Annotated in this window: 49 protein-coding genes; 14 read left to right on the plus strand and 35 right to left on the minus strand. The window is 33.3% G+C overall.

Translation table 11 applies throughout. The annotated features are described in order from the left end of the window. Positions 1-414: 414 nt before the first annotated feature. Entirely contained in the window at positions 415-1,272 is an 858-nt protein-coding gene (gene ablB, locus FS935_RS11195) for a putative beta-lysine N-acetyltransferase (protein WP_146948559.1), read from the minus strand. Positions 1,273-1,494: 222 nt separating this feature from the next. Continuing rightward, positions 1,495-2,853, minus strand: a complete 1,359-nt coding sequence (locus tag FS935_RS11200) for a sigma-54 interaction domain-containing protein (RefSeq protein WP_146949008.1) — start codon at positions 2,851-2,853, stop codon at positions 1,495-1,497. A gap of 149 nt (positions 2,854-3,002) precedes the next feature. Here FS935_RS11200 and FS935_RS11205 point away from each other — a divergent pair, with 149 nt between their 5' ends. The 3 genes from FS935_RS11205 to gvpU all read left to right on the plus strand — a co-directional run bounded on the left by FS935_RS11205 (position 3,003) and on the right by gvpU (position 5,002). Further along, positions 3,003-3,614, plus strand: coding sequence for a DUF6434 domain-containing protein (locus tag FS935_RS11205; RefSeq protein ID WP_146948561.1), 612 nt, complete (start codon positions 3,003-3,005; stop codon positions 3,612-3,614). Between the two features lie 69 nt (positions 3,615-3,683). Then, on the plus strand, positions 3,684-4,316 hold the full coding sequence (locus tag FS935_RS11210; RefSeq protein WP_146948563.1) for a LysE family translocator: 633 nt from the start codon (positions 3,684-3,686) through the stop codon (positions 4,314-4,316). A 266-nt stretch (positions 4,317-4,582) separates the two neighbouring features. After that, positions 4,583-5,002, plus strand: a complete 420-nt coding sequence (gene gvpU, locus FS935_RS11215; protein WP_146948565.1) for a gas vesicle accessory protein GvpU — start codon at positions 4,583-4,585, stop codon at positions 5,000-5,002. A 47-nt stretch (positions 5,003-5,049) separates the two neighbouring features. On the opposite strand, the gene FS935_RS11220 is transcribed toward gvpU, so the two are convergent. After that, positions 5,050-6,051, minus strand: coding sequence for a Gfo/Idh/MocA family protein (locus FS935_RS11220; protein ID WP_146948567.1), 1,002 nt, complete (start codon positions 6,049-6,051; stop codon positions 5,050-5,052). A gap of 11 nt (positions 6,052-6,062) precedes the next feature. Further along, positions 6,063-7,241, minus strand: coding sequence for an MFS transporter (locus FS935_RS11225; protein ID WP_146948569.1), 1,179 nt, complete (start codon positions 7,239-7,241; stop codon positions 6,063-6,065). A 524-nt stretch (positions 7,242-7,765) separates the two neighbouring features. On the opposite strand from FS935_RS11225, the gene FS935_RS11230 reads away from it, so the two are divergent. Continuing rightward, on the plus strand, positions 7,766-8,062 hold the full coding sequence (locus tag FS935_RS11230; RefSeq protein ID WP_146948571.1) for an antibiotic biosynthesis monooxygenase family protein: 297 nt from the start codon (positions 7,766-7,768) through the stop codon (positions 8,060-8,062). A 111-nt stretch (positions 8,063-8,173) separates the two neighbouring features. Here the strand turns inward: FS935_RS11230 and FS935_RS11235 are convergent, their stop codons facing one another. The 3 genes from FS935_RS11235 to cspD all read right to left on the minus strand — a co-directional run bounded on the left by FS935_RS11235 (position 8,174) and on the right by cspD (position 9,846). Further along, on the minus strand, positions 8,174-8,782 hold the full coding sequence (locus FS935_RS11235; protein ID WP_146948573.1) for a TraR/DksA C4-type zinc finger protein: 609 nt from the start codon (positions 8,780-8,782) through the stop codon (positions 8,174-8,176). 112 nt (positions 8,783-8,894) lie between these two features. After that, positions 8,895-9,314 (minus strand): hypothetical protein, encoded by a 420-nt coding sequence (locus FS935_RS11240; protein WP_146948574.1) that lies wholly within the window; start codon positions 9,312-9,314, stop codon positions 8,895-8,897. A gap of 331 nt (positions 9,315-9,645) precedes the next feature. Further along, complete coding sequence (cspD, locus tag FS935_RS11245) at positions 9,646-9,846, minus strand: cold-shock protein CspD (RefSeq protein ID WP_146948576.1); 201 nt, start codon at positions 9,844-9,846, stop codon at positions 9,646-9,648. A 204-nt stretch (positions 9,847-10,050) separates the two neighbouring features. Here cspD and FS935_RS11250 point away from each other — a divergent pair, with 204 nt between their 5' ends. From FS935_RS11250 to FS935_RS11260, 3 genes are all read left to right on the plus strand, one after another. Continuing rightward, entirely contained in the window at positions 10,051-10,842 is a 792-nt protein-coding gene (locus FS935_RS11250; protein WP_146948578.1) for an HAD family hydrolase, read from the plus strand. A 14-nt stretch (positions 10,843-10,856) separates the two neighbouring features. Next, positions 10,857-11,276 (plus strand): DUF1801 domain-containing protein, encoded by a 420-nt coding sequence (locus FS935_RS11255; RefSeq protein WP_146948580.1) that lies wholly within the window; start codon positions 10,857-10,859, stop codon positions 11,274-11,276. A 374-nt stretch (positions 11,277-11,650) separates the two neighbouring features. Further along, positions 11,651-12,826, plus strand: a complete 1,176-nt coding sequence (locus tag FS935_RS11260; RefSeq protein WP_146948582.1) for an MFS transporter — start codon at positions 11,651-11,653, stop codon at positions 12,824-12,826. A gap of 60 nt (positions 12,827-12,886) precedes the next feature. Here the strand turns inward: FS935_RS11260 and FS935_RS11265 are convergent, their stop codons facing one another. The 7 genes from FS935_RS11265 to FS935_RS11290 form a co-directional block, all read right to left on the minus strand. Next, entirely contained in the window at positions 12,887-14,119 is a 1,233-nt protein-coding gene (locus FS935_RS11265) for a PucR family transcriptional regulator (protein WP_146948584.1), read from the minus strand. 320 nt (positions 14,120-14,439) lie between these two features. Continuing rightward, the gene (locus tag FS935_RS11270; protein WP_240050891.1) at positions 14,440-15,915 is read right to left on the minus strand and encodes a flotillin family protein; all 1,476 of its coding nucleotides are present in this window, start codon (positions 15,913-15,915) and stop codon (positions 14,440-14,442) included. A gap of 300 nt (positions 15,916-16,215) precedes the next feature. Further along, positions 16,216-17,187: a S8 family peptidase gene (locus tag FS935_RS11275; RefSeq protein WP_146948586.1), complete on the minus strand. Its 972-nt coding sequence runs from the start codon at positions 17,185-17,187 to the stop codon at positions 16,216-16,218. Positions 17,188-17,306: 119 nt separating this feature from the next. After that, a complete protein-coding gene (locus tag FS935_RS24190; protein WP_275580284.1) occupies positions 17,307-17,435 on the minus strand; it encodes a hypothetical protein in 129 nt (42 codons plus the stop codon). Between the two features lie 521 nt (positions 17,436-17,956). Beyond that, the gene (gene putP / locus FS935_RS11280) at positions 17,957-19,420 is read right to left on the minus strand and encodes a sodium/proline symporter PutP (protein ID WP_146948588.1); all 1,464 of its coding nucleotides are present in this window, start codon (positions 19,418-19,420) and stop codon (positions 17,957-17,959) included. Between the two features lie 248 nt (positions 19,421-19,668). After that, positions 19,669-21,216 carry an L-glutamate gamma-semialdehyde dehydrogenase gene (pruA, locus tag FS935_RS11285; RefSeq protein ID WP_146948590.1) on the minus strand — a complete coding sequence of 516 codons (1,548 nt, stop codon included), beginning with the start codon at positions 21,214-21,216 and terminating at the stop codon, positions 19,669-19,671. 62 nt (positions 21,217-21,278) lie between these two features. Next, on the minus strand, positions 21,279-22,196 hold the full coding sequence (locus tag FS935_RS11290; RefSeq protein ID WP_146948592.1) for a proline dehydrogenase family protein: 918 nt from the start codon (positions 22,194-22,196) through the stop codon (positions 21,279-21,281). A 453-nt stretch (positions 22,197-22,649) separates the two neighbouring features. On the opposite strand from FS935_RS11290, the gene FS935_RS11295 reads away from it, so the two are divergent. From FS935_RS11295 to FS935_RS23645, 3 genes are all read left to right on the plus strand, one after another. Further along, positions 22,650-22,835, plus strand: a complete 186-nt coding sequence (locus FS935_RS11295) for a hypothetical protein (protein WP_146948595.1) — start codon at positions 22,650-22,652, stop codon at positions 22,833-22,835. A gap of 172 nt (positions 22,836-23,007) precedes the next feature. Next, the gene (locus tag FS935_RS11300; protein ID WP_146948597.1) at positions 23,008-23,187 is read left to right on the plus strand and encodes a hypothetical protein; all 180 of its coding nucleotides are present in this window, start codon (positions 23,008-23,010) and stop codon (positions 23,185-23,187) included. A 126-nt stretch (positions 23,188-23,313) separates the two neighbouring features. Further along, positions 23,314-23,490 (plus strand): SE1832 family protein, encoded by a 177-nt coding sequence (locus tag FS935_RS23645; protein WP_168714479.1) that lies wholly within the window; start codon positions 23,314-23,316, stop codon positions 23,488-23,490. Between the two features lie 251 nt (positions 23,491-23,741). Here the strand turns inward: FS935_RS23645 and FS935_RS11305 are convergent, their stop codons facing one another. From FS935_RS11305 to FS935_RS11390, 19 genes are all read right to left on the minus strand, one after another. Beyond that, entirely contained in the window at positions 23,742-24,377 is a 636-nt protein-coding gene (locus tag FS935_RS11305) for an FMN-dependent NADH-azoreductase (RefSeq protein ID WP_146948599.1), read from the minus strand. Positions 24,378-24,624: 247 nt separating this feature from the next. Then, entirely contained in the window at positions 24,625-24,774 is a 150-nt protein-coding gene (locus tag FS935_RS23650) for a hypothetical protein (RefSeq protein ID WP_168714480.1), read from the minus strand. Positions 24,775-24,929: 155 nt separating this feature from the next. Then, entirely contained in the window at positions 24,930-26,165 is a 1,236-nt protein-coding gene (locus FS935_RS11310) for a Zn-dependent hydrolase (RefSeq protein WP_146948601.1), read from the minus strand. Between the two features lie 325 nt (positions 26,166-26,490). After that, positions 26,491-28,104 (minus strand): PucR family transcriptional regulator, encoded by a 1,614-nt coding sequence (locus tag FS935_RS11315; protein WP_146948603.1) that lies wholly within the window; start codon positions 28,102-28,104, stop codon positions 26,491-26,493. A 226-nt stretch (positions 28,105-28,330) separates the two neighbouring features. Further along, positions 28,331-28,546 (minus strand): hypothetical protein, encoded by a 216-nt coding sequence (locus FS935_RS11320; RefSeq protein WP_146948605.1) that lies wholly within the window; start codon positions 28,544-28,546, stop codon positions 28,331-28,333. Between the two features lie 17 nt (positions 28,547-28,563). Next, on the minus strand, positions 28,564-30,042 hold the full coding sequence (locus FS935_RS11325; protein ID WP_146948607.1) for an NCS1 family transporter: 1,479 nt from the start codon (positions 30,040-30,042) through the stop codon (positions 28,564-28,566). A gap of 176 nt (positions 30,043-30,218) precedes the next feature. Beyond that, positions 30,219-31,637: a dihydropyrimidinase gene (gene hydA, locus FS935_RS11330; RefSeq protein WP_146948609.1), complete on the minus strand. Its 1,419-nt coding sequence runs from the start codon at positions 31,635-31,637 to the stop codon at positions 30,219-30,221. A gap of 23 nt (positions 31,638-31,660) precedes the next feature. Next, positions 31,661-32,944 carry an NAD-dependent dihydropyrimidine dehydrogenase subunit PreA gene (preA, locus tag FS935_RS11335; protein ID WP_146948611.1) on the minus strand — a complete coding sequence of 428 codons (1,284 nt, stop codon included), beginning with the start codon at positions 32,942-32,944 and terminating at the stop codon, positions 31,661-31,663. A 44-nt stretch (positions 32,945-32,988) separates the two neighbouring features. Continuing rightward, the gene (locus FS935_RS11340) at positions 32,989-34,356 is read right to left on the minus strand and encodes an NAD(P)-dependent oxidoreductase (protein WP_240050893.1); all 1,368 of its coding nucleotides are present in this window, start codon (positions 34,354-34,356) and stop codon (positions 32,989-32,991) included. A gap of 462 nt (positions 34,357-34,818) precedes the next feature. After that, positions 34,819-37,581: a phosphoenolpyruvate carboxylase gene (gene ppc / locus FS935_RS11345; protein WP_146948613.1), complete on the minus strand. Its 2,763-nt coding sequence runs from the start codon at positions 37,579-37,581 to the stop codon at positions 34,819-34,821. Positions 37,582-37,793: 212 nt separating this feature from the next. Beyond that, positions 37,794-38,552 (minus strand): alpha/beta fold hydrolase, encoded by a 759-nt coding sequence (locus FS935_RS11350; RefSeq protein WP_146948615.1) that lies wholly within the window; start codon positions 38,550-38,552, stop codon positions 37,794-37,796. Between the two features lie 148 nt (positions 38,553-38,700). Further along, complete coding sequence (locus FS935_RS11355) at positions 38,701-40,899, minus strand: HAMP domain-containing sensor histidine kinase (protein WP_146948618.1); 2,199 nt, start codon at positions 40,897-40,899, stop codon at positions 38,701-38,703. Further along, positions 40,877-41,569, minus strand: a complete 693-nt coding sequence (locus FS935_RS11360; protein ID WP_146948620.1) for a response regulator transcription factor — start codon at positions 41,567-41,569, stop codon at positions 40,877-40,879. Before FS935_RS11360 ends, FS935_RS11355 begins: the two co-directional genes overlap by 23 nt. Positions 41,570-42,090: 521 nt before the next feature. Then, entirely contained in the window at positions 42,091-43,113 is a 1,023-nt protein-coding gene (locus FS935_RS11365) for a Gfo/Idh/MocA family protein (RefSeq protein ID WP_146948622.1), read from the minus strand. 24 nt (positions 43,114-43,137) lie between these two features. Continuing rightward, a complete protein-coding gene (locus tag FS935_RS11370; protein WP_146948624.1) occupies positions 43,138-43,959 on the minus strand; it encodes a carbohydrate ABC transporter permease in 822 nt (273 codons plus the stop codon). Beyond that, entirely contained in the window at positions 43,956-44,903 is a 948-nt protein-coding gene (locus tag FS935_RS11375) for a carbohydrate ABC transporter permease (RefSeq protein WP_146948626.1), read from the minus strand. Before FS935_RS11375 ends, FS935_RS11370 begins: the two co-directional genes overlap by 4 nt. 52 nt (positions 44,904-44,955) lie before the next feature. Then, entirely contained in the window at positions 44,956-46,257 is a 1,302-nt protein-coding gene (locus tag FS935_RS11380) for an ABC transporter substrate-binding protein (protein WP_146948628.1), read from the minus strand. 35 nt (positions 46,258-46,292) lie between these two features. Then, positions 46,293-47,057: a sugar phosphate isomerase/epimerase family protein gene (locus tag FS935_RS11385; protein ID WP_146948630.1), complete on the minus strand. Its 765-nt coding sequence runs from the start codon at positions 47,055-47,057 to the stop codon at positions 46,293-46,295. 106 nt (positions 47,058-47,163) lie between these two features. Then, positions 47,164-48,195 carry a LacI family DNA-binding transcriptional regulator gene (locus FS935_RS11390; RefSeq protein ID WP_146948632.1) on the minus strand — a complete coding sequence of 344 codons (1,032 nt, stop codon included), beginning with the start codon at positions 48,193-48,195 and terminating at the stop codon, positions 47,164-47,166. A gap of 393 nt (positions 48,196-48,588) precedes the next feature. Here FS935_RS11390 and FS935_RS11395 point away from each other — a divergent pair, with 393 nt between their 5' ends. The 4 genes from FS935_RS11395 (at position 48,589) to FS935_RS11410 (ending at position 52,750) form a co-directional block, all read left to right on the plus strand. Next, on the plus strand, positions 48,589-49,620 hold the full coding sequence (locus FS935_RS11395) for a LacI family DNA-binding transcriptional regulator (RefSeq protein ID WP_146948634.1): 1,032 nt from the start codon (positions 48,589-48,591) through the stop codon (positions 49,618-49,620). 88 nt (positions 49,621-49,708) lie between these two features. Then, positions 49,709-50,872, plus strand: a complete 1,164-nt coding sequence (locus FS935_RS11400) for a Gfo/Idh/MocA family protein (RefSeq protein WP_146948636.1) — start codon at positions 49,709-49,711, stop codon at positions 50,870-50,872. Positions 50,873-50,893: 21 nt separating this feature from the next. Next, a complete protein-coding gene (locus FS935_RS11405) occupies positions 50,894-51,622 on the plus strand; it encodes a ThuA domain-containing protein (protein ID WP_146948638.1) in 729 nt (242 codons plus the stop codon). Between the two features lie 51 nt (positions 51,623-51,673). Beyond that, on the plus strand, positions 51,674-52,750 hold the full coding sequence (locus FS935_RS11410) for a Gfo/Idh/MocA family protein (protein ID WP_146948640.1): 1,077 nt from the start codon (positions 51,674-51,676) through the stop codon (positions 52,748-52,750). Positions 52,751-53,327: 577 nt separating this feature from the next. Here the strand turns inward: FS935_RS11410 and FS935_RS11415 are convergent. Both FS935_RS11415 and FS935_RS11420 read right to left on the minus strand, forming a co-directional pair. After that, a complete protein-coding gene (locus tag FS935_RS11415; RefSeq protein ID WP_146948642.1) occupies positions 53,328-54,362 on the minus strand; it encodes a SepM family pheromone-processing serine protease in 1,035 nt (344 codons plus the stop codon). A 206-nt stretch (positions 54,363-54,568) separates the two neighbouring features. Continuing rightward, on the minus strand, positions 54,569-57,325 hold the full coding sequence (locus tag FS935_RS11420) for a GTPase domain-containing protein (RefSeq protein ID WP_146948644.1): 2,757 nt from the start codon (positions 57,323-57,325) through the stop codon (positions 54,569-54,571). Positions 57,326-57,671 lie beyond the last annotated feature (346 nt).

Genomic DNA, 57,671 nt, shown 5'->3' on the forward strand with positions numbered 1-57,671 from the left:
TATCATGAATATTGCAAATAAGCTTAAGAAGAAATGAATGCCTCCAAATAATATGAACTCTGAATCATCATGGAAAAAGCAAAATATCGCCGAATATTAGGCATTACTTTGTTATTGCTACTTTTAATAAATGCTGTTTTCGCAAACTTTATTGCTTTTATATGCACTAAGAAATCAACACAGTATTAAGTCTAGTGGCATCTTTTCTTCATAAAACGGTATCCTTATATGCAAAAATAAACTGTTTCTACTAGATATTTTGGTTACATAGCAACAATCTTTCAGAAAAGAGCCTTTAATAAAAAATCTTCATCACTGATTTTAAGTAAATTTCTTCCTTCTTTCAGCTGTATTTAACAATATGCTCAACATTCGGCAGTCATCAAAACTCGGCAGATTTTGAATAACTAGAGCCTATCTCAAAGAAAGATCTTTTACCCATACATTCATATTTTCTAATTCATTAAAAATATAACAGTTGTTTGTAAGTCTTCCGTTGTATTTGTAATTTAATTGATAAAAGACAGCATTCATTCCATAAGATTGTGCTCTTGCAATAGAATAAACATGATAAATTCCTTCATTTTTTAAATCACCTTCTAAAAATAGTAGCAGCTTCTTCATAAGACCGTACTTCCTATGTTCTGCTAATGTGGCACAATCTGTTAATTCTGCATTATGAAATATGACGTTTTTTTCAGATGATGCTGCACTTACAATCTCACTTTTTACCTCAACAACATAAAATATAGTTCCGTTACAAATCATCTTTTTAATATATTGGGGATCATTCATAGGCGTTGGATATATAGCAAATACTTGTTTATATAATTTCGCGAGATTTTCTGCATCTTCAGAAATAGCTTTTCTAAAATGATATTGACTCGGAGCAACTGTTACTTTATCTGTTTCTTTCTGATTTGTTATGATTTGATTAACAATCTGATCTTCTTCGATCCACGATCTACTTTCTCTTCTACTCTCCTTTTTATAAGAAGTTAAAATATAATTGTCTGTACCATTAAAGTAGCCATCTATTATTGCTTCTAATTCAAAGCCTAATGGTAGTAACTTCTTCCAGTGATCCTGTCGACAATAAAAAATAATCTTTGTGAATTTATCCAGTTCAGCTAACTCATTTATTTTCTGTACAATACTTGTCATATTTCCCCGGTAATTATCGACTCGAATTCGTTCATTAAAATAATCAAGGTACACTTCTAGATAACAATCTTCACCCTTGATAACCTTCGTTTCAGCTATATGGTTCATCAACATGCTCCTTTCTCAAAAATCTTTTCTTTATGAGATTCCTAATTTTGGTTTATTTATCTATTGGTGCCGTTAAGTATTGTTGTTAATTTCCGTTACAGACATTCGCTTCGACAGGCTTCTTCCGCAGAAGTTCCATGTCTTTCACTTCAAATCAACAAAATGCTAAAAATTCACATTAGGCTTTAATTTAAAAGTACTACACCTTCAATTAACGGCAATTTATACATCATACTTTTTGATTTTATATTGCAAAGTTTGTCTGGGAAGCCCTAACATCTTTGAAGCTTTTTGAACATTTCCTTTGGTTTCAAATAAAGCTTGTTGAATTAATTTTTTCTCTGTTTCTTCTATTAATAATTTAAATGGTTTTTCATTCCCTTTTTCCGATTTCTTCTTTACTGTAAGATTATCTGGAAGATGCTTCAGTTTTATTTCATCATCATCTTCTTCAATTATATTCATAGCAAATTCTATAGAGTGTTCAAGCTCACGGATATTTCCAGGCCATTGGTATGTTTTTAACTGCTCTATTGCTTTGGGCTCAATTTTTAGAACTAGCTTATTAAATTGATAGTTATATTTTTTTATAAAATGATGAATCAAAAGTACAATATCTTCTTCCCTTTCTCTAAGAGGTGGTAATTCAACAAAAAATACATTTAAACGATAATATAAATCTGAACGGAGGATTTTTTTCTTCATACACAATAAGGGGTGCTCATTCATAGCAACAATTACTCTAACATCAACCATATACGACTCAATACCACCTACTCTTCGAATAACTCCATCTTCGAGTACTCTTAATAACTTTGTTTGGAATTCTAGGGGCATTGTATGAATTTCATCAAGAAAGAGCGTTCCACCGTGAGCAAGCTCAAACAAACCGGCTCGATCAATTGCACCAGTAAAGCTACCTTTTTTTGTTCCAAATAAAATACTCTCAAGCAGAGATTCTGGTAAAGAAGAACAGTTTTGAGCAATAAACGGTCCTTTATTTCGTGAGGAAGCATTGTGAATAGATTGAACAAGTAATTCCTTCCCTGTTCCTGTTTCACCGTAAACCATAACTGGTGAAGAGCTTTTAGCTGCCTTTCTACCAAGTTCAATCACTTTATCCATACTTTTACTACCTGAAATGATGTCATTCCAGTTATATTTTGCCCCCATAATTGAAGTAGGTTTACTTTTTTGACTATTTACTTTCGCCTGTAGCTCTAATAATTTCTGTGCTAATTCTTTAACTTTTGTTAAATCCTTTGCAATCTCTACAGCTCCTGCAATCCGTTCATTCACAATGATAGGTAACGTTGTATTTACTGTATCAATTAATTGACCATTAGAGTTTTTGTACGTTTGTGCTTGCTGATAGATCGGCTTACCTGTTTCAATTACTTTCAACAGTGTACTTGTTTGCTTATTTAAAGATGGAAATACATCGAGTACATGCTTTCCTAAGACTTCTTCGATCTCTATTCCATCATGCTGTGCTGCGACACTATTATAAAAAATCGTTATGCCCTCTGAATTTACCGCGTGGATAGCTTCGTCAATACTACCTAAAATAGCTTCTAACATTTGTTTTGTTTCAAATGTTTTTAATATCAACTATATAACACCTCTTTAGTTTCCTATCTAAAATATATTATAAATATTTACATATATAGATTTTTATGGTTGAATATAAGAGAACTAGTGTTCTTTTTATTAATAGGAGGTGTTTGTATATGCGGCCAGAACTATCTACAAAAATGACTATGCTTGAATTCACAAACTACTATTGGTTAAAAAAAGAACTCCAGGAATTTTGTAGAACCAATGAATTAAGCACAAGTGGCTCAAAGCTAGACTTGACGAAACGAATAGAATTATTTTTAACAACAGGAGAAAAACAGGGTCCAACTAGAAAAAAAAATAAACCAATAAAAAAATCTAATTTTGAAGAAATAAGCCTTGATACAGTCATTTCAGTTGATATAAAATTCAGTCAAGATCTTCGAGTTTTTTTCAAAACAATACTACCTAACTTCCACTTTTCTACATATATACAACAATACATGAAAAGTAACACTGGCAAAACATACCGAGATGTTGTTGATGCATGGAAGCAAGAAGAAAAACGGAAAAAAGAGCCTGGTTACAAGCGGGAGATTGGACCACAATTTGAATATAATCAGTTCACTCGAGACTTTTTTAATGATCCTGTTAACAAAGGGAAGTCAAGAGATGATGCTATAAAGGCTTGGAAAACAATTAAATCGCTTGCCGGAGATAATGTTTATGCGAAAAATAAATGTAAACTAAAAGATGGTCCTTCATCATTATATTCAGAAAACTAAAGCAACAGAATTTAACATTTGGAAAAAATAATAAAAAAGAAAACTATAATAAAAGGAAGGAGAAACACGATGTACGGAATCACTAATTTTGAGGTTTTTCTTCTCGCAGCTATTTTACTAAACTTAACTCCAGGTACAGATACAATGTATATTGTAGGTAGAAGTGTTTCCCAAGGTAGAGCCGCAGGTATCATTTCAGCGATAGGCATAATAGCAGGATTAGTCATACATACTTTACTTGCTGCATTTGGACTTTCGTTAATTTTGGCTCAATCCGCTTTTCTTTTTAACACAATCAAAATCATTGGAGCTATTTATTTAGCATATTTAGGTATAAGGATGATTATTGATAAGAAATCTGAGAATAAAAACACTTCTTTACCAAAGCAAAGTAATAAGAAAATATTTCTTCAAGGAATGCTTACAAATGTTCTAAATCCTAAAGTAGCACTTTTTTTTCTAGCATTTTTGCCGCAATTTATAAAAACTAGCTCAGACGTGACAAGCCCAATACCATTTATCATTTTAGGACTAACATTTACATTTACTGGAGGACTATGGAGTATTATTACTGCTTATTTTACCTCAATGGCTACAATAAAATTACGAAAAAACATAAAAGCTGAATTAATATTGAATCGCCTAACTGGCATAGTATTTATTGCAATAGGACTTAAGCTGTTAAATACGAAAGCTAATTAATATTTGTTATTTCTTAATGCTCTTTTCTGAAAGATTGTTGCTTTTCAGACGTTTTTATCTGTTGTAACCAGTGTGTTATCGCATTAAAGGTGCGATTTGTAGAATAAAAGATAGAATTAGACTTTATACAGCGTTTTTTCACCTTCAATTAGCGTAATCTATAGGACGAGATTAAAAAATCTACGTTAAATATTACACCTCATTTATGAACTATCTATTTAAGGGCATGATATAAATACTTAAATAAATTGAGAGGTGTATTTTTTATGACTAAAAAAAACAAAGAGCAGGATCAAGTAAGTACTGACGATGCAATTATACTTATGTTTCTAGATTTAGTTGAGCAAGATGGAATCGAGTTAGATTTGACCCTCTCTATAAATGGAGTGGTTATATCAGGTACTTTAATAAGTGCTACGAATTATTATGAAGGAGTTACTGAATCCTCCAAAAACCTTAAGGATAGTACAATGTCTAAAATTATCGCAAAAAAATTCAGTGATTTAAAAGGGGAATATGCTAAACAGAAAGAAGAGGAAGAAGAATCAGAGAGTGCTCCATTAACTTTTATTCACTTGAAAAATGCTGTCTATTTAAATAATGAAAATTCTCCTAATCATTCCGGAACATGGTGGCGTGGAAGGATTTCTTCAATTGACGGATTCTCAGTTAATGATTTAAAGTAAATAAAGCAAAAATAGAGTGAAGAAAAAGACTTCACTCTATTTTTGCTTTATTTTATTTGAATTTTCATCTTTTCCTTAGCTGATTTTAAACAAGCATCTAAAACCTTCATATTTAAAATAGCGTCTTCTACCTCAAATGCTAATGGTGTTTTTTGGCGAACACTGTTAGCAAAATCATTAAGTTGTAATGTATATTGATTTACTGGTGGAAAATCCTCTAGTCTTTCTTCCCCTTTTATTGTTACTGAGAAACTTGATTTTTCTTCAGGTGAACAAACAAAAGAGGACGGGATGTTAATTATTCCCTCAGTTCCAACAATTTGCAGTGTATTTTGAAACTCTGCCCACATTCCACACATGAAGGTTACTCCAATAGAATCTGGAAATTCAAGTAAGCCTGATGCCATCATATCAACATTACCATGCTCTTCTGAGAAAAATCCATGTACAGTAGCCGCTTCTGGCTCTTTTTCCAGAATTAGTCTAGCTGAATTTATGACATAACAACCTATATCATATAAAGATCCTCCACCCCAATCAGAGCGATATCTTATGTTTCCTTTATCGTTGGCATTATTAAATGTAAAGGTCCCATGTATACCTCTAATTGTACCAAGTTCACCTGAATTAACTATCTCCTTTATTCGATCAAATCGTGGGTGATGACGATACATAAATGCCTCACCTAATAATAAATCTCTTTCATGAAAGAAAGATGCTAATTCCTTTGCTTCTCCTGCATTCAAGGCAATAGGCTTTTCACAAAGCACATGCTTGCCTGCTGCAGCTGCTTTCATTGACCATTCCTTATGTAAATGATTTGGAAGAGGTATATACACAGCTTCAATTTCTGGATCCTGTAATAGCTCTTCATAGCTTCCATATGCAACTGGGATATTGTTATCACGTGCTGTTTCTTGAGCCTTTTCAATCCTCCTACTTGATATCGCTTTTAGTTCATTAAATTTTGATTGACGTATTGCTGGTATGAATGCATTCACCGCAATGTCAGCACAGCCAAGTATTCCCCAAGTGAGCTTATTCAAAATTTTTTCCTCCTCTAATTAATTGGTATATTTAATTTTTTTGATTCTGTTTTTTTCTCTTTTAAGTAAAATAAGATAAAACCTATAAAACCTATAAATGAAGATATAGCTAATAAAAGATAAAGTAGTTTGCCACCATAATTTTCAAAGACAACACCACCTATTGATGAACCAACAATCCCTGTAATTCCAAAAGTGATACCTACAAACACCATATGACCTGTTGCTTGTAATTCCTCTGGAATTGCTTTATATAGATATTCAAGTGCTCCTAAAAACACAATCGCAAAACAGATGCCGTGTAAGACTTGGATCATTAAAAGCATTGTTGGATCTTGTGCAAAAGCTGTCAAAACCCATCTTATACAATAAAGAAACGATGCGATAATAATATAAAATATAGGACTTGAAGCTCTAAACCATTTTGCACTTAGGAAAAACAATAATGCTTCACTAGATACTCCAATAAACCAAATCCATCCAACTAGCATTTCGTTTCCGCCTATTTCAAATAAATATAAGCTGATAAACGAATCACTTGTTCTGTGTGTTAGTAAAACAAGTGCCGTAAGGAAAAAGAAAACAAGCAAAGTTGGATCCTTAAACAAGACACCAATATCCTTATAATTTATTTTTTTTGTACCAGCCTTTGTGTCAGATAAAAGCAAAGCTAAGATACATGTAATAACCGTAAAAACGGTAACTGGTATAACTAAGAACCCAATACCAAACTCTGAAAGTAGAAATCCACTTACTAAAGACACAATAGCAAAACCAATTGATCCCCACATCCTAATGGATCCAAATGTAACAGAATGAATTTGTGCTTGTCTTTTTGCGAGATTATCAGCCAAAGGATGTACTGGTGAGAAAAAGAAAAAGAAAAAGATTCCTGCAGTAATAATCCACAAAAATGAATTTATTTGGAAAATCCATATAACACTTAGTAAAAAACCTACTAAGCAAGCAAATAAAACCTTTTTTACAGTTTTATACTTATCACTTGCATAACCCCATAAAGGCTGAGCAATTAAACCTATAAATGGACCTATCGCTAAAAACCAACCTATTTGTGAGCTTGAAAATCCTTTATGTTGCAAATATATTGGTAGAAAACTTACAACCATTGATCCGATTGCACTTACAAAAAACATGAACATTCTTAAAGATAGTAATTGATTTTGTATGATCATAAAATATTCCTTTATTATGTATTTGCAAGATGTAATAAACAATTCAACACCGTTACAGTTAGAGTATGCTTTATATAACCTCCATTTTGTTATTTTTGTTATTAGGTTGTTATTATATTATAAAACATTAAATCTATGATTGTAAGTTATTAAGATAACTTTTATAAAAATGAAGGCTATATTAAAGGTTAATGTTGATTTTTAACACTTTGTTGATTGGAGGTGAATATATGAGACACCTGCTTAGAGTAGCGTGTCAAAGGGAGACCCCACAGGCGCGCAGCTACGAGGAGGCTCCCGGACCTAGGAAGAATTGATCTTTGGTAATTGGGCTTTTTCATTATTCTTCCCCTAGGAAAAAAGGTACTTTTTTCCCGGGAAAGCGAATGCCTGTAACGGAAATCAACAACAAAGTTTAACAGAGCCAAAATGAAAAAGGGTATGTCCTCATATTATAGAATACTTACTTAATGAATATATGTTAAATGTATAACCTTGTATGTTATTTTTTGGAGTGTGATAGTATGATCTTGGAAGCTGTAATGCTTCATGTTAAAAAAGGATTAGAAGCTGAATATGAAGAGGCATTTCGACAGGCTTCTGGGTTAATTCGTTCTATGAAAGGCTATTGTAGCCACGAGCTCCAGCGCTGTTTGGAAGTTGAGGGGAAATATCTTCTTATAGTTACTTGGGAAACACTCGAAGACCACACAGATGGTTTTAGAAGATTTCCTGAATATATACAGTGGAAAGAGCTTTTACATCGTTATTATGAACCATTTCCTACTGTTGAACATTTCGAAAAGGTTGAACTTAACTAAGTGATATTTTTTACTAAATGTATTTTTTTAGCATGTCAATTACCTTCTTAAATTATCACAGTAAAGACCACTTTAATTATCAAATTAAAGTGGCCTTTTTTCCATAACCAACTATTTTTTATTATGGAATACTATTGTTTGCTTTCCCTTTATATCATTACCTATATCCTTATTAAAGTTTTCCGTAAAATTTTCATTTTCAACCTGATCCTGATAATTTTCTTCATCACCAGTATAATCTGCTGGTGTATCACTTGTCCCATATCTAGCAACTTCAGCAAAGCTGTCTTCATGATCTTTAATTTCATTACTTCTCTTATCATTATTAAAAGAAGGGGTTAATACTTCCTCTTCAATAGGACGATATTGATGAGCTGTAGATTGTTTGGTGTGATCAATACAGTATAATGTGGTTGGTATAGCCTCTAGACGTTCAAATGGGATAGAATTTCCACATTCTTTGCATTTCCCATAGGTTTCCTCTTTCATCGCCTGTATTGCTTCTTCAATTTTTTTCAACTCTTCTTTTACATGATCATTTATTGCGAGATCTGATTCTTTTTCATATAGCTCTGATCCCATGTCTGCAGGATGATTATCATAGCTAGATAACTCGCCAGTAGTTTGTTTTTCCTTTGTATGACGGATCGTGGATTTTAGCTTTTGTTTTTCTTCTTCTAATTTGTTCCTTAATATAGTTAATTGTTGTGAAGAAATCATTTAATAACACTCCTATAGCTTGTTTAATGTGTTATTGTACAATTCCCTCATCTGAAGAATTCAAACAAAGGCAATCTTCTTGATCAGAATTAATAACCAAAAAAGCCTTATGCTAGGCTTTTTCATCATCTGTCTTAATTGAAGAGCTACTTTCTTTTAAATAACGAAGATAGTTTGTTTTATCCTCAAGCTCTCTTTCAAGATAGCCTATGTAAGAAAAAAGCAGATTAATGTCTTTAGTAAAATCATTTTTCTCTGACATATATTTTTGCTTTATTTTTTTGACTTCTTTTTTTACAATCCATTGCTCAGTATGGTTCTCTTGTTCAACAATATCAAAACATTTCACTTTATCTGTAGGAATGAGTTCAATTCCCATAAATCTTTTTATCGGATTTTCAGAATTTATAGAAATCATATACACAAATTTTTCATTTTCAAGCTCTGCCAGTGCGTCTGGATGGATGTTCATCTTTTTAGGAATAACATCTTGTTCAACAATAAACGCTTTTAATTGATCTACAACTTTCATACCTTTTCCTCCTCATTACATGTATTTCAAAAGGAATACATAGTACAACCTATTCTTGTAGGTGCAGAAAAAGTACATTCAAGTTATAAAAAAGAAATAACAAAAGCACAAGCTTACTTGAATCGACCTAAATCTGGATGAACATCGACTGAGAAAAGAACGATGGTTAGGGAAGCGAACTGTAGTTGACTTATTATGGGGTGATGACCTGAAGTTATAAAACAAAACCAAAGGGCCTGTCCCTCAGTTACAAAATAGCGGTTATCACTATGTATGTTTGTAACTGGGTCAGACCCTTTTGACTCATACGATATATGGTTTTTGTCTGGTTTTATATTTTTTGAACGTTAGCAGCTTGTGGTCCTCTATTTCCTTCTTCAATATCGAAAGAAACTTCTTGACCTTCTTCTAAGCTTTTGTAACCTTCACCTTGAATTGAAGAGAAATGAACAAAAACGTCATCTCCACCTTCAACTTCAATAAATCCAAAACCTTTTTCTGAGTTAAACCATTTTACTTTACCTTGTGCCATTAATCTTTTCCTCCTAAATCAATCAAACAATTTTATTACATTTTCGCTTATTATTATTACCGCTATAAAAAAATTTAAACCTCTTTTTAAAAAGTTTTTTAAAAAACCTACAAAAAAGATTCTATATATCTAATTGTGATAAAATAATTATAAATCAAAAACTCATTTATGATTGTCTTAAAAATGCCATACAGGAGCTGACTAATGAAAAATTATCAACTGTTATTCTTAGACATTGATGGAACAATTTTAAAGCCGGATGACACAATTGAAGAATCAACAAAGGAAGCAATTGCAGTAGCCAAAAGTAAGGGTATTACTGTATTTTTAGCTACCGGTCGTCCATTACATGAAATTTCTACTATTGCAAAAGAATTAAACATCACTTCGCTAATTGGCTATAATGGTGCATATGCGATCCATGATGGTAAGGATATTTTTAAAACGCCAATGAATAGATCTACCGTAGAGGGTTTTGTTAAAATTGCTAATGCTAACGATCATGAGTTTGTTTTATATACACATGACAAAAACGTATTTTCTAATATAGAAGCCTCTCTTGTAAAAGAATTTATTCAAGCTTTTCATTTACATAAAAACAATGACTTTTCAGAAGAATTTCTATCACAAATTCTTGGAATCACATTAATTAATCTTAAAGAAAACGAACATAAGCTATATGAAACAAAAGAACCTTCCATCCACTTATCACAAGTGAATGTTGATGGTTTACGTCATTGCTATGATGTTATACGTGATAATGTTAACAAAGGCATAGCTGTTCAGCATATCCTTGATCTTCTTAAAATTAATAAAGAAAATGCGGTAGCTTTTGGTGATGGTATGAATGATAAAGAAATGTTATCGATTGTTGGAGAAGGCTTTGCAATGGGAAATGCACATCCTGATTTAATTCAATACGCAAAACATCAAACAACTTCTGTTTCTGACTCTGGTATCTATAATGGACTAAAAAATCTTGGGGTAATCTCTTAAGGAGGTGTTCACATTTGTATGAACTGAAAACAAAACAGAATGATCATAATGTGATGGATTTCATTGAACAAGTAGAGAACCCGAAAAAACGTGAAGATGCTTATAAATTGCTAGATATTTTCTCAGAAACAACAGGTTTTGAAGCAAAAATGTGGGGATCTAGTATTATTGGATTCGGACAATATCATTATAAATATCAAACAGGACATGAAGGTGATGCACCTTTAGTTGGCTTTTCCCCTCGTAAAGCTAAATTCAGTTTGTATTTTGCAACAGGTGATACAGAAAGAGATCAATTACTCGAAACATTTGGCAAACACACATCAGGTAAAGCTTGTGTATATATTAATAAGATTGCTGATATTGATATTGAGGTTTTAAAAAAATTAATCATTCAATCCGTGAATTTTTTACAAAAAACATATCCAGAATGACAAAATTCTCTAGAGCATTAGCTCAGAAAGACATTGTAGATATTTACAATGTCTTTTTGAAAAACGATGGAAAATTGAAAGTATACGAGAAATCCGATTAGTTGACTGAACTACAATATCATTCTCATTATAACAATTGGATTTAATATGAGATTTAAGTATTCTATACGCAACAAATAAGAAACCGATTTCTATTTTTATAAGATATATCTATTGATTATCACTATTATAGTGGGTATAATCGGGAGAGCGAACAATATATATTAGTATTTCGGTTCTTTTTTTGTTTATTTTAGAAATCGGTTTCCTTAATGAGTGGACCTTTTTCCTTCATTCATCAATTTATATTTGTGAAAGGCTTGTGACAAACATCTATGAAAACTACACCATTAAAGTTATTTTTATTTTTCATTCAGGCAATTGGATTTATATGTACTTCCTATTTACCAATCTACTTATTACATAAAGGATACTCTGCTACTGAGGTTGGAATGCTTTTAGCAATTGGACCTTTTGCTTCTTTACTTTCTGAACCTATCGGTGGGTACGTTAGTGACAAAATTAGAAGTATAAAAAAAGTCTTGTTATTTTGTATAGCTGGTATGATTTTTTCAGGGTTTGTATTTTTTCAGCTAGATAGCTTTACAGCAATGGCTATTTTAATATACTGCTTATTCTTTTTCTTAGCTCCAACTGGAGGATTAAGTGATAGCCTTTCTCAAAAAACAGCTGACAAAACGAATGTGAGTTTTGGAAGTATACGTATGTGGGGCTCACTCGGTTATGGAATTTCAAGTATTACTATAGGTTATTTGTTAAGTTATCTTGGTGTAGACAATATTGTTATTCCATTTATGTTCTTCTGCGTTAGCTTATTTATCATCGGGATTTTCCTAACTGATATAAAAGTAACAGATGGTTCTGAGAGTAAAGTCAATTTTAAAGATGCCTTCCTTCTCTTAAAAAGCATACGATTTACAGTTTTTTTGATCATCGTTTTATTTATTACTCTAGGACATCGAGCAAACGATCTTTATCTTAGTGTGTTTATACAAAAAGTTGGTGGGACAGAAACGACAATTGGTTGGGCTTTCTTTTGGGGTGTTGCAACCGAGGTGCTCGTGTTTTTCACAAGTGGTTATTGGTACAGAAAATATAAAGATCTAACTTTTATCATCTTTGCTGCGTTATTATATGGTATCCGATTTATCGGTATGTCATTTGCTTCAAGTTCAGTTGAATTAATTTTTTATCAATTGCTTCATGGTGTTACATTTGGTGTATTTTTTACAGTTGCCCTTTCTTATGTAACAAAAATTGTCCCTGCACGTCTACAATCAACAGGACATGTTTTATTGATTTCCGTATTCTTTGGCTACTCTGGTATGATAAGTGCCTTGGTAGGTGGAAAATTTATTGATACCTATAGCATATTCTCATTGTATTTATTAATTGGCTGTGCAGCAATATTCGGTGCAGTACTTTTAATGATTTATAGTAAATTCGTGAAGGTAGAAAAGCAGACGAATCGTATTACCTCATCTTTATAAAGTAAAAAACAGGTCTCGTTTACTTAGGCCTGTTTTTTATCATTAGTAACGATAATAAAGCTATAATTTTTTATTTAACATCAAATCAAGATATAACTGACACTTTTGATTGAAATCTGAAAAATCGATTGAGGTTAGCTCTGTTATTTGTTTCAATCGATAATTAAGTGTGTTAAGGTGAATAAACATTTGCTCAGCAGTAGATTTAAGCTTACAATTATTAACTAAATAGTATTCAAGTGTTTTCACTAATTCAGTTTGACTTTCACGATCTTTTGCTTGAAGAATTTGCAGGTTTTTATTTTGGTAGTTGTTTTTATTATTCTTGTTCTTTATCACATCAAGATATCGAAATATACCCATTTTATCATATTCATATGGAACATTTTCCTGTGTACCAATTTCTTCTGCAATATTCACTACTTCTAACGCTTCCTCATAGCTATTATGCAAAGATAAAATAGTCTGATATTCATTACCAACACCTATGTATATATTTGAATAACGATTTTCATCAAAGTTTGTTAGTAGATTTTCAATAATCTGCAAAGATGTAGCTACAGGTGAATATTTTAGTGAATAGCAGCCAACAATAATCACAATATTTGTCTGATTAACTAAAACATGACTTGTATTATCCTTCAAATTTAAATAAGAGCGAATCGTTTCTTTTAGCTCTTCTACAAGCTCTTCCTCAGCTTCAATTGCATTAACAACCATTATATTAAAAATTGAAGGTAAAATGATGTCTAACTGAGAAGCTTCCCATCTAAGCTCTTTTTCATTTTTAAAACTAAAATTTATCGCCTTTCTAAAAAAATTCTCAATTTCTTCTGCTTTCTGTTGTTTGATTTTGTTTTTTCTATAAATGATTTTCCCAACATGAAAGGATACTTTATGTAAGAATTCCAATTCTTCTTCCGTTAATTCCTCTTCAATCTCCTGAACCCAAATATAGCCCATAATAGTATCCATATACGTTGCACTAGTCACAACTCTCTTATTTAGCCCTATATCCTTCATTTCACTTATTCGAAAGGGCTTTTCTGTTGTTTTCAGCTGATCAATAATACCAGTCTCAACAAACTTTTCAAATATATGTAAAGGGCATTTTTTAGAGAAAATTGTTTTCTGATTTGCTATATCAAAATGCTCAACATAATAAGAGTTATACGCCAATAGAAAAAAATGGTCGCTTTCTAATACAACTGGTTTTTTTAAACCATTACTAACATAATCGATGACTTCATTAATATCTGATAAAGATAAAATCTGTTCTAATAGCTCGTCCATATATCTAGCTCCTACATCGGTTATATTTACCATTTATCATACTGTGCAAAAGCAAAAATGTATAGCATCTTTGTAAGAAAATATCACAACGTTTTTATCTTTTCCTTTTATGAAGGATCCAATGACAATTAGAAAAAATGCCTCTAAACTGTATACAATGCAGTCTCTTAAATTTACTTAAAGCAACAAAGTTTATGAAAGCAGCCTTTATGAAAAAGCAATGTTACCGATATCATCAGTTATTCTAGATTAATAACTCTCAAAAATACTCCATGAAAAAAGGAAGACATTAAAGTGTCTCCCTTTTTTACAGTAAATCCCTACTTTTCATTTACATCTCCATCTATATACTCATTATCATTTTTCGCTTCATTAACAGTAATATGATTTGAAGTTTTATTTGTTCGATCAGCATATGATTTTAACAAGGCACCCATATCGATTCCTGTCATTTCCTTTAGAGGCTCTTGTATATCAACCATTGTCTTTGTAATACTTTTACCAAAGTTCGGTAAACCTTGACCATTTCCAGAATCAATAATTTTGACAGAATCAATATTGTTAAGTGGTTGAGCAATTTTCTCTGCAAAAACAGGTAGCATTTCAATTAGTTTTTCAGTAATAATAACATCACCGTGTTTTTCCATAGCTTCAGCTAAAAGCTTACGAGATTCTGCTTCTGCCTTACCACGTTCACGGATAACATCAGCTTCTGCTGATCCTTCTTCTCTACGAATTTTTGCTTTTGCTTCCCCATCAATTTCTGCTTTCCGAGCCTCTGCTTCTGCTTTACGTGTTGTTTCATAATATTCAGCATCTGCTTTTGTTTTACGAACCTTTGTTTCTTCTTCCTCTAATTTAACAGCACGTTCTCTCTCAAGGAATTTTAATGTTAATTCTTCTTCTTTTACCTCTTTAGATAATTTAGCTTTTTCCAATTCATAAGATTGTTCAGACTTTGCTCTAGCACGCTCTGTTTCTTCCTTAAAGGCTGCATCTTTAATATCCTTTTCTTTTTTAGATTCTGCCACGGCAATTTGTCTCTTATATTCTTCTTCTTTTGCTTCTTGATCAGTTTGTGCTCTATGAATTCGTGTTTCACGCTCACTATTTGCTTCAGCAATTTCAGCTAATTTTCGTACCTCTGCAATCCGTGGGCGCCCTAGATTTTCTAAGTATCCATTTTCTTCATCTGCATCACGTAAATCAGTCAAACCTAATGAGGTAATTTTAAAGCCCATTAAATCTAATTGCTTTTGTGCAACCTCTGATACATCATGATTAAATTTTTCTCGATCACTATTAATATCTTCAACTGTCATTTTAGAAAGAATAGCACGGAGGTTACTTCCAAGAACCTCAATAATTTCTGATTCAATTTCATCCTGTTCTTTGCCTAAAAATTGCTCGGCATAATTAGCTATTCCATTTAAAGTATCAGCAACCTTTACCATCGCAACTGCATCAGCAACAATTGGAACACCACCATTTGTGTATACCCTAGGTGTTGATAGTTTTAATTGAAAAGACGTTAAATTTACAGGTGTTGAAGTTTGAAAGCGTCTTAAGCGATAGCCGCCACCTCTTATAATCTTCATAGAACGTCCTTCAAGATCAGTGAAGATATTAGTTTCTTTTTCAGGATCACCTAGCTTTGGACCTGTAATTATTAAAGCCTGATTAGATCGTGCAGTTCGATAACGAATTTTCACCCAGAAAAAGTAACCAATCCCGGCAATTGCACCAATTATTAAAATTGGGATTAAAATCATAAAAAAGCCTAACGCAGTAAACATGTAATCTTCCTCCTTAATATGTATTTATCAAAATACTTAGTACTTCAAAAGGAATCATAATAGCTATTAATTATCCACAATATGTAATACGAAGCTGCGAGTCGAAAGTTTCAAAATATTGAAAACTTATAAGAAATTGTCAGGCACTTGCCAACCTCCTACAAATAAGCTAACTAAATCCAAATTCTGTCCTTTGAACACCTACAAAAAAATAAAAAGGTGCTTCCTCTTTAATTAGAAGCACCTCTACGAAATTTATGTTTTATGATATTGGAAATAAAAGATTGACTATAACAAGCATTATTTCACAGCAGTCAATTGATCATCATGTTTATACCTGGATTTGAAACCTATTGATAAATCTAATAAACCATTTCCTTGATAACGTCTACTAACATCTAACTCGATTGTTCTTTTAATAATTTGTGCGTAGCTTTCGGATTCTGTAAGAGAGCGTTCAAATTCTTGCTCACATTGTTGAATGATTAGAGCTGCTGCAGCAGAAATATGTGGTGTTGCCATTGAGGTTCCTGATAATACGGCAAATTCATTGTTCAGATATGTTGAGAGGATTTCTTCACCTGGAGCAACGAGATCAACTTCAGTATTGGTATTACTAAATACAGATATCTTTCTCTGTAAATTTACTGAGCCCACTTGTACAACTTCTGGATAAGCTCCTGGATATGCAAATTCGTTCGTTTCATGATTTCCGTCTCCTTCATTACCAGCTGCGCATATAACAAGAATATTACTATTTATAGCTTTTTGTATAACATTGTGGAGTTCTACACTATCTTCACTGCTTCCTAGTGACATGGAAATAATTCTGACTTTTTCACCTTTTGGACCACGCCAATTCATAGCATATCTTATACCTTCTATCACCCATTTTGTTTCTCCATACCCCTTTTCCGATAAAACCTTAACAACCAAGAGTTTAGCATTTGGAGCTACTCCAACTACACCACTATCATTTCTAGCTGCACAAATTGTTCCACATACATGTGTTCCATGACCATTGTAATCCTCAAAATTAGTTGAATCACCTTGATCGTCTGTTGTGAAATTTTTCCCATCAATAATTTGTTCTCTTAATTCAGAATGATTTGATTCACATCCAGTATCTAAAACAGCAATCACAACACCCTCACCTTTGTATCCGTTATCCCAAGAAAAAGGTGCATTAATTAACTGAATTCCAGGCGGTATTTCTTTTGTGCTTTTTATAATTGTTTGGACTGTGTACGGAATTAAATGAACATAGCTCATAATGAAGCCTCCCTTTAATTATGATGAAGACAATATTCCATAAATTCCATTCGTACCTAAACACCTAATCATTAATCTGTTATAATATAAATGAAAAATTGTTATTCCTAACGCCTTCCTTATAGGAGGCGCTTTTTCTTTTTTTTACGCTTTAAATCATTTAAATTTTTCATCCCTAGTGTGATGGAAGAGAACAATGTGGCAGCAGCAACTAACACTTTGAGAAGCAGCTCTAACCACTCCAACACAATTAACACCCCCTTTTTTAGACAAAAATAACCCTACACAGTGACAAATATGACTGGTAGAGTGAGCTAAGGTTATGATCATGACTAAACTCCTAGGTACTATTAGAGGTTGTTCAAAAAGTTGAAAAACTTATGCTAACGCTTTCCGATTTTGGAACAATCTAATAAGGATAATTATGGAATATTTGTCACTATGATTGTACCACTTTTCATGGTAATTAACATCATTTTACTGAATTTTCGTACAATTATACTGGATAAAAGCATCTGATATCTACCTAAATTCCTACTCTCATTTAACATTATTCATGAAAGAAGGATAATTGGTATATAAAGAGGTCTATGCCATAATGCCTTGTTACACTAAATAGCTTCTTATCGATTCCCCTTTCAATTTTTTTTTGGTATTGCTTTTGAAAAAACATTTGAGCATACTCTTTCTTGATTTGTAAATAGCAAAAAAGCCTGCAATCTCTTCTTATTAGCGAAGAAGCAGGCTTTTTCCTAAATACAACTACCTATTACATCGATTTTGTAAATTCATCAAATTTCGCTACCTCATGAACAGAGGGCTTTGATGTAAATATACTTACAAGATAGACAGCTAACAAACTAGCTGCAAATCCTGGTACTATTTCATACATGATTTCAGATAAACCTAAGTTTGACCAAATGATAACGGTTAAAGCTCCAATAATCATTCCAGCCAGTGCTCCCCATTTTGTCATTCTTACCCAATAAAGACTTAAGATTATCACAGGTCCAAAGGCTGCACCAAAGCCTGCCCATGCATAACTAACAAGACCTAATATTGTATTATTTTGTTCCCATGCAAGCCATAGTGCTAAAATGGAAACTGCTAATACTGATAGTCGTCCAACAAATACGAGTTCTTTATCTGTTGCTGATCTACGGAAAAATGTTTTATATAAATCCTCTGTAAGTGAGCTTGATGTGACAAGAAGCTGTGAAGAAATTGTACTCATAACAGCTGCCAATATTGCTGAAATTAAAAATCCAGTGATGATAGGATGAAACAAGATATTTCCTAGCTCAATAAAGATTGTTTCTGGATCACTGATTTCTAAGCCCTGTTTTGAGTAGTAGGCAATTCCAAGAAAACCAGTTAACATGGCACCTATGCTTGAAAAAATCATCCAGCTCATACCGATTCGTCTCGCTTTTTTAATTTCCTTTACTGAGGAAATAGCCATAAAACGAACAATGATATGTGGTTGACCAAAATATCCAAGTCCCCAGGCAAATAAAGAAATAATTCCAAGTAAACTTGTTCCCTTAAATATATCTAATAAAGCAAAATCGATCGAACGAATTTCTGATACAGCATCTGAAGGACTACCAATATGAAAGATTGTTACTATAGGCACTAGAATTAGAGCGATGATCATAATGATTCCTTGGACAAAGTCAGTCCAGCTAACTGCAAGAAAGCCACCAAATAATGTGTAAGCTACAACAACACCTGTAATGATCCATAATCCTGTATGGTATTCTAAGTTTAAAATACTATTAAATAATACCCCACCTGAAACCATTCCAGAAGAAACATAGAAGGTAAAGAAAATTAAGATAATTACACCTGAAAATAACCGGAGAATTTTCGTAGAATCATTAAATCTATTTTCCAAGAAAGCAGGAATTGTGATAGAATCATTCGCTAACTCTGTATATGTACGTAATCTTGGTGCAACATAAAGCCAATTTGCCCATGCACCTAATGTAAGACCTATCACGATCCAAGCAGAACTCAATCCTGTTGCAAACATTGCTCCAGGTAAACCCATTAATAGCCAACCACTCATATCAGAAGCACCAGCACTTAACGCTGTAACAGCTGGACCAAGCGATCGTCCACCTAGCATATAATCTGTTAGATTTGAAGTTCGTTTATAAGCATAATAACCGATAAAGAGCATCCCAACCATGTAAACAATAACAGAAATAATTAACTGTAAATTAACCATCTTATCCCCCGCCATCCAACTACTAGTATATTTATATAAAAACTACCATTGTAGGAATCATATCCACAATGGTTAGTTATTAATTTTAAGTTATTAATTTCTTCAAAAATACATTAATATTTCATTCATCAGCTGTGAATAGTTAGCGTATTTTCTCTGTTACTATTAATATCACCGTATAAATATACTATATAGTGAATATAATAGAAAGCAGTTTTTTACTGCTTTCTATTATATTTCAATACTTTTTACAGCATTTCACTTATTGTTTTAGCTTGCATGTGTAGAGCTAAATAATCTGGACCGCCGGCTTTTGAATCTGTACCTGACATCTTGAATCCACCAAATGGGTGATAGCCAACAATTGCTCCTGTACAATTTCGATTGAAATATAAATTCCCTACATGGAATTCTTGTTTTGCACGCTCAATATGCTTTCTATTTCTAGTAATGACAGCACCTGTTAAACCATATTCTGTGTTGTTTGCAATTTTCAGAGCTTCATCAAAATCAGCTGCTTTTGAAAAGCCAACAACAGGACCAAAGATTTCTTCCTGCATTAAACGAGATTTGGGATCAAGATCAGCGAAGATTGTTGGTTGAATAAAGTAACCTTTTGAATCATCACCTTTACCACCAGTCATTAAGCGTCCTTCTTCATTACCTACACGAACATAATCCATAATTTTATCAAATGAAGCTTGATCAATAACTGGTCCCATATAAGTGTCAGCATTTTCAGGATTACCTACAATTTTTTCTTCAGTAATTTCTACTACTCTTTGAAGAACTTGATCATATACATCTTCGTGAACAACGGCACGTGAGCCTGCAGAGCATTTCTGACCTGAAAAACCGAATGCAGAAGTAAAGATAGATTGAGCCGCAAGCTCTATATCACAGTCTTTATCAACAACAACTGTATCTTTACCACCCATTTCAACAATTACACGTTTTAAATGCATTTGTCCTTCTTGAACCTTCGCAGCACGTTCAAAAATACGGGTACCTACTTCACGTGAACCTGTGAATGTGATAAGACTTGTTTTTGGATGATCAACTAAATAGTCACCAACTTCAGCTCCACTACCTGGAACAAAGTTCACTACACCTTTTGGTAAGCCAGCTTCCTCAAGCACTTCAACAAACAGTGCTGCAATAACTGGTGTTGTACTAGCAGGTTTTAAAACAACTGTATTACCTGTGACAATTGGAGCAGCAACTGTTCCAGCCATAATTGCAAACAAGAAGTTCCATGGTGAGATAACAACTGTTACACCTGTTGGCGTATATACATATTGGTTAATTTCACCTTCACGGCTATTGATCGGCTTACCTTTTGCTAATTCAATCATTTGTCTTCCATAATACTCTAAAAAGTCAATTGCTTCAGCTGTATCAGCATCTGCCTCTTTCCAAGGCTTTCCTCCTTCTTTTACTAATAAAGCCGAAAAGTCGTGCTTTTTCCGACGAATAATAGCTGCTGCTCTAAATAAGATATTTGCTCTTTCCTCTGGATTCCAATATCTCCAATCTTCAAATGCTTCCGATGCTGCTTGAATCGCTTGTTCAGCATGTTCTTTATTTGCTTTTGAAACTTTTCCAACAACTTCTTCTTTATTTGCCGGGTTGTAAGAAACAATCGTATTATCTGTTGTAACTCTTTCACCATTAATCACTAGTGGATATTCTTTTCCCATCATTTCATTCACATTAGCTAATGCTTGTTGAAATAGGTTACGGTTTTCCTCATTGTTAAAATCAGTGAATGGTTCATGTTTGTAAGCTGTTGTCATGTAAATCGACTCTCCTTTGTTGTTAATATTAGTTTCTATTTTTTTCTAATAGATTTATAAAGTTATTTTTTTGTCATTCCCTTAAGTACGAAAGCGAGATTCGCTGGGCGTTCAGCTAAGCGTCTCATAAAATATCCATACCAGTCTTGACCATATGGAATATAAACTCGCATGTTGTATCCGTCTTTTACTAATTCCTTTTGAGTTGTTGTTCTCATGCCATATAGCATTTGAAATTCAAACTGATTCTTAGGAATATTATGTTTATCTACTAATCTTTTTGTATATTCAATAATTTCATCATCATGTGTAGCAATTGCCGTGAAGTTTCCATTTAACAAATGCATGTTAATTATTTTCTTGAAATTATCATCAACATCTGACTTTTCAGGAAATGCTACATCTGCTGATTCCTTGTATGCACCTTTCACCAGTCTCAGTGAAGGATGATACTCGTTTAAATCATCAATATCTTTTGCTGTGCGATAAAGATACGCTTGTAAAACTGTACTAATATAATTGTAGCTTTGCTTAAAATCTTTAAATATATCTAGTGTTTTCTGGCAACGCTGTTCATCTTCCATATCAATTGTGACCATTATTTGATGCTTTTCAGCAGTATCTAAGATTTTGGTCATATTTTCATAAACTAATTGATCATTAATATCTAAGCCTAAAGAAGTTAGCTTTAAAGAAACTTGAGAATTTATCTTTTGGGCTGCGATCGTTTCAATTGTTTGAATACATTCCTCTGTTCGTTCTTTCGCAACTGATTCACTTGTAACAAACTCACCCAAATGATCCACTGTTACAGAAAGCCCTTCTTCATTTAACTCTTTTATAAATTTTACAGAGCTGGGAAAATCAATTCCACCAACAATTTTACCGGAGGCTATACCGCCACCCCAACTTTGAGCGGCACGGTTCAAAGTTTTATTTTTTGATAGAAAAAGGAAAAAATCTCTTGAATTGACCTGCACTATAAACACCTCCATAAAAGAAACAGAATATGAATTTCATATTGTTTTCTTAAATATATTTTACATTCGTGCATCAATCGTAACAATGTATCAAAAATACAAAGATTTTGACTTATCCTTGTGTGTAGAACACAATAACGTGTAAAGAAGCGCTTCTTCTGTTTATTTCAAGTACTTGTACTACTCAATGAGTATGTTATATAAATACCATTCCACACTTATTAATCTGTTAAACCTCGACATTTTTCTTCATTTAACATTTGTTACTTTAAATAAGCATTATGGAGCAAGTATTTACTCACCTTCGAAAGATACATAATTGTTCAGTTAACTAGTATAATAGAAATAACTTCAAAGATAGGCTAAAATATTGTTGACCTCTTCTTTAAGTGAAGATCATTCATTGACTCGTTAAAATTAAATTTGAAAATTCATGTTTAAAAGGAGTACTTTATGAAAATACTTATGATGTTAGTTGTTGTAATTGGTGTACTAGCTTTGTTAGGAACCGTTTTATTAGGTGGTAAAGGTGATAATAACTATGATGAAAAAACAAAAGGAAACATCTCAAGACTTTCACTCATCTATATCATTCTTGCTATTTCAATTATCATTTCGTTTGCTATATATTTATTTTAGTGAAGAATCCTTCACTAAAACCCCTTTGTGAAAACGCATTCACAAATTGTTCATATTTTTTTGAAAGCACTTACACAAATGGTCTTCAATTTATTTTATAATGTAACTATCTTAAAAATATTAAACTTTACAATGACAAAAAAATAAAAGAACATCTTAGGAGGAGCAACAAATGAAGCATTTTGTTTTTTTAATTGATAATGGAAATGAAACAACAGAACAGAAAATCAGTGCATCTGGTATGACAGAAGCTGTAAATAGAATAAAAGAACTAAAGAAGAATTCAGTGAAAGATCAACAAACTACATTTAAAATCACATTTAAAGGTGTGATTTATGAAAACGCTTACTAATAAAAGGATATATAATAAGTAAAAGCAACCATCTATCTGTATTGAATGGTTGCTTTTTACTTATTTTCATTTAGTTGTTACTATAAATAATATAGAAATATGACTAGCAAGAGAGGAGAATGTATTTTGTCGCCAAATGAGATTAATCAAAAAATTGATGAATTAAAAATGGAGTATATTAAAGTCCAAGGAAATATTGAGAAACTTGAATCTACAGGTCACTCAACTGAAAAGCTCGAAATGAAATTAAATGAGATTGAAGAAGAAATTAAAAAGTATAGATCGGCTTTAATTAATAAATAAAATGAAAAGAGGCTGGGACACAACTTAAGTGATTAACAAAAATTTCCGAACAAGTAATAGTTAGCTTAACTGATAAAATATACGTAGACTCCTTCGGGTTGAAAAAGCATCGACTATCCTCAACAATGTTTCTGCCATTTTCCCGTGGAAAGCGGGAGTATTTATCAGATAAGAAGTATCGTAACTACACCTAACTACCATTATTCGGTTTCAATTTTGTTAAAGACTTTGTCCCAACCTCTAATATTTCCTTAAAAAGTCTTAGCTAAATCCTTTGCTCGAGCAATTCCATTTGCTTTAATTTCTTCTGCTTTATCTGGCATTGCAGCATGCCCTTCAATGAATAACCCTTCAAATGATGGCACACCAAAGAAATTCATAATAACGTTTAAGTAGCGATGACCCATCTCTAATTCAGCTGCTGGACCTTCAGAATAAATTCCACCACGTGCTTGAATATGTAGTGCTTTTTTATCTGTTAATAATCCAACTGGTCCTTGCTCAGTATATTTGAATGTTTTACCTGATACAGCCACTGAATCGATATATGCTTTCATTACTGGAGGAAATGAGAAGTTCCACAAAGGTGTTACGAAAACATATTTATCTCCAGAAATAAATTGCTCACATAATTCACTTAGTCGGCTCACCTTTGCTTTTTCTTCATCTGATAATTCATCAAAAGCATTTCCAGTTTGTAGCTTACCCCAACCACTAAATACATCAACATCAATATGCGGAATATCCTCTTTATACAAATCAATGTGTACAACTTCATCACTAGGATTTGCTTCTTTATATGAATCAATAAAAGCTCTTCCTGCTGCCATACTAAATGATTGTGCTTCGTCGTGTGGATGTGCTGTAATGTATAATATTTTTGCCATTAGTCATTCTCCTTTTATTTTGTCACCTTATTTTCTATCAAAAACAAATAAAAAATACATGATATATTACAATTAATTAAAGTATTATTAATTCGAGATAATTATATTAAAGGTATTAATAGATGTCAACTATTTCACTTTGAAATTCAACTTACCATTATTACTAACAAAATTTTACACAATAAAGAGTTTTTAATTTAATAAAAAAGGGATTTGTCAAAGAAAAGACATACCCCTTGAAAAACTTTTATTCAGTTATATTTACATTGAAAGGATTTACAGCAATATTCTTTCTCATTTCATCTGTGATTTCAAACGCTTCAGTTTCATTTATAGAAGTTGATTCAGCATAATCAGCTTGAACACTACCATCATAATGCAATGGTTTACTCTCCATTATTTTAACCCCCCTAATATTTCCTATTTTATGTAACTATTTTACTATTTCCACACAAAATAAACGATAGATTTTGGAAAAAGGTCCAAAAAAATAAACACGCTATTATGTGACATGTTTATTTTGGATTAAATTTCTATATTCTATTCTTATATTTAATATTTAGACAAAATCGTTAGAACGGTTTCTAACAAGACATTCACACCTTTTTTACAATCTTCATACGTTGTAAATTCTTCTTCACAGTGACTTTTACCGTTCATACTAGGTACAAAGATCATAGCTGATGGAATGAAATTTGCGATAAATTGTGCATCATGGCCTGCACCACTCACCATTCTTTTAAATGGGTATCCTAATATCTTAGTTGATTCTTCTAAGGTATTACATACGTTTTGATCAAACAAAACTGTTTTTCGATCCCATAGTTTAGATGTGTTAACTAGGCAGCCCTTTGTTATTGTAGAAGCAGATAACCCTTGAATTATTTCTTCTACTTGTTGGATAACATTAGGTTCCTTATGTCTTGCTTCAAATGAAAAGATTACTTTATTTGGTATAACAGTATGAATGTTTGGAAAGACATTTACTCTTCCAATAGTAAATACTAAATCATCATCTAATATTCCAACTTTTTCGCGAATTTCTGTTATTAAATCCGTTGCTGTAAAAAGTGCATCTTTTCTCATATTCATAGGAGTTGTGCCTGCATGATCTGATTCTCCAATAACTTCGATTTCATAACAAACCATTCCTAGTACACATTCAACGATTCCGATAGAAAGTGACTCACTTTCTAGAATTGGCCCTTGTTCAATATGTAATTCCAAAAAAGCTGTCGCTTCTTTCAATCTATTTTCGATTACTCCTTTATATCCGCTATCATCGAGAGCTTCAGAGAAAGTAACTCCATTAACATCCTTTTTTTGTAGCATTGCTGTTTTAGAAAATCTACCTGAAAGCACTCCAGAAGCCATCATAGAGGGTTCAAATCTTGCTCCTTCTTCATTTGTAAAATTAACAATCATGATCGGTATTGCTGGCTTAATATTATATTCAACAAATGTCTTTATAATCTCAAGACCAGCAATAACACCCAATGAACCATCAAAACGTCCACCCTTTTTAACCGAATCTAAGTGTGAGCCTATCACAATCGGTGGTTTATCTTGCTCACCTTCAAGAGTTGCATATATAGTCCCCATATCATCAACTTTTATTGTCATACCAAGATCTTTACAGTATTCACAAAAATAGTTTCTTGCAGAAATATCTTCAGCTGACAACGATAATCTTGAAACCCCATCTTTATCTGTTCTACCAAAATTAGCAAATGTTTCAAGACTATTCTTTAGGCTTTCACCATTTATTTTTACCTTTTGTCTTTGCATCAGAACACTCCTTTTTTTGACTACTTTATAAAGTTTTACTTTGTAACATTTGGCTTTTTCAATTTGTCTATTGCTTCCTTTCGCATGTAACTCCATCCTATATGTTAATAAAATAAATAAATAACATATTTCTATTATTAATTACTTACGTAACTCGTTCATTAGACAAATTGTAAAATAAGATATTTGAATAAAACGACAATTTGAATGGTTTATTCTTGAATAGAAAGCAATAATTCTTTCTTACCACTTCAATTATTGAATTAGAAAAAGCCTTTGAGAAAACCAGACTCTCAGATACAAAAAAATAAATATTCTGACTTTATTAGTGAGTTTGAGTCTTTAAATAGATTTCTTTTTTGTACTTCGTTAAATAATCATAAGCCACAAGCATAAATTCTAACTCAAGGCGCTTTCCTGATTGCATAAAATCTCCACCTAAAATTGTTTCCAGCTTTTCAATACGATGATAAAGAGTTTGTCTGACAATAAATAGTTTTCTTGAAGTTTCTTGTTTAGAGCCATTACATGCTAAATATGTTTTTAAAGTTGTTAATAGCTCACCGTTGTAGCTTTTGTCATACTCCATAACAGGCTCTAAATATTCATAAACTGTTTCTTCTAAATTTCCTTGCTCCTTTAATAAAGTTAACATGCGATACATATGCAAATCTTCATAAAAATAACTTCTGTTTTCTTTATTCACATATTCTTGTAACTTCAATGTATTTAGTGCCGCTTGATAGCTTTTATTAATCTTCATTATATTTTTCACATATTGTCCTGCACCAATAGATATATCAAAATAGCTTTTTCGACTATGTGAATCATGATGATGTATGCTGTGAAGAGCCTTTGTCATTCTTTCCTTCCAATTATCATTCTTTCGTTTATCCAGAGAGATAATAATTAGATTTTTTTCAGATTCAACATAAAACAAATGAAAACCAAATTGTTCAAAAACTGTTCTTGTGATTAATTTAAAATAAGTAAATTCCTTATTTGGAGATCGTTCCAGTAATTCCTTCACATAGCAAACCCAGACAATGCCACCAGAAAAACTAGAAGGTATATGGAGGGGTGAAAGGTGATTAAAAAGGACATCACTCTTTATTTCAGCATTTAGCCATGAAGTTAACCATTCATGTTCTTTATCCATTTTCTTCTCACTTACGTATAAATCCCTTAACCAGAATTGACCAAGTATTGTTGCTGTTCGATCTAAAATAAGCGCATCAAATTCATTTAAATTCCTACTTTTGGAGATGATAATAAGCTCTGCATAACGGTCACCAAGAATCTGAACGTTTTTACTAAGCTTTGATATAAACAATTTACTATTTGGAGCTTCATTAAGTAACCTTTGTCTTTGCTGTGCACTTAAATTAGGGAAACATTCCACTTTCCCACAATTAAACTTTGTTATGACTTGTACATCCAAATAGCTTTGTATTAAAGTCAAAAATTGCTCGTGTTGATCCACCTCTAACATCATTTTATTTAGTTTTTGTGAAAATTGCTCTAAATCTGTGAGGAGTTGATATTGCTTATTAATAATAAGAGAATGAATATCCTGGGTAATTTCAACGAATAGCACTTCTTTAAGAAAGATAATTATAGGAAATTGATGTGTATTAGCTAATGCTATAACATCTTGAGGGATATTTGTTATGTGTGTATTTATTTCAATACATAAACCTGCAGCATTACACCCTATTAATTGTTGAACAAAATAAAGAAGATCTTTAGGGTTATCTTTCCAACCAATCCCTGTGGATAAAACGAGCTCGTTCCCCTTTAATAAGGAATTCACTTGCGGTGATTCTATAATATGAATCCATTTTAACTGACGAGTCAAACCACTCTCCCCCGCTATTACCTTTGTCTGGTCAAAGTGTTTTCTTGACATAATCTCTCCAACAGTAATGTATGATTTCATTGGTTAACCACCTCATCTATCATAATTAATAAGTATAAGCAGAAGGTAATTGAAAAACCATTAAGTTGTTACATTTATTTACATATAAATGACTCTTGTTTTCATTCTAAACGTCTTTTGCAAATATCTGATGATAAGCAACAAATAGTAATAGTAAATTTATAGCAAATATCCTTTTTTTAACTCCACATAAAAAGTAGGACAAATATCTGCCCTACTAACATTGTTACTTAGCTCTCATTAATAAATGCGTTGCAAAATATTTTCTGGACTCAGCCATTTTGATATGAAGCTGTTTGGTTTCAATTTCCTCATTCACTGTTTTTTCAAAATCGACTATTGCTCCATTTAAGTTTTCAATCACAAGAGTTATCTGAAATTCTTGATCAAATAAATGATCTATTTTTTCTTTCTCCAGTAGAAATTCCTTGTATTCTGACATGTTCTCCCCTTCTTCCTTTATCCCTTTTCTGTTATCGGATCTGTAGGAATAACCACACCCACTTCTCTTTTTTGTTCAACTTCAATCTCCCAATTTCTCCCCACTGAGATGCCTAGATATTTTTCATCATTTGGGTCTTCTATTTCCGCTTGCTTATATTTTTCAAACCACCAATACTTACCTAAGAGGTAATAACTAATTAACCCAACTGCTAAACCAACAAGAAACGAATAATTTGAAAAGATAATAGCTGCTATGCCTCCAACAGCCCATGAAATTAATCCAGCCCAATTTATTCCATTCATATATTTATACTGTCCATTTGTTTCATATAAATCAGGGACATTAACTCTACGTTTACGAATTAAATAATAATCTGCGATTAAAATTCCAACAATTGCTGAAAGTACTCCTCCAATAATTAAGAGCATTTCTATTATAATTCCAAACAAACTCCAAGGCTGAACAACAATCCCTAGAATTCCTGCAGCAATAACGCCTGCCCAAAATGGCATTTTCGGACCTCCAACATTCGAAAAAATTGTAGCAGCTGGTATAAGATTAGCTGATATGTTTGTTGACCATTGAGCAAAAACAATCATTACTAATAATATTCCTAATATCAGACCATTGGCAGATTGCTGAAGTGCAACTACTGGATCGTAGTTTGCAACTGCTATATAGGAAACAGCCCCTATTACAACCATAAAAGTTTGAACAATTGGGTATGCAATTAAATTTCCAGCAATTTGAGCTTTGTTTCGTTTAAACCAATTTTTTTCATTTAGAGGAGCTTTAACAAATCTTGATAAAGAAGGCATATCTGCAGTTAAAGTTCCCCAAAATCCCATATTAGACATGATCACAACGATAAAAGCAGTAACGGCCGCTCCTCCTGTAACAGGGCTCTCGACCCATGACCATACTTCACGTCCTTGCTGAAGTGCTTGATCAGATAAAGTGAAGTACATCCAAATAGAGATTAAAATTATAATTGGAGCAGCCAAATCTGCAAATCTCTCAACTGCTTTTATTCCAAGTGCAGTATTGACTAACTGTAATGTTGCAAAAATGAGAAAACAAACAAACCAGTTATCAAAGCCAAAAACTGTTGCTAAAATTGCATTCATAGCTGTTGAGCCAAAATAAGTATTTACCCCAAACCAACAGGAAGCAACAAATCCACGTACAATTGATGGAATATGTGTACCAACAGTTCCAAAAGGTGCTCTCATGTAAACAGGAAAAGATAATCCATGTTCAACTCCAATATCTCCTGTCATTGTCATCAAAAGTCCTAGTGCTATTGATCCAACAATCGTTGCAACAACTACCCACCCTAAGGATAAGCTTTGAACACCTGCTCCACCAATTGCAAAAGCAGCCAAAACAACAGCCATACCAACCCATATAAAGGAAAATCCAACCGCACTAATCTTCTTTTTTTCATGTGATATAGGTAATAGATCAGGAGACTTTAAATAATTGTTTGCCATGCAAATACCCCCTTATTATCGTTAATACCTTACAAGACTAGTTTCTATAATTTATACGTTTGAAGCGATAACTCATTGTGTTAATAGATCATGAGCTTAATGGAAGTATAGCTAGTATTTTGTTATTTATTTTATCTTCCGTTGCTACATTTTTATGATCTTATGATCTAAATCCACTACATAAGTATCTTCACTTCTTGATTTATATCAAGTTGCTCTCCATATTTTGCTCTTTTCAAGAACTTTCCTTTACCAGCTTTTCCGACGAACGCTTTATTTTTAACAACAAATTCTCCTTTAGATAGAACAGAAATTGGTTCACCTGTTACCTTCATACCTTCAAAAGCATTATAATCTACTGCTAGATGATGGGTTTTGGCTGAAATAGTACGCTCGACATTCTGATCAAAAATCACGATATCTGCATCAGAACCAACTGCAATTGTTCCTTTCTTCGGAAATAATCCAAATAGCTTTGCTGCCCGAGTTGATGTGATATCAACAAACTGATTAAGTGTAATACGACCTTTTTTTACTCCCTCTGAAAAAAGAATGCTCATACGATCTTCAATCATAGGACCACCATTAGGGATTTTTGTGAAATCACTTTTTCCTAGTGATTTTTGTCCATCAAAATCAAATGAGCATTGATCTGAACCAATTGTTTGTAGCTCACCACTTTTTAAAGCTTTCCATAAAACATCTTGATGGTGTTTATCACGTAAAGGAGGTGACCATACATACTTTGCACCTTCAAAATTTGGTTTTTCTAAATAGGTTTTATCCAATACTAAGTATTGAGGACAAGTTTCTCCCCACACATCAATTCCTTTACTTCTTGCTTCTGCAATTTTTTCAAGCGCATCCTGACAAGAAACATGAACAACATAAAGCTGTGAATTTGTAAGTTCTGTTAATTTTGCAGCTCTTCCTGTTGCTTCACCTTCAATTTCTGGTGGTCTTGTAAGAGCATGATATATTGGTTCCGTTTTTCCTTCAGCTAAAGCTTTCTTAGTCAAGTAGTCAATAACATCCCCATTTTCTGCATGAACCATTACTAAAGCACCAAGCTTTTTAGCAGTTTCAAGTGTTCGATACAATGTTCCGTCATCTGCTTGAAAAACATTTTTATAAGCCATGAACACTTTAAATGAAGAAATTCCCTCATTATCTATAATACTAGGAAGCTCAGATAGTACCTCATCATTGATTTCTCCTATCATCAAGTGAAAACTGTAATCAATAACAGCTTTATCCACCGATTTATCATGCCAAGCTTTTATTGCATTTTTCAGTGGTTCACCCTTATTCGTTAAACAAAAGTCAATAACTGTTGTCGTTCCTCCAAAGGCTGCTCCAATTGTTCCTGTTTCAAAATCATCTTTTGTTACGGTTCCACCAAATGGCATGTCAAGATGTGTATGTGGGTCAATCCCCCCAGGTAAGAGATAAGCTCCCTTTGCATCTATTACCTCATCTACATCTGTATTAAGTTTCTTCCCGATTGCAGCAATCTTTTCATTCTCTATTAGAATGTCAGCTTTATAGTAATCAGTTGCTGTAACAATCTTTCCATTAATAATTAATTTTTTCATATAAAGCACCTCGTTTCCTTTTACTAACTTAACTTAACGGCACTAGTTTGTAGTGTTGATAATACAGTTTGTCTTTCATTCCAAGTCATAGGTGATAGTTCTGTTTTCACTTCTACCATGTCAATTGCTCCATCTACTGGACAGACAATTGAACATAAGTTACACCCAACACAATCGTCCTCTCTCACCTTTAATACTGATTTACCAATTGGATCTTTTAATAAATCAATACATTGATGAGAAGTATCTTCACATGCAATATGACATTTATTACAGTTAATACATGTATCATTATTAATTCTAGCAACAACTTTATAATTTAAATCTAGATTTCCCCAATCAGAATACTTTTGTACTGACTTTCCAACAAGATCCATTACTGAATGTATCCCTTTATCATCAAGATAGTTCGAAAGTCCATCAATCATATCTTCAACAATTCGGAAACCATGATGCATCGCGGCAGTACAAACTTGAACACCTGTAGCACCCATTAATAGGAATTCAACAGTATCTTGCCAGTTTGAAATTCCACCAATTCCTGAAATCGGTACATTAATAGTTGAATTCCTCGCACATTCTGCCACCATATTTAAAGCAATCGGTTTAACTGCCGGTCCACAGTAACCACCATGAGCTCCTTTCCCTCCAACATGTGGGATCGTATTCCAGGTATCAATATCTACTCCTGCTAAACTATTAATTGTATTAATCATACTAATAGCATCTGCACCACCATTAACGGCAGCTTCAGCAGTTACTGTGATATCCGTAATATTTGGGGTTAGTTTTACAATAACAGGTGTTTTTGCAACCTCTTTTGCCCAATAGGTTTGCTTTTTAACTAACTCTGGAACCTGACCAGAAGCTGCGCCCATTCCACGTTCTGCCATACCATGCGGACAGCCAAAGTTAAGCTCTAGACCATCAACACCTACATCCTCAACCCTTTTGACAATCTCATGCCATTTCTCTTGCTTTGGTTCCACCATCAATGAAGCAATAATCGTGTGATTTGGAAATCTCTTTTTCGTTTCATAGATTTCCCTTAAATTCACTTCAAGTGGTCGATCTGTTATAAGTTCAATATTGTTAAAACCAGCAACTCTTTGCCCATTAAAGCTAACAGCAGCAAAACGAGAAGAAGTATTAATGATTGGATCACCCAATGTTTTCCAAACAGCCCCACCCCATCCTGCTTCAAAAGCACGTTGTACTTGATATCCTGAATTTGTTGGAGGAGCAGACGCTAACCAAAACGGGTTAGGTGATTTGATACCTGCAAGTTCAATTTGTAAATCAGCCAAATAAAGCCCCCCTAAAGTACTCGTTGTCATTGATTTCTGGAAATTTACGCTATTCCAATTGATTGTTTTCCTAACTTTTCATGTAGCTCATAAGCTGTTAATTTACCCTGTTGTGCAGCAGAAACGACCATTGCTTCTCCCTGACCTTGACCAAAAATTGCATCACCACAGGCAAAAACCTTTTGATTAGATGTTTGATGGGAGTTTCCTGTTAACTGTACAACTCCATCTTTATGTTTTACCTGAAATTGTTCCAACAACTCCAAGTGTCTGGACTGCCCTATAGCGCGAATAACTGCATCCACCTCTATAACAAATTCTGATCCTTCAATTGGTAGTGGTTTCCTTCTTCCATCAACACTTTCCTTTGAAAGCTCCATCTTTATACACTGAAGTCCAATTACTTTACCTGTATCATCTGAAATGATTTTCTTTGGTGCTGTTAACCATCTAAATTCAACACCATCTTGTTTGGCAAACTCATACTCAAAATCATAGGCAGTCATTTCCTCTAATGTTCTACGATAGATGATTTTGACATGTTTAGCTCCTAATCGAACTGAACATGTTGCTGCGTCAATTGCAGTATTGCCTGCTCCTATTACTGCAACTTTCTTACCGATAAAATTTTGAGGGATAGCTTTCTTTTTGGTTTCTTTAACAAAATCTATTGCATCGTATACTCCAGTTACATCTTCACCTTCAATTCCTATTTTCGGTACGTTTGCCATACCGATTGCTAAAATCACTGAGTCATAGTTATTCAATAGTTCTTCAACTGAAACATCCACACCTACTCGTGTATTTGTTTTTATTTCGACATTCAACTTTCTCACTTGATCACTTTCCCAATAGGAAACGGTTTGTGGAAGTCGAAAAGAGACAATTCCATACGTATTTAAACCTCCCGCTTTTTCTTCAGCTTCAAATATAGTAACTTGATAGCCCAATACAGCTAATTCTCTAGCAGCTGAAAGACCAGCAGGACCACTCCCAACAATTGCAACAGTTTTCCCATTTTTCTCACCCGGTTTAAAGAAAACTTTTTCATTATGAATAGCCCAATCTGTGGCATATCTTTGTAAATTTCCAATCATGATAGGTGCTGTTGAGTGATTTAACACACATGCCCCTTCACATAACTCCTCAGTTGGACATACACGTGCACAGCTTGCTCCAACAGGATTTGATGTCATAATTGTTTTAGCAGAGCCCATTAAATTACCAGTAGATATCTTCTTAATAAAAGACGGAATATCAATACCAGTAGGACAGGCTGTAATACAAGGTGCATCATAGCAATATAAACATCGATGTGCTTCTTCATATGCCTCTCTTTTTGATAAGCCGTGTTCCACCTCTTCAAAATTACTTGCCAGGTCTATAAATGAAATTTTGCTTTTTGTGTTCACCTTCTAACCCCCTGTTCAAAAATTCCTTCGCAAGTGTCAACTAACTAAACGAACAATCTTTTTTCTTTTATAATGGTCTTCTCACATTCCACTCCCTATCAAATGGTCGAATAAGATAAGAAACAGCTTTGACAGTCTTGCTGTGCATTCAAGATCGTTTTCTATAAAATAATTTTACTCTTAGTCTCATAAACTGACATCATACATAATGTTAAACGCTCAGATAGGTTTCTTTTGCATTTTGTAAGATTTCCTACATGGATACATCTAAATTTTTGATAATAACTGAAATCACGTCAGATTTTCTTACGCATTCCTGGTCACATACATACTGATTTTTTATAATGGAGAGACATTGCTAAATCATGAACAGAATTCAAGGTTTCCTCCTTACATTTCAGATTTTATTAAAACGCAAAAAAAGACTATCGATATTAATCGATAGTCCTTAAACATATTAAATCAACCAGTATTACGTAACCCTGCAGCAATACCGCTAATGGTTAATAATACTTCTGTTAATAATTCATCATTAGGTTCTTCTTGTTCACGAAGCTCTTTAATCAGTTCAACTTGTAAGAAGTTTAACGGATCCACATAAGGATTACGTCTGTGAACAGATTCTTTAATATTTGGTGTATGATCTAATAGTTCCTCATCACCTGAAATTTGGAGTAGAATTGTTTTCGTTTTATTATATTCTTCAACAATATTGCCAAAAATACGCTCTGCAATTGCTTTATCTTTAACAAGTGACGTATACTCAGTTGCTGTTGTAATGTCTGCTTTCATTAACGCCATTTGTAAGTTATCAATTGTCGAACGGAAAAATGTCCATTCACTATACATGCGTTGTAATAATTTTAAGTTCTCTTCACCTTTTGATGCAAAGCTTTCTAAACCTGTTCCTGCCGCATACCAAGCTGGTAAAAGCTGACGACTTTGAGTCCATGCAAATACCCATGGAATTGCTCGCAGATCTTCAAAGCGATTTCGGTTTTTACGTTTCATTGGACGTGAACCAATATTTAATTCAGCTAATTCATTTAGTGGAGTCGCTTCTGTAAAGTATGTTAAAAAGTCAGGATCATTAAATACTAATGATTGATACTTTTTAAGAGAAACATTTGAAATCTCTTCCATCGCATCTTCCCAAGCTTGTTCACGTAAATGTTTTTGCTCAGATCCCTCTGATAAATTAACAGATGCTTCTAGCAATGTAGATGTTGCTTGTTCTAAACTACGATATGCAATATCCTCACTTAAATAACGTGAAGATAACACTTCACCCTGCTCTGTGATTTTCACTCCATCACCTAATGTTTCAGCTGGCTGTGAAAGAATGCTGCGATTTAACGGACCGCCTCCACGTCCTAATGATCCACCACGACCATGGAAGAACTTTAAGCCGATATTATGACGTTTTGCCATATCATGAATTTCTAATTGTGCTTTATATAGCTTCCAGTTAGCAGTAATTGTTCCACCATCTTTACTACCATCTGAATAACCAAGCATAATTTCTTGTGAATCACCATGCATTGTCAAATGATTTCGGTAAACATCCATTGTAAATAATGTTTCCATAATTTTTGGACCTGCAATCAAATCATCAACTGTTTCAAGAAGAGGAGCTACATTTAAATCACTCTCTACACTACCATCAACATGTAATCTGTAAATTCCAGCTTCTTTAGCAAGTACCAATACCTCAAGTAAATCACTTGCAGATTGTGTCATACTAATAAGATATACAAGAATTGAGTTCTTGCCAAAAGTATCATGCGCTTTTTTAATCATCGTGAATACTTTAATCATTTCTTGTGTTTCTTTCGAATAATCTTCATTTAACAGAAGAACTGGACGTGGATCTTTTAAAACATTTTCTAAGGTTTTTAGTTTTTCTTCCTCTGAAAGTGTTGAATAATCATCTGCAACTTTAACTTTTCTTAAAATTTCCGTTATAGCAGCTTCATGCTCACCACTATGATTACGAATATCTAATGTAGCTAAATGGAATCCAAATAATTGAACTTGACGTATTAATTTTTTCAGCATTTTCAACTCACGTTGTGCTGGTTGATGCTTATTCACACTTCTTTGAATTAGATAAAGATCTTCTAATAGCTCATCAGATGATTTATATCCTAATTCAGATTTACCTACTTCTTCTAGGCGCACTAAAACGACAGCAAGTTTACGACGGTAAACTTCCGTTTCTACTGGCCATTGTTTTCCGCTTTGTAAATATACTTGCTCTTCTTCTTCCACATTAGCAAATAACTCTTCACTAACTTCTACACGTGTAATTGAGTGACTAAAGCGCTTCATTAATTCAGTTAAAGATTCTGTATACTTCTTAACTGCTAATTCTCTGTGACTTTCTAACGTTTCCCATGAAACTTCTGGAGTTACATTAGGGTTGCCATCTCGGTCCCCGCCAATCCATGATCCAAATCTAAGGAAGTTAGGAACATTCCATTTATGATCAGGAAATTGTTCTCCTAAACCTTCTTCTAAATCTTGGTGGATATCTGGTAACACATCAAAAAATGTTTGGTCAAAATAATATAAACCATTGCGTACTTCATCCATTACAGTTGGCTTACGATGACGTAATTCATCTGTTTGCCAAAGAATTGTTACTTCATTAAGTAAGCTATCTTCTAACTTTTTGCGTTCTTTCTTTGTTAAAATTGGATTATCTAGACTTTTTAAGATCAAACCAATACGCTTTTGAATATCAATAACAGAGCGTTTTGTTGCTTCTGTTGGATGTGCAGTAATAATTAGTTCTAATGATAACGTATTCAGTACATTTTGAATTGTAGCCTCATCAATTTCATTTTCCTTTAATGATAAAAGTGCACTCTCAATTGAAGCAGATTGTACAACATGATCATCTTGAAGCTGATATTCACGACGTCTGCGAATTCGATGATTAGATTCTGCAGCATTAATTAAATGGAAATAGATTGAAAATGCTCGAATAACTTGTTTTCTCATTGGTGGATCTAAATTTACTATCTCATTTTTCATTTCATCATATATTTTTTTATCAAAGTTATTTCGAAGATCTTTCGCCATCATTCTTAGTTTTTCTACTTTTTCAAGTAGCTCGGTACCACCATGATGTACAATGATCTCACCTAATATATGTCCTAGTGCTTTTACATCCTTACGTAGCGGTAAACTACTATCATTTGTTTCGACTCTTGATGTCATCGTGTCACCTTCCTCTAAATATTTGTTAGTCTATGAAATTTTAAGATAATTCTATCATATCATCTTTTGAAAAAAATTTCATCCTTAAATCTATAAATCTATACTAAAATAAGATCATTCGAAGAATTCCCATCTAATAAATGCATTAATTAGATCAAAGTATACTAAATTACCATTTTATACCTTAAAAAACAGCTATATTATGACAATTCTTAGTAGGTATGCGTTTTTTCTTGTTGATGTTGAACTAAGAATTCTTCATACATATCTTTAAAGCAATTAGGTCGATATAAGTTTGCGGCATGACCTGCGTATTTTATTTCTCTATAAATTACATGTGGAATGTCCTTGTTTAATTCTTTTAAGGATGATTTATATAAATAGTCATGTTCCCCCATAACCCATAAAATAGGAACCTCCAATTTTCGAAGATCACTACGCAGATCATATTCCAGTCTATGTTCAATCGCCCTTAGTAATATCGATTCTTCTAACTCAAGTCCATACTTATAATAAATTTTCTGTGAAAGTGTTGAATAATGATCAAACACATTCCCTTTTGGGTAGATCGCATTTGTATATTTCTTTAACCATGTTGAATAATCTTCATCAAGATTATCCCAATAGTGCATGAACACCTCAAATAATCGTGAGGGAAAATTGTAGTGTCCACCAATAAAGCATAAACTACTCACTTTATATTTCCATTTTGTTGCAAAAATTGTACCAGGATAACAGCCAAAGCTAAGTGCACAAAGATGAGCTTCGTCAATTCCTTTATTTTCATAAAGCTCTTCTAATTGTTGTACTAATTTATCTAATGAAAAATCAACCTGTTGTCCTCTATCATCTCCATGTCCTAGTAAATTATAAGAATATGTATTATATTTACCTTTAAAATAATTCATTTGTTTATTGAACGCTCGTTGATTCCCTGTTAAACCATGAATAAATATAATATTTTCTTTCATTACTCCTCCATAGAAAGAATTGTGATAAATTAACATTCAATACAATTTTAGAGAAAAATTGTAAAGGGATTATATGTAACTCGTTAAGTTTATGTAATTAAAGGTAATAAAAGGGGTCAGACCCCTGTCTGACCCCTTTTATTAAAATTTATTCTTCTATTTTATTCAGCAAAATTGTTACTTTATATAAGTCCCCATCCACATCAATATTAAGTTGACCTTCATGGAGATCTATGATTGACTTAGCTATCGCTAGACCCAATCCTGATCCTTCCGTTTGGCGTGACTTATCTCCTCTTTTAAACCTTTCAAATAATTCCTCAACATCATCGTTCAGTTCATATTTAGATATATTTTTAAAGGTAATACATACTTGGTTATTCTCTTCCTTCACTTGAATATAAGCTCTTGTATGCTCTAGTGAATATTTAAGAATATTGCCAATTAAATTATCAAAAACTCTCCAAAGCTTTTGACCATCTACATATGAGAAAACAGAGCTTTCTGGATTCATTACTCTAAATTGAATAGTCGACTCCTGAATACTTTCGTTATACTCTGCTAAAGCCTGTTGAAGCAGTTGAACAACATCAACTTTCGCCTTAGATAGTTCAATGTTTCCACTAGCCATTTTTGATGCCTCAAATAAATCATCAATTAAACTCTTAAGTCTTTTAGATTTACGGTCAATAATTTCAATATATGTTTTCCGTTCATCTTCTTCTATATTAGGATTCTTTAATAGCTCAGAATAAGTGATGATTGATGTTAATGGAGTACGTAAGTCATGACTAACATTCGTGATTAATTCTGTTTTTAATCGCTCACTTTTCACTTGTTCCTTTTGTGATCTTTTTACACCATGTTTCATACTATTTATATCTTCTGCAAGCTTTGCCAACACAGATTTACCAGTTATTTTTAAATCCGGTTCAAAGTGACCATTTGCTAAAGCATTTGTATTACTTGTTATCTCATTAAAATATGCAGTGCGTTTCACAATTAGTAAGAAAATCGGTAAACCTAAAACGATAAAAACAGGTATATAAACAAGTAAAATTTCAGGTTCATAAAGTACAAGGCCAAATCCTGCTCCAAACACAAAAACAATTGCTAATAAGGTAAAGACTTGCCAACCTACAGTTTTATTTAAAAATGCCACTTGAACCATTTTAATTAACTTACTTGTAAGTGTATTTTCTAGCTTCTCTTTATGAGAAAAGACATTTATTACTCTAGGATATAAATAGATTCCTTGAACAAGAGATAAACCTAGGAATAGCGACAACCACCCTAGCTCAATGACAAACCATACAAAATCATAATAGATGTAATCTAGAGAGTCCAAAAATAAGATCCACCAAAAAAATGTTGTACAACCGAAAAAGAAAAATGCTACATCTATAGGTAGTTTATCAGCGATTCCTTTTATTCGATTTGATTGAATTCGACTAATAACATTTAATTTTCTCCCAATAAAGAAGCTAATAAATAGAGCAATAATTGCAGCAATTACTTTCCCCCAGAAAAGCTTCTGCTGGGTTTTAAATTCTTGGTAATTCGCTAAAACAAAGTTATTATTTCCAGAATTCTTAACAACTGCAATTGTACCCTCATACAGATCATCTGAATTTTCGTCACCTACATGAAGGTATTCCTCGTCAGGATAAAGTACCCTATTATTCAACGACAAATAAGTGTTTTGTTTTGAAGGGTATTCTATCACATGGTGTGTTGTTTCTTCATTAATATATTTTTCAATACTTCTATCATCTTTAATTGGTAAATTAGTGTAAACATCACCTGATGAGGTATTTTTTAAATAATAGAAAAAGGCTTCCTTGTATGATTGATATTCTCCTCGATAGCTCTCAAGACCATCAAAGTGTTCATCAATTGCTTGCTCTTTTTCTTTTATAATTTTTTCTTTAACATACTCATCACTTTCGAAATTCTTCGTAATGTCCGCGATTTTTTCATCTTTTTCTTTACGATATAATTCTGCAACATTTTCAGATTGAGCTTCTTCGATTTTAGATACATATTGACCCTCAATATTCATTATTTGATCAGTTAAATTACCATAATGAAATCGATGTTCTGCTATTTCTTCATTTGATACTGTAATTAATTTTTTTACTTCTTCCTTAGATTGATATGCAATTTCAAATGAATTCACATACATTAGTAATTCATCAATAGTTTGTTCAAACTGTGATGTTTTAAAATAACTTTGCTTCTCAAAATCGTAGTTATTATTTATAACGGAAAGAACACCACTTATTCCATATGTAAATAAAACTAGCCATACAATTAATAAAGACCTATTTTTCCATTTTGTATCCAATTCCCCATACCACCTTCAAATATCTTGGATTTTTAGGGTCAATTTCTATTTTTTCACGTATTTTACGAATATGCACGGCAACGGTATTCTCAGCGTTATAACAAGGTTCTTTCCATACTCTTTCATAAATTTCAGAGATAGAAAATACATGACCAGCATTAACCATTAACAATTCAACAATTTTAAATTCAATTGGAGTTAACTTCACAGGTTCGCCACCAACAGCAACTTCTTTTGCAGCCTGATCGATTGTTAGTCCATTAAGATCAATTGATTTATTTCTTCCTTCAAAAGGACCTAATGTTACATATCTTCTAAGCTGTGATTTCACCCTAGCAATAAGCTCTAAAGGATTAAATGGCTTTGTTATGTAATCATCTGCTCCAACCTGTAATCCTAAAATTTTATCTGTATCTTCACTTTTAGCACTCAGAATAATAATAGGGATGTTTTTTTGTTCTCTTATTTTAAATGTTGTTGAAATACCATCCATTCTAGGCATCATAATATCTAATAAAATCAAATGAATTTCCTGTTCGTTCAGACGTTCAATCGCCTCAACACCATCTTGAGCCGTGATAACTGTCATACCTTCATTTTTCAAATATATCTCAATCGCTTCGCGAATTTCTTTATCATCATCTACTACTAAAACGGTGTAATTATTCATCTTTTCATCCTCCTTTCCAAAGTATACCATGAGTTATATTTGTTGAGATTTTTCTTAGTATAAACAAGAGTTCTTAACAGAAGGGTAGTGAAATTTTGAAGAAATTCTTAAGATCAGACTTTCTTTTATTTGAGTGTTGTTTAGCATGGTGTTTAAGTCAAAAAGATGAGGCTGGGACATAATTAAAGAAGTCATACAAAAAGACAATAAATCTAAATTCAATTAAGCTGAAAGAAACAAGTTCGTTCCATTGCGCTGCAGACACTCGCTTTCCACGGGGAGGAAGCTGAGCCTCCTCGGCATGCCTGCGGGGTCTCAGCCTTTCCTCAATTCCCGTAGGAGTCGAGTGTCTTCCGCTCCATTCCACTAGTTCCTTAAAATAGTATGCAAACTCAAAAAAACTATTGAAGACGGCAAATAAAAACCCGAACTATTAGGCGAATGTTTAATAGAAATATCACCTAATAATTCGGGTTTAACATTAGCTTAAATACTTATGTCCCAACCTTATTTTTTAATGCTTATATTTTCACTACTTTTTTCGTCTCATTAGATTCAAGTGCTGCTAAAATTACTTCAAGTGATCTTTTACCTTCTTCTCCAGTTATAAGTGGTGTTTTTTTATTTATGATAGAGTCGATAAAGTGATCAATAACATGTGTATTCGTTTGACCCCCTTCATCATTTGTTTGAATTTTATCTAATTGATACTTCACAACCTCTCCTGTCTTATATTGGACAATTAGTGAATGGCCTGGGTCATCTTCTAATCTTAAAACAGCATTTTCAGCGTATATAATAGTAGAGTTGTCTCCACTGGTTACATATGACCAACTAGCTGCTAATGTTCCAATTACACCAGATTCCATTTTCAAAATCGCCACTGCGTTATCGTCTACCTGTGTATCTTCTTTTGAAGATGTCTCAACAAATGCACTAACCTCCGCTACATCTCCCAATAAATAGCGAATTAAATCTGATTTATGGACACCTAAATCACCTAGTGCACCAATGAATGCCTGTTCTTTTTCAAAGAACCAGCTATTTCTCCCATCAATGCTCCATCTCTCTGGTCCAGGATGACCAAATGTTGTTCGAAAACTATAAATCTTTCCTATTTCACCGCTTTCTATTATTTGTTTTGCTTTCTGGTGAGATGATACAAAGCGTTGATTATGCGCAATCATTAATATTTTGTCATTTTGTTTGGCTGCTTCTATCATTTTTTCTGCTTCTTCTCTTGATGTTGCCATAGGTTTCTCACAAAGAACATGTTTACCGGCATTTAAAGCAGCAATTGAAACTGGAGCATGAAGATTATTAGGTAAACAAACACTTATCACATCTACTTCTGCAAGTTTAATAACTTCTTCGTATTGTTCAAATGCATTTGCACCATATTTTTCAGCCATTTCAATTGCACGTGACTTCACAACATCACACACTGCTACGATATCTACATTATCATTTTTTGCATACTCAATTAAATGACGTCTTCTTGCGATACTTCCACAGCCAATAACTCCAACCTTGATTTTTGTCATCATTACCTACCTCCATTTTTTGTTTTATCCTTTTACGGCCCCACCTGCTAAACCTTTTACAACTTTCTCTTGAGAGAAAAGATAAACAACAAGAATAGGCAAGCTTGCTAATGTTAAGGCGGCCATAAGACCCGGTATATTTACTGAGAATTCTCCTTTAAAGTCTTGTAATCCTAAAGGTAATGTCATGTTTTCTGGGCTTGAAATTAAAACAAGTGCAAAAATAAATTCGTTCCAAAGATGGATAAAGTTATAGATCAACACCGTCATTAAAGCTGGTGTTAACATAGGGAGAATCACTCTCCAGAAAATCCCGAAGTGGTTACAACCATCCATTTTTGCTGCCTCTTCTAATGATTTAGGAATTTCCTGCATAAACTGAGTTAAAATAAAAATTGAGATAGGGAGACTAAATGCAATATAAGGCCCCAATAATGCCCATATCGTATCAAATACTCCCATGCTTTGTGTAAGTTTAAAGATCGGAATAAGCGTGGCATGAATAGGAAGCATCATTCCTGATATAAATAGTAAGAAAAGAACTTTGTTTAATTTGAATTTCATCCTACTTAAAGGGTAGCTTGCCAATGCAGCTACAAACATGACAATAATTACAGCTATAATTGATACAAAAATACTATTTATGAAGTATCGGGTTAATCCCATTTCAAAAACTGATGTGAAATTTTCTAAACTAAAAGATGAAAATAACGCAAATGGTTCCTCAAAAAAATGACTACGTGATTTGAGAGAAGTTGAAATCATATAAATGAAAGGAAAACCCGTGAAAATTAACAACATAAAAGCAATAATATAAAGGGGTAGTTTCTTTAACCTCATTATCATATTCCGTAGGCTCCTTTCTTTTTACGAAAATGATCCATAACCTGAATAATAATAGTAACGAATAGAGCTAAAAAGAACATAATAAAGGCAATTGCACTTGCATAGCCCATGTTAAAGTTAATAAATGCTTGCTTAAACATATATGTTCCCAGTAATTCCGTTCCGTGGTTAGGACCTCCACCTGTCATAATATAGAAAATATCAAATGCTTTTAATGATCCTACAATAGCTAAAATAGAGGAGCTTACGATCGTTGGCATTAGAAGTGGTAATGTAATGTTAAAAAACTTTTGAAAAGAACTAGCACCATCAATTTCAGCTGCTTCATATAATTCGCCAGGTATTCCAACAATCGCAGCTTTAAAAAGAATCATATAAAATGGGGAGAATTGCCAAACAATAACTAATAACACAGCAAATAATGCGGTATTCGTTTCACTTAGCCATGAAACGTTTTCAAAACCAAATACATTTATTATGCTATTAATTACCCCATTTAATGGATCAAACATTAGGACCCATAATAATCCGATGGCCACAGTTGACATGAGAAATGGAAAGAAATAAACACTACTAAAGAATTTAATACCTTTAATAGGTGCAAATAACATTAATGCCATAATTAAACCAAGAGGAATTTGAGCAAAAACTGAAGTTAATACTACCCATGTATTATTTGTAAGAGCTCTCCAAAAAACAGCATCTTTGAATAGATCAATATAATTCTGCAAACCTACAAATACTCCTACACCCATTCCATCCCATTCATAAAAGCTGTACATAAGAGTGGACATAATAGGAAATAAAACATAAACAGCATATATAATAATCGCTGGTGCAACAAATGCGCTAATCGTTAATGCACTTCTAATTTTTTTATACTTTGTAACTGTATTAAGCTTAACTACTCCAGGTCTATCAGCCGTTTTTACAGGTGTATTCATTGGCAGTCACTCCTTTTCTAAAATAGAAGGGGACAAACCCCTCCTATTTTTATTACTTTAAAACTTCTTTAGCCTTTTCTTCCATTTTTTTTGCTGCTTCTTCAGGTGTCATGTCTAGCCCAAAAATGGCTTGTGTTGTATCTTTGTGTAATTCTGCTAATTCAGGTGGAAGTGTTTGGTCATAAGGCATTTGTAAATGAGTTGCTTGTTGTACAACATCATAAAATCGTTTTGTGAATTCATCTGCTGGAACAACGTCTTTAATTGCTGTTAGAGAACCTGTTCTATCTGTATAATTTTGAGCTGTTTCTGCACTAGTTAATTCTTTAACAAGTTCAGAAGCTAAATCGTGATTTTCACTGTTTTGTGCTACTGACCATACAGGCCCAGTTGCTGCTCCGACATGTGTTTGATCTCCTTTACCATTAGGAAGTGTTGGGAATAAGAAGAAATCTAATTTCTCTTTAAATTCCGGAGCTTCTTGTTTTACATTATTTAAAAATGAGATAGTCATATCCATCATTGCAGCCTGACCAGTATACATTAACTGACGACCTTGACCTTCATCATATGGAACACCGTTAAATCCAGGATTGAAGGCATCTCTTTCTACTAACTCTTGAATATATTTTCCAGCCTCAACATAAGCAGGATCATCAAAACCTTTTCCTTCTCTATTGAATGCACTCTCAAACAGTTCAGGACCGGCAATTCTGCTTGCAAAATTCATTAGATAATAAGCACCTGGCCATTTTGTTTGGTTTGTTAAAGCAATAGGGATAATTTCGTTTTTGTTTAACGTATCAATAACATTAAGCCACTCATCATATGTTTTTGGTGCTTTTAATCCGTATTTATCAAATATCTCCTTGTTATAAAAAACAACATCAATCGAAAGGCTTAAAGGCATACCATATACCTTACCATCAAAAGTGGCATTGTTTAGCGCAAGTTCATTAAAGTGAGATTTATCCGTTTCTTCTGTGATATCGTACACTTTTCCTTGATCAACAAAGTTCTTTAACCAGCCGCCTCCCCAACTATGAAATACGTCTGGGGCATCATTACCAGACATAGCAACTGATAACTTTTGTTTGTAAGCATCATTAGGAATTTGTAATATCTTTACTTCAACATCTGGATGCTTTTCTTTGAATCTCTCAACTGCTTCTTCATAAACTAACTCTTTTTCCCCTGTGTCAATATGCCAGAATTCTAATGTCTTTTTCTCATCATTTGTTTTACTTGAATCTGCATCTGATGTAGTCTCCGCTGTTGACCCACCCCCGTTAAGTCCACAAGCAGTTAGAAGTAATACAGCCATAATTGTTAAAATGGATAGTAATTTCTTCAATTCTTCCATCCCCTTTGTTTTCGTTATTAGACTTTTTAAAAAGTAATTAATTTCTTACTTTTCAGATAATTCATACTAATTTCTATGCTATCTAGAGGCAAGCTTCTTGATCTGTCCTGCTCAACAACAAACCACTCTACTTTCGATTGTTCCCCTTGCTTAAGTACCCCATCTAGATTTACACCACCAGTTCCTAACTCTGCAAAAAATTCATCTCCATCTGTTGTCATATCCTTTATGTGAACAAGCGGTGTTCTTCCTCCATATCGTTTTAACCACAGAACTGGATCTTCTCCGGCTTTAGTTAACCAGTAAATATCAAACTCTGCCTTAACCCATTCAGAATTTGTTTCCTCTAATAGGAGTTCTAGAGGCATTTTGCCATTATCTAACTTCACTAATTCAAAGTCATGATTATGATAAGAAAGAGTTATTCCTGCTTCATGACACTTTCGTCCAATTGCATTTAAGATTGGAATGAGCTCAAAGTAAGCCTCTTTTGATCTTCTTTCAGTTGGGAGTACAGGACATACAACATGTTGACTACCAATTATTTGCTGATATTCAATGACTTGCTCTAATTCGCTTTCAAGCAGTGATAGTTGCACGTGGCTAGAACTTGCTTTCAGTCCTAGTCGATCAAGTTCCTTTCTCATTTGATATGCTTTTATTCCTCCATATCCAGCAAACTCGACCCCTTGATAACCAAGCTTTGCTACCTTTTCCAATGTACCTATAAAATCTTTTCCAGTCTCTTCACGTAAAGTGTATAACTGTAAACTGTATTGAATATTTGCCAAAATAATCCCCCTTTCTAACAGTTAAAATGTAACCGGTTACAATTATATTCACGATTACTAACGACTTTCCGCTACTCACCCCCTTTAAATTGTAACCGATTACATTTTATGTACTAATTTCTTCATTCATTACCTTTTCTTTTATTTTTCCACCACAGGAATCCCTAACAAGTAATTCACATTCTAATATATATTGTGACTTAAGTATTGGCTTTCCTTGAATTTGTTGTAATAATAATTTCATAGACTTTTGACCCATCTCAAAAAGCGGTTGTGCTACTGTCGTTATGGCTGGGTCAAATTTAGATGAAAATGTAATATTATCGAATCCTACAACAGCAATATCTTTGGGAACATCAAGTCCAAGTTCTTTCGCTGCTTTTACTGCTCCCATAGCCATTTCATCATTTGCTGCAAAAATTGCAGTTGGTGTTTTTTCAATTGCCATTAATTTCAGCATTTGATTATAGCCAGATTCAAAGGTGAAATCTCCCTCTTGAACTAGCATATTCCGAACTTCAATATTATTCTGCATCAACGCTTGTCGATAACCACTATATCTACCTTTAGAAATCGCAAATTGCAAGGGTCCAGTTATATGGGCAATTTCTCTGTGACCAAGACTTATAAGATGTTCAACAGCTTCTCGACTACTACTAACATTGTCGATTGATACAGATGGAACCTTTAATCCCTCAATATATGCTGTAGCTAGAACTAGAGGATATTCTTCACTTAAAGACTTAATATAGTTGGGATCCATCCTTTCAGATAACAGAATCATACCGTCTGTTTGCCTTTTCTTTAGTAAATCAACTAAGTTATATTCGTTTTCAACTTTTCTATTTGTATTACCTAGTAACACACGATATCCATGACTTGCTGCTTCGTATTCTATTCCTTCTATAATTCCAGAAAATACTGTATTTATAATACTAGGTACAACTACGAGAATTATGTTTGTTTCATTTCTTCGAAACTGTCGAGCTAGCATGTTGGGTTTATAATTTACCTCATCAATTACACTTAGTACTTTATTTCTCGTTGCCTCCTTTACAGTTTCTGGATTATGTAGAACCCTAGAAACTGTTGCGACTGAAACATTTGCTAATTTTGCTACATCACGCATTTTTACCATGTACCATTCTCCTTGCGGATAACTTATCATTCTATGTTTGTTTCAGTTTCAATTTTTGTAAACGGTTACATTTTTGATTATAAAGCCTACCAAACTATGTTTCAACACCATTTTCCAAAACAGGTAAAAAAGCCCATAAAAAAAAGCCTCCATACAAAGGTATGAAGGCTCCTCAAGTTTTTCATATAGAAAGTATCAGGGGGGATACTGTCTATTGCAATTTACCCTAATCTCAAGAAAATAAACATGAATTTTTAAAATTTTTGACTGTTTTAAAATTAAATCTAATAAAGCAGTGATGAGTAGCAAAATCATCATTAATTTTATTGTTATCCATTGACATTCTTTTCAAAAAAAGAGAAAATGAACGCGTGTACATAATAGTTACAGGGGGTGAATAAATTAGCTAGTAGAAAAGATGTTGCCCGATTAGCAGGAGTCTCCGAAGCTACTGTTTCTAGGGTATTCAACAATATCTCGCCTTTGCGAGAGCAGACAAAACAAAAAGTATTACAAGCAGCGAAAGAGCTAAATTATCACCCTAATGTTATTGCGCAAAACTTTGCAAAAGGAAAAAGCAATAACATTGGTGTTATCGTTCCTTATCTTCCAAAAGTGAACTTACTGTCTACTCATTATTTTTCAGAGCTAGTTAGTGGGATTGGCGCACGACTTGGTGAATTAGGATATGGTTTATTGTTAATATTTCAAAGACCTGATGAACGAAAAGATTATGTTCAGCTTTTTCACTCACAAAGAGTAGACGGCTGTATCATCTTAGGTGCCAGACATAACCAAAATGAACTAGAGGCAATTGAAAAACTTCATCAATTGAAATTGCCCTACTGTCTTATTAATCAAGCTTTTTCTGAGCAGCATTTTCATTTTATTGATGCAGATCATGTGGATGGTAGCTATCAAGCAACAACTGCTTTACTAGAAAAAGGATTTCAACAAGTTCTGTTTTTAAATGGACCGCTCGAATTTTCTAATAGTCTAGACAGACTTGAAGGATATAATAAAGCACTTCGTCAAAAAGGAATATCATTGAACGAGGCATTAATTTTCGAAGGAAATTATAGTCGAAAAAGCGGATATAAAGCTGGAGACAAAATTTCTACCTTATTAACAAAATCAAAAGCAATTCTTTCAGCGAATGACCGAATGGCTATTGGCCTTATGCAAAAGCTTAATGAATTAGGTTTTCATGCTGGTAAGGATTATGCGATTATCGGCTATGATAACTCTGAAATCGCAAAAATGACCACTCCATCATTAAGTTCTGTAAATGTTCCACTTTATGAAATGGGACAATTAGCAGCTGAGAAGGTTCTTCAATCCATTACACATGATATAAATGAGCAAATTATGATTAAACTATCCGTTTCATTAATTGAAAGAGAATCTTCATTACATGTGCACTAATATTGTGCTAATAATCGGCATTAATACTTATTTTAGATTTTTTTGTTTATAAAATACTTTCTATCAAACTTTGAAAAGAGGAAATATTATGGACAAAATAAATATTGGAATGATTGGTTACAAGTTTATGGGGAAAGCTCACAGTCATGCTTATCGTGATTTACCTCTTTTTTTCCCAAACACAGTTCGACCTGAAATGAAGGTAATTTGTGGTCGGAATGCCAAAGGAGTTGCAGAAGCAGCGAAACAATTTGGCTGGGAAGAATATACAACAGATTGGAAAGCCCTTATTAAGCGAGAAGATATTGATTTAATTGATATTAATGCACCAAGTGATGTACATAAAGAAATTACAATTGCCGCAGCTAAAGCAGGTAAACATATTTTCTGCGAAAAACCGTTAGCGCTTACATTAGAGGATTCACGTGAAATGCTAAAGGTTGTTGAAGCAGCAGGTGTGAAACATATGGTTGGCTTTAATTATCGCTTTGCTCCTGCTGTTATGTTAGCAAAAAAATTAATTGAAGAAGGAAAATTAGGAGATATTTATCATTATCGTGCATGGTTTTTACAGGATTGGCTAGTGGACCCTAACTTCCCTCTTGCTTGGAGACTTCAAAAGGAAATTGCAGGCTCTGGCTCTCATGGTGATTTAGGTGCACATTTAATTGATTTAGCACACTATTTGATCGGTGATATGACAGAAGTTATTGGGATGAGTGAAACATTCATTAAAGAACGACCTATCGCAACGAATACAACTGGGTTATCAGCAAACAGTAGCAATGCTCAAGCTGAAAAAGGTAAGGTTACTGTTGATGATGCCACTCTATTTATGACTCGTTTTGCTAACGGTGCGTTAGGAAGCTTTGAAGCTACCCGTTATGGAACTGGACATCGTTGCACGAATTCATTCGAAATTAACGGTAGCAAAGGTAGTGTCATTTTTGACTTTGAACGCATGAATGAATTACAAGTGTACTTTACAGATGACCATGAAGATGTGCAAGGTTTCCGCCGTGTGTTAGCAACAGATCCAGCACATGCTTTTGCTGAGAATTGGTGGCCACCAGGACATACAATCGGCTATGAGCACACCTTTATACATGAAATGGTTGAACTAATGGAAGCATTTAAAGAAAATCGACAACCTGTACCAAATTTCCATGATGGTGTTAAATGTCAACAAGTATTAGAAGCAGTTGATCAATCGATTGAAAAACGTCAATGGGTTTCTATTTCAGAAGTTTAATAGAATAAAGGAGTGGTTGATATGAAAAAAAGCGCACTAATTGTATGGGGTGGATGGGATGGTCATGAACCAGAACAAATTTCACAAATCTTTAAAAACATTTTAGAAGAAGAAAATTTCAATGTGGAAATTTCTTCTTCATTAGATGTGTATGCTGATGCTGAAAAACTGCAATCGTTAGACTTAATTGTTCCACACTGGACTATGGGAGATATACCCAAGAAATATGTTCTCAATATTTCAGAGGCCGTCATAAACGGTGTAGGATTAGCAGGCTGTCATGGAGGTATGTGTGATTCTTTTCGAAACAATGTTGACTGGCAATTTATGACGGGTGGAAACTGGGTGGCACACCCAGGAAATGATGGTGTGGAATATATGGTCAACATGAAGGATACGACAAATCCTCTATTAGAAGGTCTCTCTGATTTTAAGGTTGTGAGTGAGCAGTACTATCTTCATGTGGACCCAGCTGTTGAAGTATTAGCGACGACCAGCTTTCCTGTTGTGGATGGACCACATGCAACAAATAAACCTGTCGCTATGCCAGTAGTTTGGACAAAACGTTGGGGACATGGTCATGTCTTTTATAACTCATTAGGTCATAAAGCAAATATTGTTGCCATGCCAGAAGTTTCACTTATGATGCGTAGAGGATTTTTATGGACCGCTGAAGGTAAAAAACGCACTACAGGGTTAGCCACTTCAACAAATGGTCGTTTCTATACTGGAATGGGAGATAGCCAATAATCTCTTACGTTATTAATTTAATAATCTTTATAAAATAATGGAGGGTTCAATATGAAGAAACTCAAAATAGGTATTATCGGTTGTGGAAACATAAGCTCTATCTACATGGAAAATTGTCAAAAATTTGATCATCTTGATCTGGTAGCTTGTGCTGATTTAGATGAACAGCGTGCTCAATCACAAGCAGCTAGATACGGTGTTCCTAATGCATACTCTGTTGAAGAATTACTCGCTGATCCTGAGATTCAATTGATTATTAACTTAACCATTCCAAAAGCTCATGCCACAGTTTGTATCCAGGCTCTTGAAGCTGGGAAACATATTTATACAGAAAAGCCACTTGCAGTGACTAGAGAAGAAGGAAGACACATTTTAGAAACAGCTAAAAAGTACAATCTTTTGGTAGGCAGTGCACCAGATACTTTTTTAGGTGCTGGAATACAAACGGCTATCCATTTAATTGAGAAAGGAGAAATCGGTACTCCCATAGGAGCTTCTGCTTTCATGATTGGACGTGGCACTGAGCATTGGCATCCAGACCCTGCCTTTTTCTATGATATAGGTGGTGGCCCAATGTTTGATATGGGACCGTATTATTTAACAGCTCTAGTTGCACTATTAGGACCAATTGAAAAAATATCTGGATCAACTCGTATTAGTTATCAAAATAGGACAGTGACGAGCGAACCAAAAGCTGGAACAATAATCAACGTTCAAACTCCTACTCATATCTCTGGAGTAATTGATTTTATATCAGGTGCAATCGGTACTATCACAACAAGTTTTGATGCTATGGGTGGATCTTCTCTTCCTCCTATCGAAATTTATGGCAGTGAAGGAACTTTACTCGTTCCAGATCCAAACACATTTGGTGGACCAGTTCGTATTAGGAAAAAAGATGAAAAAGAGTTTATAGAAATTCCACTATCAAAAGGCTATGCTCAAAACAGCAGAGGACTTGGTGTAGCAGATATGGTCAAAGCTATTTTAAATGGTGAAAAATACCGTGCAAATGGTGAATTAGCTTACCATGTATTAGAAGCCATGCATGCATTCCATGACTCATCTGACAATGGTACACACTATCGAATGGAAAGTACATGTGAAAAACCAGAACCTCTAGTTTAAGTTTCGTCAAATGATTTAGAGGTTGGGACATAATTAAAAAAAGTCATACAAAAGACGAATAAATCTAAATTCAGTTAATCTGAAAGAAACAAGTTCGTTCCATTGCGCTGCAGACACTCCATTCGCCGGGGAGGAAGCTGAGTCTCCTCGGCTATGCCTGCGGGGTCTCAGCCTTTCCTCAATTCCCGTAGGTGCCCGAGTATCTTCCGCTCCATTCCACTAGTTCTTAGAAATAGTATGCAAAACCAAAAATTCTATTGAAGACAGCAAATAAAACCTGAACTATTAGGCGAATGATTAATTGATATATCACCTAATAATTCGGGTTTATCACTAGCTTTAATACTTATGTCCAGCATCTTCTTTATTGTTAAAAATTCCAATGAGAATACTTTAATATTGAAAAAACTTTACTTCAAGTAAGAGAAATAGAAAATGCTAATCTGTCTTATACCTAGGAAAAAAGGCGCTTATTATTTCCTAGCAAAGCGAATTTCTTTAACAGAAATCAACAACAAAGTTAACAAAGTCTAACAAAAAAAGAGAAACCTACATGGCTCCTCCCACTCTAAACTCTTCACTTCTTCTGATCCAACTTCTCTAAATAATCAACAGCTTCACTCAATGTAGCTACAGGTACAACCCGAATATCATAACCATTTTCTTTTACCGCAGCCACAATATCCTTTTGATTTCGATCATAGCTTGTTATATCTTTAGGTGTAAAGAAAATCTCAACACCTTCTTCGGATGCAGCTGTAATTTTGTGTGTAATTCCGCCAATTTGCCCTACTTTTCCAGTATGATCAATGGTACCTGTTCCAGCAATTTTGTAACCTTTCGTTAAATCCTCCTCAGTTAATTGATTGAGGATTTCTAGTGAAAACATAAGCCCAGCAGAAGGTCCCCCAATATCTTCACTATTAATTTTCACTTCCTTTGGTACTGTAGCAGTAAATTCCTCTTCTGGAACAATTCCTATTCCAACTTTATTTGATGATGAATCTAACGAGATCATTTCAACAGATTCAACAAGCTCTTTTTCACCTCTTAGAATTGAAAGTTCTGCAAATTCACCAGCTTTCTTGTTTTCTTCAATATAGGAGATGAAACTTGGTACATCACTCAGTTTTTTTCCATCTATAGTTGTAATAATATCTCCTACTTCAAGAATCTCTTTTGCTGGGGAATTTGATAAGATCGAACTAACAAAAATTCCATTGTAACTGATATCCACTTTTTCTCCTGCTTCTGTAAATCCTGCAACTAAAGCATTTTGTTTTGAATTCTGCATCATGAAATCTAATAAGTTCGTATATTCTTTATCTGTTAAGTTACCTTTTACATCTTCTTCTTTCTTAATATCAGTGTGTGGTGCGATTAAACCGTATGCTAATATATAAGGGTTAAATGCCTTTACAGATAAAATCGTAGTTAAATTAAAACTGCCTTGTTCATCTTTATTCGCCCCCTCTATTGTAATCTTAGGTTCTAGATCCTCTATCGTTCCAGGCTGATAAAGATAATATGGAGTTGGAATAAAAGCAATAATGACTAGAATTAAAAGAAGAATTAATAATCTATTTATATAACGTTTATTCAATTTTTTCATATGTACTTTCTCCTGTCAGTCTAATATTTTTTATTCCATTATACTCCTTTAAACTAAAAAATAGTTTAATTCATAACTGATAAATATTTTTTTCACGAAAAGCAAATGCCTATAACGTAAATTAACAATTTAACAAAGTAAAATAGCCTAAAAAAGAGGCTGTTTCATACGTGATAAATCACATATGAAACAAGCCTCTTTTACTATTAAAAACTACGACTATATCCTCTTTTCGCCTGTAGCATAAATTCCTGCTGCAACAAGTTTACCTCAAATAATTTTAATGGATCATAAAAAACTTCTGGACTTTGTTTCATTCTATCTAACTCATTTTTACCATTTTCAATATTGTCTCTTGTCTCATTAATAATATTTTCTACTTCCTGAATAGAGCTAGTAAAGAATGTCGTTATGTCTTGCTTTAAACCTTTTTCAAATAATTCAAGAGGTAAGAACAACTTATTACTAATTGTTTTTGCTACTTCTTCATATGATTCATTTTCTACATACTTTTTATATTGATTATATAGCACGGTATTATTTTGATTCATTGCTCCAAAAATCTTTCCGACTCCTTTTAAAAGGATTTGAGCTGGTTTATTTTTAAGCATAATGTTCTCATTTTCATAAAAGATTCTTGCCATCATTCGGTCAATATCTCGACGCCAATCATATAAAATTGAAAAATCACATTTTAATAATAGTTTTTCTTCTTGATAAATGTCATTAAAAGTTTCACTCATTTCAACTAAATAAGTCTGACTTTCATGTAGTTCATCATGTGATGCCAATACCCAGGTTTCGAGTTGATGACTAATTGTCGGTAGTAGCTTTTCCTCTACATAATCCTTAATTTTTTTATTCATGTGATCATTAAGCTCAACATGAATTTGTTTAAAATCACTATCTTCTTTGATAAATTCTGCGCTCTCCTTAAGTAAACTCGGTAATGCTTCTTGTAATTCAACTTTAACATTAGTTATTAATGAACGATAAGCAGTAATTAGAGATTTTACTTTTTCATGCTGCATGTCTGTTAATATATTATTAAATCCCTTTAATCGACCTAATATATCTTCATTCCATTGTATAGAATGTGCAAATCCCTTTTCCATATCAACTCGTTTTTGCAGTAAATGTGCTATCACTTTTCTAATCACTGTTAAGATTTTCGCCGTTCGCTTTTCTTCTACTTGCTGTATATCTAAAGGAAAATGTGTATCTAGAAACCTGTTTAACTTACTTATTTGCTGACTAAATGGATATAAGGATGAATAAGGTAAGATTTCTGCATTTGGATAGATGGAGTGTACTTTAAATTTAATTTCACCGATAATTTGTTCTGTATCTGCATCACTTGCAACTAAATCAACCTTATTTAAGATAAAATTCACCTTAATATCAGGTGCAAAATTTTTCATCTGGAATAACAAATCATATTCTCTATCAGGTAACGGAGCAGTTCCATCTATAACAAAGATCACTCCATCAGATAGCAATACAGATTCAAAAAGTTCATCTCTTACCTGTGCACTGCTATTAATTGGTGGTGTATCTATTAATGCACATTGTTGTTCGTGTAATGTAATACAAGGTCTTTTCACTTGATAAAGAGCAGCTGGATTTTTTTCCATCTGATAAAGTAATTCTGTATTATTAGGTAACTCTTGATCTCCATGTTCAGTTATTTGAATGATGTTTAATTCTTCATGATCACGAAACACAACAAAAGATGGTGTAGAACCAGTGTATATTTTATCACCTAATAAAGAGTGAATAAATGTTGTCTTACCACAACCGTGATTACCTAAAAGAAGAAGATGCTGCTTTACACTTCTATCGATGAATTCCTCAGTCCACCATCTGAGTTTATAATCAATATCAAGCGTATGGCTTCTTGCCCAACTATTTATATTGTTAAAGAGCTGTAGTGCTTCACTTAAGCTTTTTCTATTATTATCTGCATCGAAAATAATCGTTTCCGCCTTAGATATTGCATCTTGAATCATTGTTGAAGGAAAAATCTCATTCCAAGCTAATGCAATAGCTGATGGAAAAAGAGCATTTGTTTTTGTTGAGAGCTTTAACCAGCTAGCAACTAACCGTGGGATAACAGATTTTATGTTCTCTAACAAATATGTACCTTCTGTTAGTTCAATAAATGTTTCCTCAAATAATGGGATCAGTTGATCCCAATAATAGTCCTCCTCCGTTTCTATTGATAATAGCAACTCATTTAACACGTTAAGCCAGCTTATATAATTTTCTTGTTCTCTATAGCTCTGCCATAAGGCCTTTATCATATCCACAAAAATGATCTTGCTTTTTTCAAACATAATTAACAACGTATCAATAAAATATTCCGGAGAGAAATCCTTTGATTGACCTGCTTTGACATAAGCTATTAAGATAGAAAACCATTCACTACTTCCTGTACGTAGCGATTCTGAAACAGCCAGCATGACTAATTGCTGATCATCTTGATTTTCCTCATAAAACTCTCTAGCAAGCTTTGTGACTTCTGGATAATCTGGATTAAGACTTACAGCATGCTGGATAATTTCATAGGCATTTTCTATTTTCTTCCTTTCTTTATAAAGGGAAAATAACTTCAAAGCAACCTCACTGTTTAAAGTGGAAACATCTGTCTCGATTGAGTTGTACATATCTTCAGCACCAGAAAGTAACCCTAACTTATAATAGGCATCACCAATATTCATTTTAGCCCATTGCTCTAACTCATTTTTTATATTTTCCCATTTAAATATTGCTGTTTCATAATCATGATATTGAAAATAAATTTCACCCTGAGCAAAACGAATATATGATAAGTCATAGCTTTCTTCACTATTTTGTTCTTGGAAATATGCTTCCCCAAGTATCTCTACCGGTATTCTTCTATCATCATTTGATAAAAATGATTCATAAAAAGTTTTATGAATTAATTGTTTTTCATTTATCATGTTAACCTCCTGCAAACACGTTATTTTAACGAAGTATTCCTCACATAGAATTCTTTGTTTGCATATTTATTCTTAATGATTTTCACTCTATTGAAGTTCAAAAACATACTTTAAAAACTGAATAATCTTTCTATGGTTTATTTTAACAAATAGTAATCTTCAAAGGATGATTTCACTATAAATTCTTTTGTAAAATGCTATTTTCTTAAATTTTGTTTAGTTTAAGAATTATGTAGTTTCTAGCTGCATGTGAAAATAAAAAAAATAAAACCAACACCTTCATAAATAATACGCTAGAAGGATTAGTTTTATTAGGGGTTTAATTTTGTACAATGTTTAAAATTTA

Origin of the sequence: Metabacillus litoralis, assembly GCF_007994985.1 — a bacterium.
Taxonomy (GTDB): domain Bacteria; phylum Bacillota; class Bacilli; order Bacillales; family Bacillaceae; genus Metabacillus; species Metabacillus litoralis.

Bases quoted from the DNA above. Each gene is read 5' to 3' on its own strand.
- ablB (WP_146948559.1), bottom strand. From the start codon at position 1,272: ATGAACCATATAGCTGAAACGAAGGTTATCAAGGGTGAAGATTGTTAT.
- FS935_RS11200 (WP_146949008.1), bottom strand. From the start codon at position 2,853: ATGTTAGAAGCTATTTTAGGTAGTATTGACGAAGCTATCCACGCGGTA.
- FS935_RS11205 (WP_146948561.1), top strand. From the start codon at position 3,003: ATGCGGCCAGAACTATCTACAAAAATGACTATGCTTGAATTCACAAAC.
- FS935_RS11210 (WP_146948563.1), top strand. From the start codon at position 3,684: ATGTACGGAATCACTAATTTTGAGGTTTTTCTTCTCGCAGCTATTTTA.
- gvpU (WP_146948565.1), top strand. From the start codon at position 4,583: ATGACTAAAAAAAACAAAGAGCAGGATCAAGTAAGTACTGACGATGCA.
- FS935_RS11225 (WP_146948569.1), bottom strand. From the start codon at position 7,241: ATGATCATACAAAATCAATTACTATCTTTAAGAATGTTCATGTTTTTT.
- FS935_RS11230 (WP_146948571.1), top strand. From the start codon at position 7,766: ATGATCTTGGAAGCTGTAATGCTTCATGTTAAAAAAGGATTAGAAGCT.
- FS935_RS11235 (WP_146948573.1), bottom strand. From the start codon at position 8,782: ATGATTTCTTCACAACAATTAACTATATTAAGGAACAAATTAGAAGAA.
- FS935_RS11240 (WP_146948574.1), bottom strand. From the start codon at position 9,314: ATGAAAGTTGTAGATCAATTAAAAGCGTTTATTGTTGAACAAGATGTT.
- cspD (WP_146948576.1), bottom strand. From the start codon at position 9,846: ATGGCACAAGGTAAAGTAAAATGGTTTAACTCAGAAAAAGGTTTTGGA.
- FS935_RS11250 (WP_146948578.1), top strand. From the start codon at position 10,051: ATGAAAAATTATCAACTGTTATTCTTAGACATTGATGGAACAATTTTA.
- FS935_RS11260 (WP_146948582.1), top strand. From the start codon at position 11,651: ATGAAAACTACACCATTAAAGTTATTTTTATTTTTCATTCAGGCAATT.
- FS935_RS11265 (WP_146948584.1), bottom strand. From the start codon at position 14,119: ATGGACGAGCTATTAGAACAGATTTTATCTTTATCAGATATTAATGAA.
- FS935_RS11270 (WP_240050891.1), bottom strand. From the start codon at position 15,915: ATGTTTACTGCGTTAGGCTTTTTTATGATTTTAATCCCAATTTTAATA.
- FS935_RS11275 (WP_146948586.1), bottom strand. From the start codon at position 17,187: ATGAGCTATGTTCATTTAATTCCGTACACAGTCCAAACAATTATAAAA.
- putP (WP_146948588.1), bottom strand. From the start codon at position 19,420: ATGGTTAATTTACAGTTAATTATTTCTGTTATTGTTTACATGGTTGGG.
- pruA (WP_146948590.1), bottom strand. From the start codon at position 21,216: ATGACAACAGCTTACAAACATGAACCATTCACTGATTTTAACAATGAG.
- FS935_RS11295 (WP_146948595.1), top strand. From the start codon at position 22,650: ATGAAAATACTTATGATGTTAGTTGTTGTAATTGGTGTACTAGCTTTG.
- FS935_RS11300 (WP_146948597.1), top strand. From the start codon at position 23,008: ATGAAGCATTTTGTTTTTTTAATTGATAATGGAAATGAAACAACAGAA.
- FS935_RS11305 (WP_146948599.1), bottom strand. From the start codon at position 24,377: ATGGCAAAAATATTATACATTACAGCACATCCACACGACGAAGCACAA.
- FS935_RS23650 (WP_168714480.1), bottom strand. From the start codon at position 24,774: ATGGAGAGTAAACCATTGCATTATGATGGTAGTGTTCAAGCTGATTAT.
- FS935_RS11310 (WP_146948601.1), bottom strand. From the start codon at position 26,165: ATGCAAAGACAAAAGGTAAAAATAAATGGTGAAAGCCTAAAGAATAGT.
- FS935_RS11315 (WP_146948603.1), bottom strand. From the start codon at position 28,104: ATGAAATCATACATTACTGTTGGAGAGATTATGTCAAGAAAACACTTT.
- FS935_RS11320 (WP_146948605.1), bottom strand. From the start codon at position 28,546: ATGTCAGAATACAAGGAATTTCTACTGGAGAAAGAAAAAATAGATCAT.
- FS935_RS11325 (WP_146948607.1), bottom strand. From the start codon at position 30,042: ATGGCAAACAATTATTTAAAGTCTCCTGATCTATTACCTATATCACAT.
- hydA (WP_146948609.1), bottom strand. From the start codon at position 31,637: ATGAAAAAATTAATTATTAATGGAAAGATTGTTACAGCAACTGATTAC.
- ppc (WP_146948613.1), bottom strand. From the start codon at position 37,581: ATGACATCAAGAGTCGAAACAAATGATAGTAGTTTACCGCTACGTAAG.
- FS935_RS11350 (WP_146948615.1), bottom strand. From the start codon at position 38,552: ATGAAAGAAAATATTATATTTATTCATGGTTTAACAGGGAATCAACGA.
- FS935_RS11360 (WP_146948620.1), bottom strand. From the start codon at position 41,569: ATGAATAATTACACCGTTTTAGTAGTAGATGATGATAAAGAAATTCGC.
- FS935_RS11365 (WP_146948622.1), bottom strand. From the start codon at position 43,113: ATGACAAAAATCAAGGTTGGAGTTATTGGCTGTGGAAGTATCGCAAGA.
- FS935_RS11370 (WP_146948624.1), bottom strand. From the start codon at position 43,959: ATGATAATGAGGTTAAAGAAACTACCCCTTTATATTATTGCTTTTATG.
- FS935_RS11375 (WP_146948626.1), bottom strand. From the start codon at position 44,903: ATGAATACACCTGTAAAAACGGCTGATAGACCTGGAGTAGTTAAGCTT.
- FS935_RS11390 (WP_146948632.1), bottom strand. From the start codon at position 48,195: ATGGTAAAAATGCGTGATGTAGCAAAATTAGCAAATGTTTCAGTCGCA.
- FS935_RS11400 (WP_146948636.1), top strand. From the start codon at position 49,709: ATGGACAAAATAAATATTGGAATGATTGGTTACAAGTTTATGGGGAAA.
- FS935_RS11405 (WP_146948638.1), top strand. From the start codon at position 50,894: ATGAAAAAAAGCGCACTAATTGTATGGGGTGGATGGGATGGTCATGAA.
- FS935_RS11410 (WP_146948640.1), top strand. From the start codon at position 51,674: ATGAAGAAACTCAAAATAGGTATTATCGGTTGTGGAAACATAAGCTCT.
- FS935_RS11415 (WP_146948642.1), bottom strand. From the start codon at position 54,362: ATGAAAAAATTGAATAAACGTTATATAAATAGATTATTAATTCTTCTT.
- FS935_RS11420 (WP_146948644.1), bottom strand. From the start codon at position 57,325: ATGATAAATGAAAAACAATTAATTCATAAAACTTTTTATGAATCATTT.